This is a genomic window from Bacillus sp. ISL-34, assembly GCF_018613325.1.
In the GTDB taxonomy this organism is placed as follows: Bacteria; Bacillota; Bacilli; order Bacillales; family DSM-1321; genus Peribacillus.
In genome coordinates, this window is record NZ_JAGGQJ010000004.1 from 1 (window position 1) to 57,671 (window position 57,671).

The following is a 57,671-nucleotide window of genomic DNA, read 5'->3' on the forward strand; positions in this document are numbered from 1 at the left end:
AAATTGTAAAAGCCATAAAAGACTGTAGACGCTTGGGGTTCCCAAGCGTCTTTTCTTTGCTAAAATTGCTGTAATGTTTTCAATAGTTGGATCAGCGAAGCTTTTAAATCCTCAACCACCTTCTTATCATCACCCGACATTGCCGAAATGCGATCGGGAATGAAACAGGCCTCTTCCTGTAAACCAAGTCCCTTTTCCGTCAACTTAATCATGACAGACCGTTCATCTTCAGTCGAACGTTCACGGACAATCAAGCCATTCTGCTCCATTCGTTTCAACATGGGGGTAAGCGTTCCTGAGTCGAGGGCAAGAAGCTCCCCTAGTTTTTTCACTGTAAGTGTATCCTGCTCCCATAATAGAAGAAGAACGAGATATTGAGGATATGTCACTTCGAGTTTATCCAGCAGTGGTTTATATTTCTTCGTCATTTCCCTTGAACTTGCATAAAGCAGGAAACATAATTGGTCTTCCAGTACTTTTTCTATTTTTCTTTGCATCATATCACCAGCTAATAGTAGTCCATCCGATATGAAAGCATACCGAACTTATCTTTAATATAATCGTTATACTTTATAAAATAAAGGAATATCAGTGAAGGAATGGTCTTCCTGAACAGAAAAAGGGAGCCAGCCCTCTTAAAACTTAAACTGCTCCCTGTTCTTCATTTATAGTTCTTCCAGTTCAGATTGCTTTCACCCAATAGTTCCTCGAATGATTTATTCTTCTCCCGACGCTTTCTTTCTTCGCGTTTCTTTTCTTCTTCCGCTGCCTTTTTTTCTTTTTCAGCCTCATTAAGTTCCTTTTGCTTTTGACGAAGCTGGGACATGATATCTTGATTGATCATATCACCGAGTTTCAATGAAGATGAATCTTTATCTTGGTTTTTGCTTTGATTTTGATTTCGGGGCTGTTTCTTTTTCATCCTTAAAACCTCCTGGCCATTTATGAAATCATTATATCACGACTGCCGTTTTCCTCGTCATGGTTTTCAAACAGTGTTTTCCCATTTCCCTCATGGTAAAATAAAGAAAATCAACCTAGGAGGACCTTTCATGAAGAAATGGTGGTTTACACTGGCCGGAATCCTATCGTATATCATCGGCGTCGGCATTTATTTTTCCAATCGGATCATGTACATGAAAAAGAAGGAAGATGATTTTATCCAGAATCGTGAAATCATGGCTAAACGCCTGATCCGGGAGGATTTTGATAGTCTTCCTAAAACGGAAATTTGGGTATCGTCACCATCCGGTTATTCCTTGAAATGCTTGTTTATCGAACCGCATGACACCAATAAGTGGGTGGTCATTTCTCATGGTGTGACGGAGAACAAAGTCAATTCTATTAAGTACATGAATATTTTTCTTAAGCGGGGCTTCAATGCCATCATTTATGACCACCGCCGGCATGGGGATTCCGGGGGCAAGACGAGCAGTTACGGACATTATGAAAAATTCGACCTGAAGGCCGTAATCGATGAATTGAAAAGACGTAAAGGTCCCGATCTTCATATTGGCATTCATGGAGAATCCATGGGGGCCGTAACCCTGCTTTTATATGCCGGAATGCTTGAAGATGGTGCTGATTTTTACATTGCCGACTGTCCATTTTCAAATTTCGAGGATCAAATCAAACACCAGCTCAAGCATGAAGTCCCATTTCCTTCCTGGACCGTGTTTCCGCTTGGGCGTACGTTCATCAAACTCCGTGACGGATATTGGACCAATGAAGTGTCCCCAATCGATTATATGAAAAATATCCGAAACCCGGTGCTCTTCATCCATAGTGAAAATGACAGTTTCATTCCCGCTTCCATGACAGCGGAATTATATGCAGCAAAAGAGGGCCCAAAGCAGCTTTACATCGCTAAAAAAGGGGCCCACGCTCAATCTTATAATGAAAATCCAAAAGAATATGAAGATCAAATCGATCAGTTTCTAAAACTTGTCTGAGAAGAAAAAAGAGGGTATCCAAGATCCCCTCTTTGCTTTTAGTCAGATTTTATTAAAATAGCTCATCCTCGGATTTAAGATTTGATTCGGACTTTTTAATTGAAAGCTGTTCGCTTCCGGAACAAAGTCTATTTTCATGACTTCATCAAGAAAAATCATTTTTGATTTCTCCACATAGAGAGGAATCCCGTTTGTTTCCACTTTTTCGGTACCTTCTTCAGGTTCGTTGACCCACCATAGCGCGGTCACACCGCTTACCACGCAGCCACAGCCATCAGTATCATATTTCAACTGTAAATATCCTTCTTGTCCCTGTACCTTACCGGCCATTTTCTCGGCCGCTGTTTCCGTCCATTCAATATACATGATTGCACGCCTCCCGATGTCTTTCCTTTCCCCATTATAAACGATAAAAACGCTTCTGTTAAAGAAACTGCTTCCTTTTGCAAGATCAGCCCACATGAAAATCACTTCTTCATTGACCCTAACAAATGCCGATTCTCTTACGCCCCGCCCTTTCATCACGATGCCGTTTTTTAAAATGAAAGGCTGTCCCTTGGGAACAGCCCTTCCGCCCATCATTCCATTATCCTTACATCCGCTATATCGGAAAGCCTGATATAGTGAGCCTGCTGAAACCGATCGACGATATGAAGCTTTTGGGTGAGCTCATTATAATAATGGATCCTGCCGATTAACAGCTGATACCGGTTTCCTTCATAATGAGCAATCGTGACATCCTTACTTTCCTCCATCGCTTCCCCCATTACCGCATTCATTTCTTCCAGTTGCTGCTCATCCAGGATACGCTTCGTTTCATAGCCATCCTCCACCACCCAATCCCGAAGCATCTTCACATGCTCCGGCAACATCATCGATGTCCATTTGATGCGGCCGCGATCACGAATCATTCCTTTCCCTCCCTTCAAAGTCAACCTTACGCCTTATGCCCGCCAAGCAGCTTGCTTCGGTAAACGGCTGTACCTGCTTCTGTATACGAAACGGCACGCAATAACGATTTGGCTCCATATTTATGGCGGATTCGATCAACCGTGTAACTCAATTCCCGCTTCTTCCAGCGCGAAGCATCGAATAAAGTCAACTGCATTTCGTTATCATCCACAATATTCGAGAGCCTGACCTCTATGCTCCGAACCGTTTTTTGCTTATAGTTCTCATGAAAAAGCTCCAGGCAAACTTTATATAACTCCATGGTAATGTTGGTCGGTTCACTAATCGAACGCGAACGATGGAAACCTCCGCCAAACTCATCCTTGCTGTAACCAATGCTTAGGCTCACCGTCCTTCCTGCCTTGCGATGGGTGCGTGCCCTTCTTCCAACTTCTTCGCAAATTTCCAGCATGACCTGCTTTACCTCATGCTCCTCCTTATAATCCCGCAGCAGGATTTGACTTTTGCCGAAGCTCACCTGTCCTTCGATGATCGCTGCCCCCATGTCGGATAAATCTATTCCCCACGCATGGTGGTAAAGCTGATTACCCATAATTCCAAACTTCGCTTCAAGTAATTCAAGGTCATAATTGGCAAGCTGTCCAACCGTAAATATTCCCATTCCATGAAGGGTTTTTTCTACGCGCCTGCCGATCCCCCACATTTCACGAAGCGGGGAAATCGGCCAAAGTTTGCTTGGCACATCCTCATACTTCCATTCTGCAATCCCTTTATGTTTGGCTTCCAAATCAAGGCAAAGTTTTGCCATAAGCATGTTCGGTCCAATTCCAATGGCACAGGGGAGCTGTAATTCCCGTTCGATTTCATCCTTTATCTTTTCAGCTATCATCCGGGCATCTCCCCATAAAGAAGCGGCACCATCGACTTTCACAAAACTTTCGTCCACACTATATACGTGAATCGCTTCTTTGGGTACATAACGGTTGAACAAGCGGGTGATTTCCGTCGAAACCCTTAAATAGGTCGCCATTTTAGGTTCAACGACGACAATCCTCGGATCATTCGGGATCTCAAACATCCGCGAACCTGTCTTGATGCCAAATTCCTTCTTCATCTTTGGAGAAGCAGCAAGCACAATGCTCCCTGTCCTCTTCAAATCACCAACCACCGCCAGATAACAATCAAGCGGATCCAGACCAAGCATCACCGCTGAACAGCTTGCATAAAAACTTTTCATATCGATACACATAATCGATTGTTTCGGCATCGTCCCATAATCCATCATTTCTTCACCCTAACAAGAATATACGTTCGCTTTTATTATATTCATAACTTTAACCGAATATACGTTCTTATTCAATGGAAGTTTTCATACAAATTTCTACTTTTTATTGTAATTTCCTCGAAAAATATAATGGATACTAAAAATGGTTAAAATACCAATTTTAAACTGCATATCCAAATAGTTTTTTTAAAAAGAATCAATTGGTAGCTTGAATATTTTTTAATAGTTCCTTATGCTTAGTTTTTTTATATTTTTTCACCCTTTTCAACAGGCTTTCGTCTATTTTAAATTCAGTCTTACTGCTCATTTTTTGTAATAAAACTGTAACCAAAATTATGTCTAATTGTCATAATGGTATTGTAGGATAATATTGTTAACAATACTAGAGAGATAGATAGAGAGGAAATGAAAATTATGAAGAAATGGATCGCTTCAGCTGCTGTTGCTTCTGCCATGATGCTAACCCCACTGCAAGCCTTTGCAAATATTGGAGACCAAACCCTCAGACCCGGAATGACACATAGTGATGTCAAACAACTACAACAACTTTTAAAAACCAAAGGTTATTTCACATATTCAGGTTCACTGACAACATATTACGGCACCTATTCTGTATCTGCAGTAAAAAAATTCCAAAAATCCAAAGGGTTAACTGCTGACGGAATTGCCGGCCGGAACACATTTAATGCACTTGGTGTTTATAAGGTCAATAATACAAGCTTGATCAGCTATGCAAAAACCTTAATAGGCAAACCCTACAAATGGGGCGGGACAACACCGACTGGATTCGACTGCTCAGGTTTCGTCTATTACGTATTCCAGAAATCACAAGGAATCACCTTACCGCGTACAACATCATTGCTTTATTCCAATACAGGTTTAAAAGTTTCTTCACCAGCTAAGGGTGATCTTGTATTCTTTGATACTTCTTCTGGAAGAACAGGGGTATCCCATGTTGGGATTTATATCGGAAATGGTCAATTCATTAGTGCTACTTCTTCTAAAGGAATAACCATCACGGATATGGATAATTCTTATTGGAAACCAAAATATTTAGGTGCGAAAACTTTATAAAATCCCATAAAACAACCGGACAGAATTCAAGTGATTCAGTCCGGTTTTATTATTTTATATATAATATTTCATCCGTTAAATCCTCTACTGTCACCATGAATGAAGAGTCCAAGTTGGAACGGTTCATCATTTCGATATTATAAACATGCTCCGAGGGTAAATGGACGACTTCGAGAACCATGAATCGCTGACTTTCCGCTTTGCTGACATGATCAAGGGCAGCAGTGACCGCCCTTTGTTCGGCTAAGCTTTTTTCATCCGTCAGAACAAGAATCAGTTCCGCTTCCGCTTTCCCAGGAAATGATTCCTTCACCACGCCCCGGTACCATGGCTTCACTTTCATCCCGATTTCCAGGTCGGAATAATCGAGGTCATTACCATGCTGGTCTTGAATATATGTATCATTGGTCACCTTATAGTACGTCCCTTTTATCAAAATCCTTTTATCGTCAAGATCCGTAATGAAACCTTCTTCCCCCTTATCAACGGCTTCATCCATGCTCCAATCAGGGGATTGACAGCTACCCAGAATAAAGGCAACGAATATGGATATATAAAGGTTTACAATCCTCTTCATACAAATCCCTCCTACTAGAAATAGACGGATTCCCCTTGAAATAGTTACCAATTCATATGAAAACTTCGGTCATTTTAAAAAAGGGGAATGTCATCGACATTCCCCTTTGCTTATTATTAGACCATCTTTCGCCTTGTCTGGCATAGAAAGTCTAGCTTACTTTTTAAAAAATGCTTTTTTCCCTAATGTTTCGGTGATCTTTGGAAACATGTTATACCATTTCCCAGCAAAATTCATCCAGCCAGGGAGATTGATTTCCCTCTTATTGGTCAGCATCGCCGCTACGATTTTAGCAGCGACATCTCCAGGCTTAAGCATGAATTTTTCAACATTCTTTAAATATGTACCTGATTCATCCGCAATGTTAAAGAAATTCGTTTCTATGGGGCCAGGATTGACGGTGGTCACAAAAACATGATCTTCCATCAGCTCGAGCCGAAGTGCGTTTGAATAGCCAAGAACTGCGAACTTGGTCGAAGAGTACAATGTTGATTTAGGAGTGGCGATTTTACCGGCCTGTGAAGCGATATTGATGATATGCCCAGATTTCCTCTGCTTCATATACGGAAGAACCAGCTTTGTGCAGGCCATTAATCCAATGACGTTGACAGCAAACATTGCTTTCGTTTCATTTAATTCCGTATCCTGCGCTTCTTTAAACGTACCGAAACCAGCATTGTTGACCAACACATCCACTTCACCTATTTGCGCATGGATGTCATTAAATACATTTGTCACCTGATCAGTGTCTGCCACGTCAAGCTTATAGGCATATGCATCAATCCCATATTGGGTGATCAGTTCATTCCTTAGCTGTAGTAATTTATCCATGCTTCTGGCCAAGAGGACGAGACGGCCTCCCTGCTTTGCACTTTGAATGGCAACTTCCTTGCCAATTCCTCCGGAAGCACCGGTAATAACAATGACTTTGCCTTGCAACTTATTCAAAAAAGTGAGCCTCCTTGCGAACATTAAGCGATTGAATATAGAATGACCCCTGATTGGATTTCCGTTTCGACTTCACCCAAGTCTTCTAAATAGTCCAGCTGACCGACCGTTTCCGAAAGTGTCAGGCCCACTTCCTGAAGGTATACTTTCGGAAACAGCTGCTGACACACTTCAAAGGCCGATAAAGGCTTATCTTGAAGCATGCTTTTCACCTGCATGGCACGGTTATGCTGCCGCTCGAATCTATATTGAATCAAGTCGGCAACTGCATCTCCTTCCACCTCAGATCCATGTCCGGAGTAAACGGTGGATATGGAAAAATCCAATAATTTCTGAAGTGATGCATTATATTGCAGTAACGGACGAGGCCTCATGCCTCCGGGAAGTATAGGTGGTTCCATTAATGGATTAGGTGAAATCTTGGCAAGCAAATGATCGCCAGCGATCATGACCCCGTCACTTTCCCGATAAAAGGATAGATGGCTTTGCGCATGCCCTGGAGTCTCAATCACTTTCCAGCCTGGAAGACCAGGGAGTTCATCTCCCTCAGCCAAATATCCATGCAGCTTCCGTTCACTAAGGAAACTGATTTCGTCGCGGTTATGGATCAGTTTATTTTTCAGCTCTTCTGCCACTCCGAACTTTGTGGCATAATCAAGGAAAAAACGATTATGGGTTTCAAGGAATTCATCACTGATAGTCAGCCAGCGCTGATTGTTTTGGTGTCCATAAACCGGGATCTCTTTTTCAAAGAAATCGAGTCCACCAGCATGATCAGGATGATGATGGGTTAAAATGATTTGTTCTATATCAGTCAATTTCAGACCCAAATCCCCAAGCGCATTAGTCAAGGCTTCCTTTGATCGTTTTGTTTTCACTCCAGTATCGATTAGCGTTAAAGCATCCCCTTTAACTACATAAACATTCACATCACCCACTGCAAACGGCGTGGGCAAAGCAATTTTTGCAATATCTCCATTCCAATTCGCCATAATCTTTTCCACCTTAGAAAATTATATTTATATAAATCTTTTTATACGCTAAACAGGATTCTAAGTATACTTATCATGTATAATTACCATTTTACATGTATTTTTAATTACTGTCATTATTTTCACATAATTCATGTCTATTTTTTATCGTCCATGCATATATTATCATTGACAGAGTGCTGATATATCCTTCATAATCACAAGTAATTAAAGACGGCATGGCTTTGATTAAGGCCAAGTAAATTATTGATGGCGTAAAGAGAGTGAAGCTCGGAATGTGCTGAAAGGCTTCATCGCCCCCTCATTATTGAACCTACCTTATGAGCCTTCAGGAAAACCTGACGTAATTCCCGCGTTAGAGGATTCAAGTGCAGCTTTTCTGTTTATTTATTATGGAAAAGTTGAACAAAGGTGGTACCACGGAAGCTAGACCTTTCGTCCTTTATTGGATGAGGGGTCTTTTTGTTTTTCAAAAAAAGGCCGAAAACTTTAAAAGAAAAAGGAGCGGGAAATATGAAAAAAATCGCGTTTATCGGAGCTGGATCGATGGCAGAAGCAATCATTTCGGGGCTGGTGACCCAACAGGTAATTGAACCAGCAAATATTTTTGTAACAAATAAATCAAATGATGATCGGTTCGATTATTTAAAGAACCAATATGGTGTAACTGCCACAAGATCGCTGCAGCTATTAGTACAGGATGCAAACCTTGTCGTACTGGCGGTGAAACCGAAAGATATTTTAGAAACGATGCAATCAATAAAAGAATATATTCGTGAAGAAATGCTGTTCATTTCCGTTGTTGCCGGGGTTCATACAACAAGCTTGGAAGGTATCGCCAACAAGCGGTTCTCAATCGTCCGTGCCATGCCTAATACATCGGCTGCCGTAGGAAAATCAGCAACGGCCCTTGCGGCTAACTGTCATACGAAAGAATCGCAATTACAAACGGCGATTACCCTTTTTGAAACGGTAGGTACGGTGGCAGTTGTCGAAGAAAACCAGCTAGATGCGGTAACAGGCTTATCAGGCAGCGGTCCGGCTTATATTTATTACTTGGTCGAGGCATTGGAAAAATCGGCAGAAAAAATAGGTCTCGATTCCGAAACCGCTAAGCAATTGATTCTCCAGACACTGATGGGTGCGGCCGATATGTTACAGAAATCACCTAAAACGCCTGCCGTACTAAGAAAGGAAGTAACTTCACCAGGCGGAACGACTGAAGCAGGTCTGAAAGCACTTCAAGCACATCAAGTGGAAGAAGCATTCATTGCCTGTGTACAAGAAGCAACTGAGCAATCGAAGCGAATGGGCAATCAAATAAGTAAAGAACTAGCCAAATATGTAGTTTCGCAGTAAGGCGCATGATGATGATCGGCTGTTGCCAGGCAACAGCCCTTTTTTTCTATAGGGTAATCCTTCCGGAGTGTGCGTTACTTTATAATCAGCATCTCATATTCATCAAAACTCCAATCCTTCGAATATGCAACCTCCCAATAGTAACCATCGGGGTCAGAAAAATATCCGCTGTATCCTCCCCAAAAAACATCCTGAGGTGATTTCTCGATTGTTCCCCCGGCCTTTTCAGCCCTGATGATCACATCATCCACTTCTTCAATTGATTTAGCATTATAAGCAAGCGTAAGACCCGGGAAACCATTTTTCTTAGGCGGTTCTTCCTCATTGATGTCTTTTGTTAGCTCCTCTAAAGGATACAAAGCAAGTTTCGTTCCTGCATTATTAAAAAAAACGATTGCGGGTTCGTCCTCTTTAATCGTTGTATGGAATCCCAACCCGTCCCGGTAAAACCTTAATGATTCAGCAATATCCCTGACACCTAAAGTTATAATGTTGATCCTGTTCATACTAGTCCTCCTTTTTCCATGTTTTAAGGGTAAATTCGACATCTGGATCACTTTTTCCTTTATAGCTTGATTCATCAGCCACGCCATCACAAATGCTTCTAAAAGTTCCTTAACAACGCTTACCATTTGCAAAAGCGGCTCCAAGGGAAATTCCATGGATTGCTCCTCATGCAAATTACGTAGGAATTCCACTTTCTTTGCCGAAAGAATACTTGTTTTGTCAACTGTAAAGGAAATTCCTCATATTTATCGAATTCAACAACCAAAAGGGGGAATCTCGATGAATACAAGTGCAGTTGCCCGGTTACTGAATGTTTCCCATAGTACGATTCAACGCTGGGTCACCCAATTGAACATGGACGTAGAACGGAATCAGCTTGGCCACTACCAGTTTTCGGATGAAGATATTGCATTATTGAGAAAAATCCAAGATCAGCTGAACGAGGGCATCATTCTTCAAAAGGTCAGCATCTCAGAGAAAAAGATTAGAAAAGCAACCATCCAGAAACACTCCGAATCGAATAAAGAACATGATCAACTGCTAGAACGGGTCATCCGGCTTGAAAATGGACTGAAAACAAAAGCGGACGATGTTGTATCCTATCAGCTTTTACAGCACAGAAGTGAAATGGAAGAAATGCACAAACTCGTTAAGAAACTCGAAGCCCGTATCGAAGCGTTAGAAAAACCAACGGGTCAGCACTTTGATTATTTCCTCGCGGCTGAAGAAGCTGCTGCCACTAAAAAGACGAAGAAAAGGCCATTCATAAAAATGATTTTTGGAAACAGAAAGAACGATAGTTCATCATGGAGCACAGCCGACAGCGATTAACATCGATTATCATTCAAGATCGATCATGAGCACCCCAATAGCCATTTATGCCAAGCATTTCTTCAGTAATAGGACCTGATCTATTTAATTACCCCAAAATAAAAAAGGCCCTGACCCAAGATTAATCTCACCTGGGTCGGGCCTTTTCATCATCTTAAATCAACACTGCACGGTCATTGAGCATTTTTTCGCCTTTGATGCGCTGGAATTCGTTAAGCAGTTTTTCGACGGTTAGCTTCTGCTTTTCAGCGCCTCTAGCTTCAAAAATGATCTGTCCCTTATCCATCATGATCAAGGAATTTCCAAGATCGATTGCCTGCTGCATATTATGAGTCACCATCAACGTCGTTAACTGGTTCTTTTCGACGATTTCCTTCGTCAGGTTTGTAACAAGCTCTGCCCGTGAAGGATCAAGCGCTGCAGTATGTTCATCAAGAAGCAGGATTTTAGGGTCGATGAAGGTCGCCATCAGCAATGATAGTGCCTGGCGCTCCCCTCCTGACAATAATCCCACTTTTGCAGTCATCCGGTTTTCCAAGCCTAAATGAAGGGTGCCCAAACATTCTTTAAAAAGTTCTTTTCGTTTTTTTGTAACCCCAAAGCCTAAACCTCTTCTATTGGTTCTGCCATAGGCAATCGCCATATTTTCTTCAATCGTCATATGTGGTGCCGTACCCAGCATGGGATCCTGAAAAACGCGTCCAATCATTTTTGCACGGGCATGTTCTTCAATGGCCGATACGTTTTCACCATCGATGATGACTTCACCGGCATCAGGGAGAATCTTACCGGAAATCATATTCATCAAAGTCGATTTACCTGCTCCATTACTTCCGATGACTGTTACAAATTCTCCTTTTGTCATCTGCAGTTCCAGATTTCCAAGGGCTAGCTTTTCATCTGGTGTCCCCTCATTGAACACTTTATAAATCTGATTTAACCGAAGCATATTCTTCCCTCCCTTTCGGTGAAGTCCCATCATGACGCATCTGTATTTCTTTAAGCCGCCTTTTCTTCCGGTTTTTTTCCTTTTGTTTATCGGAAATTTTTGGAATGACAAGTGCCCCGACCACAATAAGTGCCGTAATTAATTTAACATCTCCTGTTTCTAGGAATTCAACGCGAAGTGCCAAGGTTACGACGATTCTGTAAATGATTGCCCCTCCAATGACCGCCAGCGTCGCACGTGCAATCGTTTTTGCTCCAAATAAAGCCTCACCGATTATGACGGATGCCAATCCGATGACAATGATTCCAATCCCCATGCCTATATCGCTAAAACCGTTATATTGGGCAACCAAGGATCCCGAAAAAGCCACAAGTGCATTTCCGATTGCAAGTCCCAGAATCTTCATGTTGCCGGTATGAGCGGAAAAACTCTTGACCATTGCTTCATTATCACCAGTCGCCCGTAAGGCAAGACCAATTTCCGTTTTAAAAAAAGCCGACATTCCAGCTTGGATGACTACAGCCACAATCAGCATAACGATTAATATGGCCCATGTCTTTGGCAGGCTATCACCTAGACCCACGAAGGATAAAAGACCATTCAACAAATTGTCCAGCCCGGTGCCAGCCCAGGCATCCTGTATATTCGTGATAATGGTTGTTTGAGAAAGCAACGGAATGTTGGATGCACCCATGATCCTCAAATTAATGGAGTAGAGCGCAATCATCATTAAGATACCTGCCAAGAGAGGATTGATTTTCCCTTTCGTATGCAGGAACCCTGTTATCGTCCCAGCGATGAACCCTGCCAACATTGCACTCAACGTGGCGACGATCGGCGAGAAACCGTTAACGATCATAATGGCGGCAACAGAGGCCCCTGTCACAAAACTGCCTTCCACTGTCATATCCGGGAAGTCGAGAATCCTGAATGTTAAATAGACACCGAGTGCCATGATCGCATAAATCATTCCCGACTCAAAAGAGTTGAATAAGGCTGAGAACATTTTTTTCTTCCTTCCCCGAACAAAAGCAGAGTTTATTTTACAAACTCAGCATCTGCTTTCCATTCTTCTTTTATTTCAACACCCATATCTTTTGCTGCCTTTTCATTGATGACCAATTTCAGTTTTTGTGGATATTGAACCGGGATATCTCCAGGCTTTTTGCCATCCTTCAGGATTTCAACCGCTTTCTGCCCCGCTTCATAACCAATATCATAGTAACTGAAGCCATATGCTGCAAAACCGCCGGCATTCACGGAATCAAGCTCACCGACAAACAATGGGATATCTTTATCATTTGCCACCGAAATGACCGATTCCAGTGCCGAGACAACGGTATTATCAGTAATGATATAGAAAGCATCCGCTTTTCCGATTAATGATTCCGTTGCCTGTTTAACCTCGGCTGAAGTGGAGACGGATGCTTCCACGACTTTCAATCCCGCTTTTTTTGCTTCCGCTTTCACATTTTTTATTTGGACGACTGAATTTTGCTCCCCTGTGTTATAAACCGTTCCAATTGTCTTGGCGCCAAGCTCTTCCGATAGGAATTTCATTGACTTTGCAATGGCTTCAGGATGGGAATCCGTCGTACCCGTCACATTTCCGCCTGGCTTATCCAAAGAAATGACAAGCTCCGCCGCTACAGGATCTGTAACCGATGTAAAAACGATTGGAATATCCTTGGTCGCATTTAAAGCACTTAGAGCACTAGGAGTCGAATTGGCAAATATCAGGTCCACTTTATCCCCAACGAAGTTATTGGCGATCGTTTGACTGTTATTTTGATCACCCTGTGCAACTTGAAGATCATACTTGGCATTGATGTCACTATCCTTCAATGCCGCCTGGAAGCCTTCATATGCCTGATCCAGCGAATCATGCTGAACGATTTGTGTTACCCCAATGTTGAAGGTATCCTTTTTGCTTTCATCCTTTGCCGTATCTTTTTCCTTGTCATTTCCACAGCCAGCCAGTAGTAGCCCTGCAACCAATGTCATGGCTGCAGTCGAATATAATTTCTTTTTCATATTTTCCCCCCGCTTTTTTCTTATTTTTGATAGGTCTTTTTAACGACACCAACTTTTTGGTTTTATGTCCTAAATTATAATCGTTTAGTCCCAATTATTCCAATATATTTTTTCACTTTTTAGAATTTTTCGAGTTCTTTTATGAAAAACATCAAAAAAGCTGCTGTGAAAGGCATGTTTACTTTTCACAGCAGCTTAATGGAATATTAGTGTTCGACTACTTGGGTAACAATTTCGGTAACCGTCGCGCGATCGATTTTTTCTTTGCCTTCTTTTAAGGCCTTCAAAGTGGCTTTTGCCAATTCCAAGGGTATTTTACAGAAGTGGATGATCTCTTTCGTTTCAATCTCCCCAATGTACGCATCGGCTAATGCAAGATTACGTTCCGTATGGGCAAGCATCTCGTCGAAACCCCAGCCATCCGGATAAAAGTTCACACCGCGTTCTGCATCCTCCTCACGGTTACGCAGGATATTGACCGTTTGGAGTCCACGGCCAAATGCGATGGCAAGTTCACGGTCCGTTTCGGTTCCATCGTACCATTTCCACATATCTGACAGCATGACCCCCACTAAACCTGCAACATAATATGTGTAATCATCGAGTTCCTCTTCATTATGGATTTGCCAGTCCTTAGTAACCCATTTTGCCATGCCTTCGGCCATTTCCTTTGTCGACTCCAAGACTTTGGCTTTTGCACCGGGAGGACAAAATTCAATCCAGTCCGAAAGAAGCAGGGTCACTTCGGGCAGATCTTCCTTATATGGTTCAAATAACGATTGAAGATCTTCTTCCCTGTAATCCGCATCAAGCAGCTCACTAAGAGCCTGTAACAGGGAAACCTTGATATCTGCAGATAGACCGGGGTGATCCTCGATCTCATCGATGGCGCGCATGCAAAGGTATGCAGCTCCAATGGCCTCCTGTAATCCCTTTGGAAGATAGCTGATTGGAATGAAAAAAGTCCGGCTTGTTTTTAAGAGAAAATCCATTGCTTTAGTATGTAGGTCACTTTTGTCAGTCATATTTACACTCCTTTAAATATCCAATGAACAATTGATTCATTATATCAAACATAGGCTTTGATTTCAGCTATCATATTCCTCTGAATATAAAGGAACTTTAATTGCCATTAGATCTTCACCCATGATCGTGTTTGCAAAGATCGCTTTGCTCTCCTCTTTTAACCTATCAGCATCCTCCGGAGTATACCGTGAGCTGATATGGGTAAGGATTAGATGCTTAGCTCCCGCTTTCAATGCCGTTTCTGCCGCCTGAACGGTGGTCGAATGATAATACGCTGATGCCATTTCAGCTTCTTCCGCTGAAAAAGTAGCTTCATGAACAAGGTAATCCGCCGATTCAGCAAGAATGACAGCATTGCTGCACACTCTTGTATCACCAAGAATCGTGATGATTCGCCCTTTTTGCGGAGCACTGAGATAATCCTTCCCATTTAAGACACGGCCATCATCGAGACAGACCGTTTCACCATTTTTCAATGCTTTAAAAAGCGGACCTGGCTTCACACCTTCAGAACGCAGCCGGTCGGTCAGTAAGCTTCCCGGACGATCCTTTTCCACAATCCGGTAACCGATGCTGTAAATGCCATGATCAAGAGTCATGGCCGTAACTGTGAATTGTTCGTCCTCAAACACTGCGCCTTCCTCTATTTCGATGATTTCCAAGGGATATTTTAAATGGGTTCCACTCACCTGTAAGCTCGTCTTAATAAATGCATCAATGCCTTGTGGACCATATACGGTCAATTTATCCACTCCGCCCTGAAAAGATCTGCTGCTTAAGAATCCAGGGAGTCCGAAGATGTGGTCACCATGTAAGTGGGTGATGAAAATTTTTTCAACCTTTCGCGGTTTGACCGCCGTTTTTAAAATTTGATGCTGTGTTGCCTCCCCGCAATCGAATAACCAAACCGTCCCTCGCTCTTCCAATAATTGAAGGGCGATTGATGTCACATTACGCGCTTTGGCTGGAACGCCAGCGCCTGTACCCAATAAAACGAAATCCACTCATACTACCTCCGTTGCAATTACTTTATGACTTAACTATAGCATAACCAAGGTGCTCTTTCATTTATGACCCATTAAAACGGAAACCAAATTAAACTTTTAATGAAATATGAGAAAAAATGCGCAAATTGATTGCTTTGAGGGAAAGCTAAACGTAAAATTAGAAATTGGTACACATACGGGAAGTCCAACTTTATAGACAGATTTAACGGAAAGTTGAGGTTTTAACATGACAGAAAACAATAAACCCACAGCATTGATCATGATTTTTGGTGCTACCGGAGATTTAGCGAAAAGGAAATTGTTTCCTTCCATATATCGACTATTTCAAAAAGAGAAAATTAATAAGTTCGCCGTCGTTGGAGTGGCAAGGAGGCCATTGACGAACGAGGAGTTCCAAACGAGTGTCAAGGACTCGATACTTACGTTCGGACATGCGGAAGAAAAGGTCGACGAATTCATTTCCCATTTCCATTATCACTCCCACGACGTTTCCAGCTCGGAATCATACCTGCAGTTAAAAGACATTGCCGAACAATTAGACGGACAATATCAATTGGAAGGAAACCGGATCTTCTATTTGGCGATGGCACCCGAGTTTTTCGGAACGATTGCCGAACAGATTAAAGCACAAGGCCTGAGTGACACGGATGGATATAAGCGCCTGGTCATAGAAAAGCCATTTGGACACAGTTTCGAAACAGCACAAAAATTGAATGAGCAAATCCGAACCGCATTCGCTGAAGATGAAATCTACCGTATCGATCATTATTTAGGTAAAGAAATGGTACAAAATATTGAGGTCATCCGTTTTTCCAATGCCCTATTCGAGCCGCTTTGGAATAACAGATATATATCCAACATCCAGGTTACTTCAAGCGAAACACTTGGCGTTGAAGAACGTGGGCGTTATTATGAAACCAGCGGTGCCCTAAGGGATATGGTCCAAAACCATCTGCTGCAAATGGTGGCCTTGCTTGCCATGGAACCCCCGATCGCTTTGACGACAGAAGAGATTCGAAGCGAGAAAGTGCGGGCATTGCGTTCACTTCGACCAATGAAAGTGGACGAAGTCAATCAATACTTCGTCCGTGGCCAGTATGGTGAAGGAACGATAGACGGTCAAACACTTCCGGCCTACCGCAATGAACATAACGTAAATCCGGAATCCAACACAGAGACCTATGTTGCGGGTAAATTGATGATTGATAACTTCCGTTGGGCCGGCGTTCCTTTTTATATCCGTACCGGTAAGAGAATGGATGTCAAATCAACGAATATCGTTGTTCAATTCAAAGATATCCCAATGAATCTGTATTATAAAACGGAAGAAACGCTGAACCCGAATCTTCTCGTTATCCATATCCAGCCTGACGAAGGTATCACACTGTACCTAAATGTTAAGAAATCCGGGACGACATCCAATACAAAGCCAGTGAAGCTGACCGTATCCAACAAAGGGATCGAACACATCAATTCTCCCGAAGCATATGAAAAGCTATTGTTTGACAGCATGCGCGGGGATGCTACAAACTTTACGCACTGGGACGAGGTTGCCCTCTCATGGAAGTTCGTCGATACCATTTCCAATGCATGGGAAAATAATAAAGACGAGTCTTTCCCTAACTATGAAGCGGGATCCACAGGTCCACTGGCATCCGATGAACTCCTGGAAGAAGATGGACATATTTGGTGGGAAATCAAGAAAAACGAAAATGATGTTGATTGAAATGAAGAAGGGATGCAGATTTGAATCTGCATCCCTTCATTCATTCATTCATTCATTCATTCATGAAAGACTCTTCCTGACCAATTTATCACGGATAATATGATACATTTCCTTAGGCTTAGACACTTCTTCCTCTATTTCCGAATTAAGCCAAAATGAAACACCAAATTCTAAGGAGATGAAAAATAAAAATATGGCTAAAGCCCACCAGATGATGAACATAAGTCACCCGCTCCTTCTCTCTTCTATCTGCCTGAATCCTATGGTCCGTCCATCTCTTTCAATTTTATATTCCTTTTTCCGCAGGTGTTTAAACCTAAAAAGCAAGGATGAATGACATACATCGTACTACGTTTTCCCTAAAAAAGGTAAATTAATTGGAACTATTTACAACTAGTTCATCTTTACCATTTTTACCCTTCCAACCTCGTTATAGAAATAGAATGGTGAGTCCTTGCAAAGGTTACACTAGAAAAGGTGCCAGTGACGGCACACCACTAACTTCGATGTGGAGGGATTAAACTTATGGACATTCGTGAAGGATTAATTCCAACAGCGTTGGGCACAGCCGTGACTGCTGCGGGTTATGCAATGAAGCAGACCCGGGGCTCAAACAAAATGGTAGCTAATACGGTTTTTGGTTTCGGTTTGGCACATGTTGTATTAGGGGTCATTGACCTTGTAGAGCATCGGAGATAGTAAATAAAGAGAGCGCATAGAAGCGCCCCTTTTTTTGTGCATTGAAGGTCCGGATATTACAATTGGATTCCGAAACAAAAAAGCCGGCTTAAAAGGGAATCCCCTTTTAAGCCGGCTTGAACTTTTTATTTTTCCATCCATTCGGTATGGAACGTTCCTTCTTTATCAATGCGTTGATACGTATGAGCTCCAAAATAGTCACGCTGAGCTTGAATCAGGTTAGCTGGCAGCGTTTCTGTACGATAGCTATCGAAATAGGCAAGTGCTGATGACAAGCATGGAACCGGGATTCCGTTCATCACAGCAGTTGATACTACCTCCCGCAAAGCTCCTTGATAGCTTTCGACGATTCCTTGGAAGTAAGGATCTAGAAGAAGGTTGTTCAAGTTCGCTTCACGATCGTACGCTTCTTTGATTTTTTGGAGGAATTGTGCACGAATGATACAGCCGCCACGGAAAATCATCGCGATTTCCCCATATTGCAAGTTCCAGTCATTTTCTTCTGATGCTGCTTTCATTTGTGCAAATCCTTGTGCATATGAACAGATTTTGCTCATATACAGTGCTTTACGGATACTTTCAATCAAAGCCTTTTTGTCGCCTGTAAATGATTCGGCTTTTGGCCCGCGAAGGATTTTACTCGCTTCAACACGCTCGTCCTTGATCGCTGAAATAAACCGGGCGAATACGGATTCCGTAATGATTGGAAGCGGAACACCAAGATCAAGCGCACTTTGACTTGTCCATTTCCCAGTACCTTTTTGGCCAGCCTTATCTAAAATGACATCGACCATCGGCTTGCCGGTTTCTTCATCATATTTTTTGAAAATATCAGCAGTAATTTCAATTAAATAGCTATCAAGCTCCCCTTCATTCCATTCAGAAAAGACTTCATGGAATTCTTCAGCAGATAATCCAAGGAGATTTTTCAGAAGGAAATAAGATTCGGAAATCAATTGCATGTCCCCGTACTCAATACCATTATGTACCATTTTCACATAATGACCTGCCCCATTCGGTCCGATATACGTGCAGCAAGCATCACCATCGACCTTAGCTGAAATGTCCTTCAAGATCGGTGCAACCAGTTCATATGCTTCTTTTTGACCTCCAGGCATGATGGATGGACCTGTTAGAGCTCCTTCTTCCCCTCCTGACACGCCTGTACCGATGAAATGGATGCCCAGCTTGCTTAATTCCTCATTGCGGCGCTGAGTGTCCTTAAAGAAGGTATTCCCTCCATCAATAACGATATCACCTTTTTCAAGCAATGGTTTTAATTGCTCGATTGTTGCATCCGTTGCCGCTCCGGCTTTAACCATCAATAAAATTTTGCGTGGTGTTTCCAAAGAATTGACGAATTCTTCAAGCGTATAAGCGGCTGTTACGTTTTTGCCTTCCGCTTCCTTCATCATTTCGTCCGTTTTTGATCCTGAGCGATTATATACGGAAATTGAATATCCCCTGCTTTCAATATTAAATGCAAGGTTCTTGCCCATTACGGCTAGTCCGATAACGCCAATCTGCTGTTTTGTCATGATTCATCTTCCCTTCTCTATATCTTTACACAGCTTGTAAGCTATTCTTTGTCAACAGAAGAATCATTCCTCCTGGATTGCTCAAAGAAATCTTTACTGAAGCTAGTGTCTGTTCCAATTGAACGGTTTTTCAAGGGTAATCCCTTTTTAATAATATTTTCTCCGTACTTATTTTGCAAGTGTTCCATCGCTTCATACAGAGGTTCTTTTTCTGCATCCTCTTGAAAGGAGAAAATATCCAGTTGCTTGAAGGCCGACTCTTTTTCGATGACATCATAGGCAGTGACACCAAGAAGCCTGATTCCTTCCCCATTCCAATTTTTCATGAAGAGATCGATAGCTCCATCCAAAATATCCTTTTTTTCAAAAACCGGATTAGGAACCGTTCTGCTTCTCGTTATAGTGCGGCGGTCTTTGTAACGGATCGTCACACCTATTTTTTGACCAAGCAGGCGTTTATTTCTCAAGCGGACGGCTACCTTCCCGGAAAGCTTTTCCAATACACCAATAAGTTCTTTTTGATTGGCGGAGTCATGCGGAAGAGTTGTCGAGTTCCCAATGCTCTTATGCTCAAAAATCGCTTCGGGATCCACTACCCTTGGGTCGATTCCATTAGCCCTATCTTTCAAACGGATGCCATTGATCCCAAGAAGCTGTTTAAGTTGACTATCATTGGCGTGTGCAAGGTCCCTGATCGTCATTATCCCGATCGTTTGAAGCTTTTCCGAGGTCTTATCCCCGATGCCGTGCATATCGCCCACTTGTAAAGGCCAGAGCTTTTCGGAAATGTCCCGTTTCCTTAACACGGTGATTCCCATTGGCTTCTTCATATCAGAAGCCGTTTTGGCCAAAAATTTATTAGGAGCGATCCCGATGCTGCAAGGGAGATCCATCGTATTAAAAATTCTTTCCTGAATGCTATTGGCTATATCTAAAGGCGAACCCAATTCGGCGCATTCACTAATATCCAGATACCCCTCATCTATCGAAACCGGTTCAACCATCTCTGTATATTGCCTCAAAACATCAAAAATAGCCAGTGATGCCTTTCGATAGCGCTCGAAATTCGGTTTCTGAATGACTAATTGAGGACATAGCTTTTTCGCCTGCCAAATCGGCATGGTCGTTTTAACCCCGAACTTCCTCGCCTCATAGCTGCAGGTGACGATAATGCCCCTTCTCTCTTCAACATTGCCTGCAATGGCAAGCGGTTTGCCTTTCAATGAAACATCATATGACATTTCCACTGAAGCATAGAAACTATTCATGTCTACATGGAGAATGACCCTGCCATTTTTGGGATACATGTCCTTCATGTTTGACCGTCACATCCTTGTAAAAATAAAAAACACCGGATAATAGGGACAATAAAAAACCACTTCTATTAAGGTACCCCTATTTATCTTTGGTAACCTAGGTGAAAGATGCTCCACTCCAAGAAAAACAGCCATCATGTCATTGATGACTGTATTCCTTCAATACTTTGACTTTCCAAATATATACGAATTTTTGCTGATCAATGTCGTAATCAAACGGCAACACCGATTGCTTAATAAGACACCATTCAAGGGTATATTGGTAAAAATCAAGAATTTCATGGGTTTCAATCGGCAAGGCATATTCCTCATCCCTCGCAAGAAACGCGACCACCTTTTTCGATTTACTCAGAAAACTCTCCTACATCTCCCTATCATATTACGGGTGATTTATTCCCCTGATACCTCTTTGATGATAGTGATGACCATTTCAGCCAGCTTCGTTAATTCCTCAACTGGAATTCTTTCATTCGTAGTATGGATATCTTCGTAGCCCACTGCGAGATTGACAGTAGGGATGCCAAAGCCTGCAATGACATTCGCATCGCTTCCTCCGCCGCTTTTAACCAGCTCGCATGGACGGCCGATTTTCTCTGCTGCCTTTCTTGCGATTTCGACTACATGATCACCAGCACCATATTTAAAACCAGGATACATGACGTTGACTTCAACTTCAGCACGTCCGCCCATTTCAATGGCTGCAGTCTCGAATGCCTCTTTCATTTTCGCTACCTGTATTTCCATTTTTTCTGGAATCAAGGATCTTGCTTCTGCAAGGATTTCCACATGGTCACAAACAATATTGGTTTGCTGTCCACCCTGGAAACGTCCGATATTGGCTGTCGTTTCCTCGTCGATTCTGCCTAATGGCATTCTAGAGATTGCTTTGGCAGCGATCGTAATGGCGGAAACACCTTTCTCAGGAGCGACACCAGCATGAGCAGTCTTGCCTAAAATGGTTGCAGACACTTTCGCCTGAGTAGGTGCAGCAACAACCACATTGCCCACTTTTCCATCACTATCAAGTGCAAAACCGAATTTAGCCGTTACAAGGGAGCGATCCAATGCCTTTGCACCAACCAAGCCAGATTCTTCACCGACTGTTATGATGAATTCGATTGTTCCATGTTCGATATTCTGTTCTTTCAACACTTTAAGCGTTTCTAACATGACCGCTAATCCAGCTTTGTCATCCGCCCCTAAAATGGTCGTTCCGTCTGACACTATGTATCCATCTTTGATGGAAGGCTTGATTCCGTTCCCAGGAACAACTGTATCCATATGGGAGGTGAAATAAATGGTATCTACGCCTTCTTTCATTCCTTTTAAAGTACATACTAAATTCCCTGCACCATGACCGGTAACTGCTGTTGTATCATCTTCAAAAACTTCTACACCCAGTGCCCCGAATTTTTCTTTCAGCACTTTGGCGATGGCTGCTTCATTTTTCGTTTCGGAATCAATCTGCACCAATTCCATAAATTCATTAACTAAACGTTCTTCATTAATCATAAAATAAAACCTCCAAAAAAGTTTTCCTCTTTAATTATACTTCTAAAAGCCGCGCCCCGGCAAATAATGTGAAAGGAAGACCCCAGCCTGAAAAAGCGTGCTGGTCATTTCCCTGCCAAAAGGTCGTGTTGAAAAGGTGAATGATGACTTATAAATGGTTTTCTTTAAAATGATATCTTCCCAGTATGGAAAAGAGCCCAAAACAGATAGTTTGGGCTCCTTGCAATGTTGATCACAACGGGATATTTCCGTGTTTTTTCCATGGTCGAGTTTCTTTTTTGTTACGTAGCATTTCAAGAGACTGAATGATCTTAATCCTGGTTTCACGGGGATCAATAACATCATCCACCATTCCAAGACTTGCGGCAACATATGGATTGGCGAACTTCTCACGGTATTCTTCAATTTTAGCTGCACGTGTCGCTTCCGGATCTTCGCTATTTTGAATTTCACGGGCAAAAATGATATTTGCCGCCCCGGCAGAACCCATTACCGCGATTTCAGCATTCGGCCATGCAAACGTAAGATCCGCACCGATGGATTTACTATTAAGAGCCACGTAAGCTCCTCCGTATGCTTTACGCAGGATGATCGTCAATTTTGGTACTGTCGCTTCCGAGTAAGCATATAGCAGCTTTGCACCGTGGCGAATGATCCCGCCATGTTCTTGTTTAACGCCTGGGAAAAACCCTGAAACGTCTTCAAACGTAATGAGCGGAATGTTAAACGAGTCACAGAAACGAATAAAACGGGCAGCCTTATCTGATGAATCAATATCAAGTCCCCCTGCCAACACCTTTGGCTGGTTACAGACAAGCCCTACTGATTTCCCTTTGATTCGCGCCAAGCCGACCACTATGTTTTTCGCAAACCCCTCTTGAACTTCCATAAAGGAATCCTCATCGACAACCTGCTCCAATACCTTCCGGACATCATATGGACGGATGCCTTCATAAGGGACTACATCCGTTAAGTCCGGACGGTAGTCATCTCCATCGTCCGCTTCCATAACCGGCGGCTTCTCTTCATTATTTTGCGGAAGATAGCTCAGGAGACGTCTAACGTCCGCCAATACTTGCTCCTCGGATGCTCCCTTGAAATGGGCATTACCGCTTATTGTATTATGTACAGCCGCTCCGCCCAATCCTTCGGATGAAATCTTTTCACCTGTAACCGTTTCAATGACTTTAGGACCCGTTATGAACATTTGGCTCGTTTTTTCAACCATGAAGACAAAGTCGGTTATGGCCGGGGAATATACGGCTCCGCCTGCACAAGGTCCCATAATAACCGAAATCTGAGGAATGACCCCTGAATAAATCGAATTCCGGTAAAATATTTGGCCATATCCGTCAAGCGAAACCACGCCTTCTTGAATACGCGCCCCACCAGAATCGTTCAAACCAATGAAAGGGGCTCCATTTTCCGCAGCCAAATCCATAACATTGGCAATTTTCAGAGCATGCATTTCACCAAGTGCTCCGCCAAAAACAGTAAAATCCTGTGAAAACAGATAAATGTCACGGCCGTTGACCTTTCCGTAACCGGTGACAACCCCTTCTCCCGGCCCTTCTTCCTTTTCCATGCCAAAATTGGTATTACGGTGTTTGATAAAAGGATTAAGCTCTATGAAAGTACCCGGATCAACTAAAAGTTCAATTCTTTCCCTTGCAGTAAGTTTGCCCTTTTCATGCTGCTTATCGATTCTTTCTTCACCGCCGCCCATTTCCACTTTGCGGCGTCTGTCATATAGGTCATTGATCGTATCATATATGTCTGTCATTCCTGCTCCTCCTTTGATAATGCTTGTTCACATAGCTCATATAATACACCCGCGGTTGACTTGGGATGAACGAAAGCAACATCCGCATTGTGCGCTCCCTTTCTTGATGAATCATCGATCATGCGCAATCCAGATTCTTTGATTTCTTTTATTCTATCTTCGATGTCATCGACGCCAAGTGCCACATGATGAATCCCTTCACCGCGTTTTCCGATGAACTTGGCGATTGGGCTTGAAGGTGACAACGCTTCCAACAACTCCAAACGGGTATTGCCTGCCAGGATGAAGGCCACTCTTACTCCTTGGCTCTCCACTGTCTCGATTCCTTCAAGCTTCAATTTCAATGTTTCCGTGTAAAGCGGCAAGGCATCATCCAGTGACTTGACGGCAATACCGATATGATCGATATTTTTAATCATCATAAAAACCTCCATGCTATGTATTATGGATGACTCCATTAAAATACTACTAATCTTGCATTAAAGCCTTTTAAGATTCGGAATAATATGAACATTATACTTTTACTTGTTTCTACTAAATGTTCAAGTTAAAATAAAATCAATTATACTGTTTTAAGGGAGAGGGCATATGGGAAACAAGAAAATCAGAAAGATCGTCGTGTATTTAATGCTTATCTCAATGTTATTAACAAGCTTATTATCAGGTATCGCATTTCTTTTGTAATAGACACTGTAATGGGGAGGGAAGCCAAGCTTCCCTCTCTTTATTTTATCGCTCCATTTTTCTTTGCCAACGTTCTGAAATCCTCGTTCGATATGGTGATCAACACCTTAGTGCCGATGGGGGCTTTTTCGTACAAACGCTCTACATCGGATTTATGCATCCGTACACAGCCATTTGATATGTATTTACCCATTGATGATGGCTGATTCGTACCATGAATGCCATAAATCCTCCCATCGGTATTTCGTGCATCGAATCCAATCCACCGCGACCCCAGAGGATTCCTGGGATCGCCTCCAGGAATATTCTTTTTCCGGTAATATGGATTGACCGCTTTTACTTTGACCGTGAAAATCCCTTCAGGTGTCAGTTCCTGACTCTTTCCCGTACCGACCGGCAGAATCTCCTTGACCTCGTTATCATCAACGAAAGCCAATTTATTGTTGGCTTTATTGATGATGATAAACGGATCGCCAGGCTTAACCGATTGAGGTTGGGCTTGTACCTGCAGCGGCGACAAAGATAGCATAAGCAACAAAGAAAGGATCCATTTCATCTGTATCAATTCCTTTACTTTTTGCTTAGTTTAAGCCAAGTGCCTCTTTTTCATTCGGTTGCTGGTCAGCTTGGGCAATCCCTTGAAAGAATGCTTCAACAATAAATAGCGCTCCATTTCCTTCATGAGCTGCAGTAATGCGGCCCTGGATTCGAACTCTTCCCGTGTCTGCGGCAGTGCCATTCCCCTAAAATGAATCTCCATTTCTTCAAGCTTTTTCAGATAAAGAATGGCCGTATTTTGTGGGTGGACGTTTTCTGCCAAATCTTCTATAAAATCAGCCACTATCCCGCTTTGCTTGACGACCAACGGAATATTCGTGACTAGGGGAAGAATTCGTTCAATTATTTCAAACTGCTTCTCACGCATTTTGAAATAGTGGTAATACAGGTCTTCTTCCCTTAAAAAATGATTTTCCACGTCCCTGAACGCAAGGCTTTTGGCCTGATTAAGAAGATTGGCTGTTTCGGTGATTTCCTTACCATCCCATGTGTGATCATTATCCCTTAAGTAGCGGACAATCCCCATCAAGATCGCACTAAAGTTCGTTTCGATACTTTCCTGATAGGCCAGCAGTTTGTCATCGACACTGGGCATGTACAGATTCATGACAAGCGCCACTCCAACACCAACTGCAATTAATATCGTTTCATTGATCAGCAGGGAAAAAGTGATGTCACCCGCCCCATATAGGTGCATGATGATGACGCTGCTCGTCACGATCCCATCATTAATCTTCAAGGCAACTGTCGTTGGAATGAAAATCAAGAGGATCAAACCTATTACCAGCGGGTGGAATGCGATGAACTGAAACAATAGGGATGCATAGGCCATTGCGATCAAACAAGCTAAAAACCGGTGCCAGGAGGCATACACCGACTTCTTTTTCGTAACTTGAATGCATAAGATCGCAATGATTCCCGCAGCTGAGAAATATTCGAGATTAAGCATTTGTGCAATAATAATTGCCAGGGTGGCCCCCAAAGCAGTTTTAATCGTCCTGTATCCGATTTTAAACATTGTTATGTATCACCTGGCTCTTTCTCCATCTATTATAATACTATCAGGAAATCAGATATTTTCACAGTCCTTTGCGAGTTAAATTTCCAATTTTTCTAAATACATACACGCAAATATACATTATAGGAAAAAAATAAAAAAGGTAACCTAAACGTTACCTTTTTTCACAATTATATACTATTTGCTTTAGCTTATAAAACTTTTTCCAAGAAGTCTTTTGCACGCTGGCTTTTCGGATTGGAAAAGAATTGTTCCGGAGCACTTTCCTCAACGAGCAGACCCCCGTCCAGGAATAGTACTCGATCGGCCACTTCTTTGGCAAATCCCATTTCATGCGTTACGATCAGCATGGTCATCCCCGTATGTGCCAGTGACTTCATAACCTCGAGCACCTCTTTTACCATCTCAGGATCAAGCGCTGAAGTCGGCTCATCGAAAAGCATTACTTCCGGGTTCATTGCCAATGCCCGTGCAATAGCGACCCTTTGTTTTTGCCCGCCTGACAGACGATTCGGAAAAGTTGATTCTTTATCGGCCAAACCGACTTTAGTCAAGAGCTCACGAGCTTGTTTTACAGCCTCGGCCTTTGATAACTTTTTCACCTTCATAGGTGCATATATCAGATTCTCCAATACGGTTTTATGTGGAAATAAATGAAAATGCTGAAATACCATTCCGACATTTTCACGCACTTTCATGATATTGGTCTTTTTTTCAGTGATGATTTGATCTTTAAACCTGATTTGACCATCAGTTGGAGTTTCAAGCATATTGATGCAGCGCAAGAAAGTTGATTTTCCCGACCCGGATGGACCGATGATCGCCAATACTTCACCTTGCCCTATCTCGGTGCTTATTCCTTTTAATACCTCGAGCTTACCATAATTTTTTTTGAGTCCATCAATTTTAATCACTGCGTCTCATTCTCCTTTCAATCACTTTGCCTAAGATGGTGAGAACCATGACCATTACATAATAAATGAGACCGGCAAATAATATCGGCTCGAAGAATTTATATGTCTCACCGCCGACAATATAAGAACGGCGCATGATATCCCCTAATCCAATAATCGTGACGACGGCTGATTCCTTCGTTAAGGAAATCAATTCGTTCACAAGGGATGGCAGGATATTCTTGATGGCCTGCGGAAGGATAATATTAAGCATCATTCCTGAATAAGGAACCCCAAGTGCAAGTGCAGCCTCTCGTTGGCCTTTATCGACCGCTAAAATGCCTCCCCTGATAATTTCAGAGATGTATGCCGCTGAATTTAGCCCGAATGCTAAAAATGCTGCTTGGAACGCTTCGATTTGAATCCCTAATATTTGTGGTGAACCAAAATAAATCAGCATTAATTGCAGCACTAAAGGGGTACCGCGAAAAATGGATGTATAAAAGTCAGCAATCCAATTTAAGGGCTTGATTCTGCTGATTTTAAGTATAGATAATAATATTCCCAAAACAAATCCGATTACTGCCGCTACCGCTACAACCTTTAATGTAGTCGGTATCCCCTCCAGGATATATGGAAGGGAAGGCATAATCCTTTCAAATTCCAGATTCACTCCATTCATCCTCTCTTATGAAGGCCGTTATCGGGCCTTTCTCCTGCTTCATTTTATTAACAATAAAGCGCGGAAAAACGTTCAGAAGGCATTCTGAACGCTTTTCATCTCTCTGTTTTATTCAGTTTCACTGCCACCGAACCATTTTAATATTAATTTTTCCATTTCACCATTTTCCATCATTTTTTTCAACTCGGCATTGAATTCTTCAGTTAACTTGCTTCCTTTTTGGAAAGCGATTGCCGAACCGGCATCTTGATCACCGGATTCGATCAAATGGCCCACCAATTCTTTATTATCTTTCAAGTAGCCTTTTGCCACAGTATCTTCCATGATCACGGCGTCAAATCGTCCTGTTGACATTTCTTGAACAACCTCAGGAATACGATTCCGTTTTTCAACTTTCATCCCGATATCTTGGGATTTATTCAAGTCATTTGCCAAAGTCTCCTGAATGGATGCAAGCTGTACGCCTACCGTTTTCCCTTTTAAATCTTCAACAGTTTTGATTTTACTGTCCTTTGTCGTGATGATCATGTTTTTAGCTGTATAGTAAATATCACTGAAATCGACTGATTGCTCACGTTTTTCTGTTGGAGTCATTCCAGAGATAACGAAATCGACCGATTTATTTTCCAGAGCAGGCACAAGACTATTAAAGTCAATGTCCTTCACTTGAACCTCATAACCTAATTTTTTTCCGATTGCTTTAGCGATATCGATGTCAAATCCCTTGATTTCATCACTTTTAGATGTTTCAACAAATTCAAATGGCGGATAATCCGCAGATGTTCCCATTACCAGGACCTTTTTGTCTTCTGTACCAGCTGTGTCCTTATCTTCTTTCCCGGATGTACCGCATGCTGCTAAAATACCTACTAATAAAACAGAAGTAAGCAACAATGCTAACTGCTTTTTCAACTTCATTATTATTCCTCCAAAATGATATTTTCAATTCTCTTGTTATTAAATTTGGTTTGGTTTAGGTAAAATTTGAATAACTAATATTCATACACTAATGTGTATTTTAACACACTCTAATAATTATTCAATAACGTAAATAATAGATTCATTTTTCAGAATATTGATATAATTTTTTTCTTGATTCGCGCTTTTTCATCAAAGGGAAAATATCGGCTTCCTTATCTATCTTCTTTCCTAAATGCCCCTGACTTATGCAAAATCATGAATAAAAAAAACCCGACGAATGGGCGGGTTTCAGACTGTAGACAAACTCGAAGAAAAGCGAGTATGCATACGGTTTTTTCTAAAAAAATATTCCTGTTGATTTCAGAAATCCGCTCCCTTTCCGCCGACTGTCTGCCAAGCCTCATCAAAGCAAGCGTCTGTGAGGTCTTGGCTAGCCAGTTATTCGGCAGGAGTGTTGCAAATTTCTTCAATCCAATGAGAATTTCATTCCCTATAAAAAAGTAAACATTCATGAAGGATAACCCAGTCTTCTTTTTATAATCATGGTTCGGGATGAGAACATTCCGAACCTCCTTTGTCGTCAAACTAAAACCCGCCAATTGGGCGGGTTTTTTAGGTTATCGCTAAGGCTTACACTTCTTCGCAATATTGATCGAAGTAGTTCTGTAATTTTTCTACTACAGACATCGGGTGGTGCCCTTCAATTTCATGGCGCTCTATCATCGTGATGATTTTTCCATCCTTCAGCAATGCAAATGATGGAGATGACGGCGGATATCCTTCGAAATAATCACGGGCTTTCTCCGTCGCCTCTTTATCTTGTCCAGCAAAAACGGTTACTAGCTGATCTGGGCGTTTGTCATTATGGATTGCATGTGCCGCTGCAGGTCTAGCTATTCCACCGGCGCAGCCACAAACGGAGTTGACCATAACAAGTGTCGTTCCTTTTTGTGCAAATACTTCCTCTACTTCCTCGGGAGTAGTCAATTCTGTATATCCAGCAGTCTTTATCTCATCGCGAGCCTGTTTGACTACGTCGTTCATTAAAAAATTAAAATCCATATTCATGGCATGTGCTCCTTCCAAGTTTTCTCTTCCATCCTATCATAACAATTGCCACTTCTTGATTCAATAAATTTACCTGTTAAAACTGCATAAACCATTTCCGAACATGTTTAAAACGAAAGGTAAGCGGGAATCATGTGTGTAACAACAAGACTTTCAAAAGGATGGGGCATGCGCAGGAGACAATCCACGCATGCCCCATCCCATTTCTTTTTAATTTGACTTAAATGTATCGGTAAAAGATTGAAAGGCCTGCTTAACAGCAGCAGTGACCGTTTTATTTCCTGACATCACTTGATTCTCCAGTATCGGGAGAAGACTCTTGACCGCTTCATTTTTATAAAACATCGTTTTAAGCTGGTGATCCATCAATGAATAAAGCCATTCCTTAGATTGCATTCTTCTCCGTTCTTGAAAAACACCCGATTCCTTGGTCATATCGGAAAATTCATTCAAAACATCCCAAAGCTCAGGAATTCCTTTACCGGTTATCGCGGAACAAGTATATGCCTTTCCTGCCCATCCCTTTGTTGCTGGTTGAAGGAAGTGCAAGATTCTGCTATATTCGGACTTCGTCCTAATCGCCAGCGGAATGTTCTCTCCGTCGGCTTTATTGACCACAATCCCATCCACAAGTTCCAGAATCCCTTTTTTCATCCCCTGTAATTCATCTCCGGCACCTGTAAGGACAAGGAGCATGAAGAAGTCGACCATGCTTCGAACTATAGCTTCACTCTGCCCGACACCGACAGTTTCAATCAGTATCACATCAAATCCTGCCGCTTCACAAAGCAACATCGTTTCCCTTGTTTTGCGGTGAACTCCTCCTAGAGTGCCTTCAGATGGTGAGGGTCTTATGAAGGCATGCGGGTTTCTTGCGAGCTCCTCCATCCTTGTCTTATCGCCTAGTATACTTCCGCCATTGATCGAAGAGCTTGGATCGACGGCTAGAACGGCAACCTTATGGCCCCTGTCACACAAGTAGGTTCCGAACGTCTCGATGAAGGTACTTTTTCCGGCACCGGGCACCCCGGAAATCCCGATGCGAATCGAGTTTCCTGTATGAGGAAGAATGGCATGCAATAATTCCTGTGCATGATCCAAGTGGTGGGATGCATTGCTTTCAACCAATGTAATCCCTTTAGCTAACTTGGCCCTGTCCCCTTTTATGATCCCCTCCTTAAGTTCATGAACCGGTATGTTTACATTATGTTTTTTGACGAATTTGCTTTTTGAAGGTTTGTTTTGGCTGGCTTCTAATTCTACACCTGGCTTTAATGAAGAAGCAAAACCTTCCTGATTGTTATGATCGACCCATTCGGGCTTCTTGTCTTCACTCATTATTGAGCCACTTCCTCATATCCGAGGCGATTGTATATTTCCTGAAGCACTTTCTTTGCTGCCTGTGGTATGACCGTACCAGGTCCAAAAATGGCTGTAGCGCCATTTTCCATTAGGTAACCATAGTCCTGTGCAGGGATGACGCCGCCTACGATCACTATAATGTCCTCACGTCCCAAGTTCTTCAGTTCTGTCATAAGCTGCGGCAACAATGTTTTATGGCCGGCAGCAAGCGAACTCATCCCGACTACATGCACATCATTTTCCACGGCCTGGATGGCGGTTTCTTTCGGTGTTTGGAATAATGGACCGATATCGACATCATAGCCTAAATCCGCAAATCCCGTTCCTACTACTTTAGCTCCGCGGTCATGACCGTCCTGACCCATTTTTGCCATTAACAAACGCGGTCTTCTTCCTTCATTTTCGAGGAACTCCTCCGTCATGCGGACGACTTCCTCAATCTCCGCTTCTTTTGAGTATGCCGAGCTGTATACGCCGCTGATAGAACGGATCGTTGCTTTGTGACGTCCAGCCACCTCTTCGATCGCATCGGAAATTTCACCTAATGAAGCCCGTACTCTTGCAGCTTGCACAGCCAGTTCAAGAAGGTTACCTTCGCCAGTTTTGGCAGCCATGGATAGCGCTTGAAGAGCTTCATCCACCTTTGCCTGATCACGTTTCGTTTTTAATTCGCTCAAACGCTTAAGCTGACTTTCGCGAACTGCTGTATTATCAATCTCCAGTATTTCAATCGGATCTTCTTTTTTCAAACGATATTTATTGACGCCCACGATCGTTTCATCTTGAGAATCGATTTTTGCCTGACGCTTTGCAGCCGCTTCCTCGATCCTCATTTTTGGAAGTCCGGTTTCTATTGCCTTCGCCATTCCGCCAAGACCTTCGATTTCTTCTATGTGAGCCCAAGCCCGTTCGATCAATTCATTTGTGAGTGATTCTACATAGTATGAACCCGCCCAAGGATCGATTACTTTTGTGATCCCCGTTTCCTCCTGCAGATATAGCTGTGTGTTACGTGCGATGCGTGCCGAGAAATCCGTCGGCAGGGCAATGGCCTCATCCAATGCGTTCGTATGCAGGGACTGTGTATGCCCAAGTGCAGCTGCATGCGCTTCAATAAGGGTCCTTGCGACATTGTTAAACGGATCCTGCTCGGAGAGGCTCCATCCGGAGGTTTGGGAATGAGTTCTCAATGCCATCGCTTTATTATTTTTCGGTTCGAATTGTTTCATCAGTTTTGACCAAATGAAACGAGCCGCCCTCATTTTCGCCACTTCCATGAAATAGTTCATTCCTACAGCCCAGAAGAATGACAGGCGCGGTGCGAATTTATCGATATCAATACCTGCTTTCATTCCGGTACGTGCATACTCAAGCCCATCCGCCAACGTATAGGCAAGTTCGATATCAGCCGGCGCCCCCGCTTCTTGCAGATGATAACCGGAAATGGAAATGGAATTGAATTTGGGCATATATTTGGATGTATACTCGAATATATCAGCTATGATTTTCATGGACATTTCAGGTGGGTAGATATACGTATTCCGAACCATGTATTCCTTTAAGATGTCATTTTGAATCGTGCCTGAAAGCTTATCCTGTGTTACCCCTTGTTCTTCAGCTGTCACGATATAAAATGCAAGAATGGGTAATACAGCACCGTTCATCGTCATGGACACGGACATCTGATCAAGCGGAATACCGTCGAAGAGGATTTTCATGTCAAGAATGGAATCAATGGCAACTCCCGCCTTCCCCACATCACCGACAACACGTGGATGATCGGAGTCATAACCGCGGTGTGTAGCTAAATCAAAGGCAACTGAGAGCCCTTTTTGCCCCATTGCCAGGTTACGTCTGTAAAATGCATTGGATTCCTCAGCAGTCGAAAAACCTGCATACTGACGAACCGTCCAAGGACGATTGACATACATCGAAGGATAAGGCCCTCTTGTAAAAGGAGCGATGCCTGGCACACTTTCCATATGCTCCAAGTCACGATTGTCTTCCTCAACATAAAGCGGTTTGATTTTTATTTGTTCATTGGTTTCAAACAAAAGATCCTCAATGTTTTTCCCAACGGCTTTTTCGGCGTCCTTTTTCCATGCTTCCACCGTGCCTTTAATCTCAGACTTAGCAGGATTTATAGCAGAAAAATTCGGTTTTTTCATTTCAGTTCACCCCCAGCTTCTGCAATAATTCCGATAAAATGGCTATTGCATTCGTTTTGACATGGATAAAATCTTTGACTCCGGCTTCACTTAGTGTAATCTCCAATTCTTCTTGCTGCTTGCCGGCACTATAAATAATGATTTCAGGGAACTGCTTTTTAATTTCTTTAATGGTGATCGGCGCTAATTCCGAATAGTCACCATCACTACCGCAGACACAATAGATCGGAAGCTTGGTCGCAGCTACATAATCGACTGCTTCCTCAACGGTTTGACACCCCTTACTGCCGATTGTTTCAATACCACCTGCTGCAGCAAGACTTGTAACGAAATCTGCACGAGGTTTATAGGATTTAAGATTTTTCAAATTAATCAAACCAATAGTTGGGGCCGTTCCACTTATTTCTTTATACTTTTCACTGCGTAGTCTTATTTGTTCGAACTGAATGGATACCCGATCCCTGGCAAGCGGGGTAATGCCAACCGGCTTTTCGACTTTCATATATGACACATGGTTATCCTGTGCCGGGGTTTTAATCTTATCAGCTGGATTCGGATAAACATTCGTTCCGATGATACTTTCTTTTCTGAAAGCCGCATTTTGAACTCTTCCTTGGTAAACTTCAGCTATTTCTTTCTGTAGGGTGCCTTGTTTAATTATCTCTAAAATCCCTCCGGCTGCATCGATTTCAAGGAATTTCGCCCAAGCCTTTTCAGCCAATTCATCCGTTAATTGCTCAACATACCATGAACCGCCAGCAGGATCGACCACTGTTGTGATATTTGTTTCTTCTTTTAAAATCAAGTGAATGTTACGGGCAATTCTTTCTGAAAAATCATCGGTTTCACCAGTTGCATGTGTAAATGGATGAATTTGAAGATATTGAATGCCTCCAATAGCTGCAGCGAAAGCTTGGTTTGTGGTCCGAAGAATATTGACGTGCTGATCATATAGCGTTTCTGTCAACTCGGAAGTAACGGCATGTATCGCCATTTTAAAATGGTCCGATGCTGTATCGAAAGCTTCTGCAAGTCCAGCCCAAAGCCTCCTGGCAGCCCTAAGTTTAGCGATGGACATGAAGTAATTGGAATCCACAGCAAAAGAGAATACTATTTTTTCGGAAACCGAAGCAATAGAAAGCCCTTGTTTTTTCCCTTCCAATAGATATTGGACGGCTGCCGATAATCCGTACGCGATTTCTTGTACGGCATTAGCTCCTCCATTATGATAGACTGCCGTATTAATCAAAACTGTCTTTAAATCCCTGCCCACCTTCTGATAATCTTGGATTGTCTTCAGCCAGTCAGCAAAATAGCCATCCGTATCTTCTGGCAGCTGACCGCAAATGAGCCATTCTGCAATGGGATCTTCAGCAATAACGCCTGTCAATTGGGTATTTTGCGCTTCGGCAACAGCTTTGAATTGCGGGAGCAATCCTTTTTGTTTCCCCTTAAGGTCAATGAAAACCGGGATTTCTTTTAATGGGAGATCCTTAAACAGTTTTTCAGCCCTTGCTCCCTCGGCAAGCAATGGTGCAGGGTATGCCACGACATTTTGACCGCGCTTGAATGAAGCCTTCATCTTTTCATTTGCTTCTTCAGCCGTGATACCGCTTACAGGTTGAACGACAAGCCAAGGTTTTTCATGATAACCCGTTGGTGACGTTCCTCGGGTGAATGGGAAGAACCCTGGCAATTCAGCTACTTTTTCAGTTGAATCCGCCTTTTCTGTATAGAGAGGATACAAAGTGATGCCCTCATATGTATTCGTTTTTAATTTTTCTACACTTTTCCCTTTTAAACTTGCTTCCGCAGCCTCTTTCCACTCTTCAAAAGAAGGCTTAGGAAAGGTTATGTTTTTTACATCTTTCAGTTCCATCTGTAATCGCTTTCTTATCGTCTGCCGCCCTATACGCTCTGTCCTTTCATTGGGAGAACGAACGCTCAGTCAGTTTTGGATAAGAAAACCACCCTCCCGTCAATTTGATCTGGATTATACTAACATTCTACCATATTTTTCTTAAAATTTAAGACAATAGAAATTAGTAAATCTTTTATGAGGGAAACACTAGCCTATTTCCCCTCTTCAAGTACAGCCCCTGATCTGTATTAGAACAGCTCTTAATAAAATAATAGCAAAAATAAAATTTTTGTCGATGTTTTTCTACGGAAAGGAGGAATGACAGGGTTAAACGACTTCGGCATACTTCATCTTTGACTAAATCAAAAATGAAAGGGAAATCGATAGCTGCTAGACTAAATGATGTTCAGGAACCACCTTCATCACCTTAGATATGGTTTCTATCAAAATTTTTAAAACAAAGGTGATTGGAACTAGGTGTGCAAGACTCCTGCTTCGAATAGCGCGTCCAAGGGGAGACACCACAGGTGCAAAGAGAGCCGCGGGCGGACCGCCCGCGGAAATCGAGTGCCTGGAGTTCCAAATAACGTTCAAATTGTAACAATCCTAAAAAAAAACTGTAGGCAGACTCGATATTCATCGATTTTGCCTACAGTCTGAAGGATTAAGCTTCAGGCCTTCCTTTTCATCATTTTAGTATATGGAAGTGTTATCTTTGGAAATCTTTTCGATGATTTCTTTAACCCTCGCGAGGAATCGTCCGCATACCAGTCCGTCCAAAACACGATGATCAAGTGATAAACAGAGATTCACCATATCTCGTACTGCAATCATGTCATTTATGACCACTGGGCGTTTTACAATCGTTTCAACTTGTAAAATGGCCGCCTGTGGATGATTGATGATTCCCATGGACTGGACAGATCCGAATGAGCCAGTGTTATTAACAGTGAACGTACCACCTTGCATATCTTCTGCTCTTAACTTACCAGCCTTCACTTTGGATGCGAGTTCCTGTATCTCCCTCGCTATACCTTTGATTGATTTTTCATCTGCATTTTTAATGACCGGTACAAATAAGGCATCTTCAGTTGCAACGGCTATTGATATATTGATTTCTTTCTTTTGAATGATTTTTTCGCCTGCCCACATCGAATTGAGCTCTGGAAATTCCGTAAGGGCTTGAGCAACCGCTTTTACGAAAAAGGCAAAGTACGTTAAATTATAGCCTTCTTTTTGTTTAAAGTCGGATTTTAGATTATCACGCAACTTCACCATATTGCTTGCGTCAACTTCCACCATCGTCCAAGCATGCGGAATTTCGTGCTTACTTTTCAACATATTGGACGCAATTGCCTTACGGATTCCGGTAACAGGTAGTTCTTTGTCACCAGCAGCAGTCGGCACGTTTGTTACTGGACTCGTTTGACGACTAACTTGAGGGGCGATCTCTTCAGGAGCCGAATCGGATATCACGGAAGGCTCATCCGCCTTAGGAAGATCACCTGATTCAACAAGTTTGAGTAAATCTTTACGGGTGATCCGTCCCTCATTCCCCGTTCCCTTAACTTTTGAAAGATCGATTCCATGCTCCTGGGAAAGTTTTAACACGGCTGGTGAATAGCGAGCTTTCCTAGATGGTTCGGCCGCTTGCTGCACATCTCTAGTAACAGGTGCATCAACATTTTCCTCACTATGAGAAACAGCATGTCCAGCATTATCGTTATCCGTCTTTGCCGCTTCAACTTCAATCGAGCAAATGACTTCCCCGACTGCCAATGTTTGATTCTCATCCGCTTTCAATTCCTTGATGATGCCGGTAAAGGAAGAAGGAACCTCAGCATTTACTTTATCCGTCATCACTTCAGCTAGCGGGTCGTATTTCGTGACATGATCCCCAGGCTTCACTAGCCATTTACTGATGGTTCCCTCTGTGACACTTTCGCCTAGTTGAGGCATCTTCATTAATTCCATAGCCATAATTCGTTCCTCCTTCTTAACAGTCATTAATACTCGGCCAATTCCCTCATTACTTTTTCCACTTTATCAGGATTCACCATAAATTGTTTTTCCATCGTAGGCGCATATGGCATGGCTGGTACATCAGGTCCTGCCAATCGTTTTACAGGGGCATCCAAGTCAAAAAGGCAATGCTCGGCAATGATGGCTGCGACCTCACTCATGATGCTTCCTTCTTTATTATCTTCCGTAACCAGTAATACTTTCCCCGTTTTAGAAGCTGCTTCTATGATAGCATCTTTATCCAAAGGGTAGACGGTACGCAAGTCCAGAACATGTGTAGAAATTCCATCTGCAGCTAATTTTTCCGCTGCCTGAAGGGCAAAATGCACACAAAGGCCATAGGAGATGACAGTGATGTCTTCCCCTTCCCTTTTCACATCTGCCTTACCGATGGGAAGTACATAATCTTCAGTAGGTACCTCACCCTTGATCAAACGGTACGCGCGTTTATGTTCAAAGAAAAGCACTGGGTCTTCGTCGCGAATGGCAGCTTTAAGCAAACCCTTTACATCATAAGGAGTGGAAGGCATCACTATTTTCAAGCCCGGTTGATTGGCAAAGATTGCTTCAACCGATTGTGAATGATAAAGAGCTCCATGAATCCCTCCTCCATATGGAGCACGGATTACCATAGGACAGCTCCAGTCATTATTAGAACGATATCTAATTTTGGCTGCCTCTGAAACGATTTGGTTAATGGCAGGCATGATGAAATCAGCGAATTGCATCTCAGCTATCGGCCGAAGCCCATACATGGCGGCTCCAATTCCCACTCCTGCAATTGCAGATTCAGCGAGCGGGGTATCGATGACCCTGGCTTCACCGAATTGGTCGTATAAACCATTAGTGGCTTTAAAGACCCCACCTTTTTTTCCTACATCCTCACCCAATACGAATACACGGGAATCACGTTCCATCTCTTCCCTCATTGCCATTGTCACGGCATCTATATAAGAAATCACTGGCATTCTATTACCCCCTTACTTTTGTGCATACACATGATTCATAGCACTTTCAGCCTTCGGATATGGAGCATTTTCAGCATAATCGGTTGCTTCGTTGACTATCTTCATGACTTCATCATTCATTTGTTTCTCAAGGTCATCATCCATGATTCCCACTTCTTTTAAATACGCTCCAAATGTCATTATGGAATCCTTCGTTTTGGCTTCAGCCACTTCATCCGCCGTCCGATAGCTTCGGTCATCATCATCACTTGAATGAGGTGTGAGCCTGTATGAAACGGTTTCTACCAGTGTAGGGCCTTCTCCCCTTCGTGCACGGTCAGCCGCTTCTTTCACCGCTGCATACACCTCCAATGGATCATTGCCATCCACCGTTATTCCAGGCATCCCATAGCCAATCGCCCTGTCGGAAACATTTTCACACGATAGCTGTTTCTCAATAGGAACGGAAATCGCATATTTATTATTTTCACACATGAAAATGACCGGTAGCTTATGTACACCTGCAAAGTTAGCACCTTCATGAAAATCGCCCTGATTTGATGAACCTTCCCCAAACGTTACGAATGTAACCAAATCCTTACCTTCCATCTTCCCTGCAAGGGCAATTCCAACAGCATGCGGGACCTGTGTCGTAACAGGTGATGAACCAGTGACGATCCTATTTTTCTTTTGACCGAAATGACCAGGCATTTGGCGTCCGCCGGAATTGGGATCTTCCTCTTTGGCGAAACCGGAAAGCATCAAGTCTTTTGCGGTCATTCCGAAGGTAAGTACCACACCTACATCCCGATAATAAGGCAGTACATAATCCTTTTCCCGATCAAGCGCAAACGCTGCCCCAACCTGTGCAGCTTCTTGCCCCTGGCATGAAATCACGAAGGGAATTTTCCCGGATCGGTTTAAAAGCCACATGCGCTCATCAATTCTGCGGGACAAAAGCATTGTCCGGTACATATCTAAAACCGTTTCCTCATTTAAGCCTAATTGTTCATGACGTTTTTCTACCATCATAAAACCTCCTGACCTTATTCTTTTATGAATGAATGGCACGTCCATCGACAGCAAGGGCCGCCTCTCCGATTGCTTCAGAAAGACTTGGGTGCGGATGAATTGTCTTGCCTATCTCCCAAGGTGTCGCATCAAGCACTTTTGCAAGTCCCGCTTCCGAAATCATATCCGTAACATGTGGTCCGATCATATGAACGCCCAGTATATCATCCGATTTCTTATCGGCGATGATTTTGACAAAGCCATCCGCTTCCCCGAAAACAAGGGCCTTACCAACTGCACGGAATGGGAATTTCCCAATTTTAAGGTCATAGCCTTCCTTGTTTGCCTGTTCTTCCGTCAAACCGACACTTGCAGCTTCAGGGCTTGAATACACACATTTTGAAATGAGCGAATAATCCAGCCGTTCCGGTTTTTGGCCTGCGATATGTTCAACGGCCGTAATACCTTCATGGGAGGCAACATGAGCCAATTGCAGACCGCCGATACAATCACCGATCGCATAGATATGTGATTCCTTCGTTTGGAAGAAATCATTGGTTTCAATAAAACCTTTTTCTTTCACAATTTCCGTATTTTCAAGGCCGATCCCTTCAACATTTGCTGATCTGCCTACGGAAACCAGCATTTTTTCAGCTGTGAATTCCTCTACCGAACCTTTTACTTCTGCAGAAATGGATACTGAAACATCCGTTTTCATGGTTTCAGGCAATACCTTGGCACCTGTAACGATTTTGACGCCTTTCTTCGTTAAAAGACGAAGCATTTCACTGGAAATATCATGGTCCTCAGTCGGGATGATTCTATCTGCATATTCGAGTACAGTCACTTCCACGCCAAAATCATTCAGCATCGAAGCCCATTCAATTCCTATAACTCCACCGCCTACAATAATCATTGATTTTGGCAGGCTCTCAAGCATTAGAGCTTCATCCGATGTAAGCACCAATTCCCCATCAATCGCTAAACCCGGCAGTGTCTTCGGACGCGAACCGGTTGCAATGATGACATTCTGAGGAATTAGCATTTCATTTTCACTGCCATTATTCATTTCCACGGAAATTGTCCCAGGCATCGGTGAAAATATAGAAGGACCCAGTATACGCCCTAACCCTTCATAAACCGTTATCTTTCCTTGTTTCATCAAGTGCTGAACACCTTTATAGAGTTGATCGACCACTTTATTCTTTCTTTCCTGCACCTTAAGGAAATCCACCTTTACATCTCCGGTAACAATACCGAATTCCTCACTTTTCACCGCAGTCTGATAAACTTCCGCACTCCTTAAAAGTGCTTTCGAAGGGATACAGCCTTTATGTAGACACGTTCCGCCGAGTTTGCCTTTCTCCACGACAGCCGTTTTCAATCCTAATTGAGCAGCCCTTATTGCCGCCACATACCCGCCTGTTCCTCCTCCGAGGATAACGAGGTCAAATTCTTCAGCCAAAACCACTCCTCCTCACAAATACATACTATTGTCACCATTTTTACTTGCCCTATGTTTATTACGTTATCCATGTTGAAAATTCCTGTGTTTAATTAAAAAAACACAGGAATCTATATCTTGTACAACAACATTCATTTTCTTCCATTCAAGATATGCTTTTCATTTTGCAGGAATTGGCTCCTTGAATTCCTCATGCGAGCAATTCGTTCCTCTGCCATCCTATCCGCCGCTTTATAAGTAGGAATTTGATCACGTTTTGCAATCTCGATGACTCTTTCAATTGTATCATAAACCGTTTCCACTTTCTTAAGGGCTCTTTCCCGATTATACCCTAAAAGCTCATCGGCCACGTTTATCACTCCACCTGCATTAATTACATAATCAGGAGCATATATAATACCTTTTTCATGAATTTGATCGCCATGAACAGGTTCCTTTAATTGATTATTGGCCGCACCTGCAATGACCTTCGCCTTGATTTGGTTGATTGTATGATCATTTATGACAGCCCCTAAAGCACAAGGTGCATAAATATCACAGTCGACTCCATAAATTTCATCAGGATCGACAGCAGTCGCCCCAAAGGATTCAACCGCACGGGCCACGCTTTCTTTATTGATATCCGTAACGATCAGCTTGGCGCCCTCCTCATGAAGGTGACGGCATAAGTTATAAGAAACATTCCCGACGCCTTGGACTGCAACTACCTTGCCTTCTAAAGAATCAGTTCCGAATGCTTCTTTTGCAGCAGCTTTCATACCGCGATATACTCCATAAGCAGTTACAGGGGAAGGGTTACCCGAAGAACCGAATGCAGGAGAAATCCCAGTGACAAAATCCGTCTCCTCATGAATGAGATCCATATCCTCAACCGTTGTACCTACGTCTTCAGCTGTAATATAACGCCCATTCAGCCCTTGGATATACCTTCCGAATGCACGGAACATTTCTTCATTTTTATCCTTACGCGGATCGCCGATGATGACGGTTTTTCCCCCTCCTAAATTCAAGCCGGCAGCTGCGTTCTTATATGTCATTCCTCTTGAAAGCCTTAAGGCATCTTCAATGGCTTCTTCTTCGGATGCATACGTCCACATCCTTGTGCCTCCAAGCGCAGGTCCTAATGTCGTATCATGAATGGCAATAATCGCTTTCAAACCCGATTGTTTATCCTGACAGAATAACAGTTGCTCGTAATCATATTTCTCAAGATATTTAAAAATTTCCATAAAGGAATCCTCCCTAGATGTTTTAATACATGTCAGATATGAGGAGACTAAATTACTCCTCATTCTTACTTGTTCCTACGTTCATTTTAAATAAAATCCGCTACTCACATGATATTTTCCCTATGGGGAATGGTTCCCTTGAAAAATCCATGCACCTTTAAATATGCAAATAACATGCCAATTAAATACATAATGAGAGCCTTTTTATCCAAAAAAAGGAGATGCTGGTTAATATGTTGGGCAACTATAGCCTATAACAAATTCAAAAAAATTTCATGTTGGAAGTGGAGTCTTGCTTAAATTAAAATAAATCAGAAAATTCTGCGCAGTTTTTTTCATACTGCGCAGTTGTTTGCATGCAAAATTTTTCACAGTTTTAGTTTTTCCATTTTATAATATAGATTTCTAACTGAAATTCCCAGCGCTTTTGCCGTAAGTGTTTTATTTCCCTTGTGGGTATGGAAGGCTTGCTTAATGATTTCGGCTTCATACTGGTCTATTATCTCCGATAGCGGTTTCCCCGATACGTAGCCAGAAGGCTTCATCAATAATTTCTCCTGTTTTAATGGAATCTCTTCGATAAAATCCGGAATATGATGTATATCAATGATCGTCTCGTTCAATTTCATGAAAATGATGGCCCGTCCTAAGATATTTTCTAGTTCCCTCACATTACCTGGCCAGTTGTAGATTTGCATCTTATGTATAGCTGCTGCTGTAATCCCCTCTATGCTCCGTCCATACTCCTGATTGATTTTATTTATCAAATGCTCCGCCAATTCTCTCAAATCTTCTTTTCGCTTTCTTAATGGGGCAATGAAAATAGGCATGCGGTTCAGCCTGAAATATAAATCTTCCCTGAATGTTCCTCTTGCGATTGCCTGTTCAAGATTTATATTCGTAGCGGCTATGACCCGGACATTGATGGGAATCGGCTTCGTCCCCCCCACTCTGATTATTTCCTTTTCTTGTAAAACCCGAAGTAATTTAGCTTGGATGTTGGCTGGTAATTCACCGATTTCGTCCAAAAAGATACTCCCTTGATTTGCCTCTTCAAAAAAACCGACCTTTCCGCCCCTGCTTGCCCCTGTAAAGGCTCCTTCATCATAACCGAACAATTCACTTTCAAGTAATGATTCCGAGATGGCCGCACAATTTACACGTACGAATTTATTGAATTTGCGATCGCTTGCATTATGAATGGCGTGTGCAAATAACTCTTTTCCAGTACCTGATTCCCCTCTTAATAAGACAGTGGCAGGTGTTCTTGCCGATAATTTCGCTTGTTCAATGGGAAGCTTCATCTCTTCGGAAGCCCCAATTATATCATCAAAGGAATATTTAGCCTGTAATGTCCGGATAATCTGTCTTGCCCGATTCAGTTCGTGGGTCAGGGCCTGAATTTCCGATACATCATGAATGACGCCAACGCTCCCTTTCAGGCACCCATCCACGATGATTGGAGCAACATTCACGATTACCTCCTTATGCTTTGGGCCGACACGCATATTGACGCCCCGAACAGGCTTTTTTGTCTGAAGCACTTTCATATGCATGCTTTCACCTTCGTAAATATCGATGGAAGCCGGCTTACCGATCACTTGGGTCTTTGTTAAGCCAGTGATTCTTGTATATGCCGGGTTGATCAAAAGCCCCCTGCCTTGATCATCCACAACAGATATGGCTTCATCACTGGATTGAATGATCGCCTGGAGCATCGTCTGTATCTCTTTTAAATCAGTGATCTGCTCCGCCAATTGTACAGCTTCCGTTTTATTCCTAAACACGGAAAAAGCCCCTATGATTTCCTTATCGGCATTCACCAGAGGTATCCTTGTCGTTATGAGTTCCATCCCATTACTAAGGGTGATTTCCTGATTTACTTCTTTTTGGTTCGTTTGCATCACTCGCAGCAATCCGGTTGATGGGATGAAATCTTTGATATGTATGCCAATTACATCCTCGCGCATTGTGTCAAATGCACGTTCGGCACTATCATTGAACATGATGATGAACCCTTCATGATCAATCACCACCATCCCTTCACTGGTCGTATTAAGGATCAAGTCCATTTTTGCCGAGGTATTCTCCAATTTACTTATTAAACGATTTTTCTCTTCAAACAACTTAGTCATAATGAGGGCGACACTTCCAGGAATGAGAATCGTTTGTTCGCCCATGTCCCTTTTTATCTTTTTATAGACAGACGGGTCCCCGGTCGTATCAAAAATGATGTCCAAATCCCGCTCCAATCCCATGCTCCAATTAGTCACTGTGGGAATCCTTCGTTCCTTTGCAGCAAGCATCCCTTCAGCGGATTCATTTGTATCAGCCATACAAACAATGGAGAATTCTTCACTTTCCGAAAGGAGTTTCAACACGGTTGTCCCTCCCACTCCTCCCCCTACTATCATGACCTTTTGCATGAGCCATCCCCCTTAAGATATATAAATTACCCCTTTTATTAGATCAATCTCTGCAATTTTTTTCATACTCCCCACCATTTTACCATATCGGCACCCTTAAAAAACAGCCGCCAACTCCCAGTCATTATCGGGATTCCCGAAACTTGACAAATAATTTATATCCTTTATCATTTTTTAAAGACGGAATTTTCGGAAGGGATTTGACCGCATGAAACGTTTAATCGCTTTTTTGATTCTTTTTATACCCGGCGCCTTTGCTGCCTATGGCATAAAAATAATGAGGGACATGGTGTTCGGTATTTTACAGCCCCCCTATCCAGTCCTTTGGCTGCAATTTTTAATAGGGCTGCTCATTACGATTGGCGGAATAGCCTTTATCGCGGGCTTCGTCCTTCATCGAGATCGAAAACAAAATAAGGTCCAAAGCAGGTTCAATAAATTTTAAACAAAAAGAAGGTGCCATGTAACATATGGCACCTTCTTTCTTTATCTTGATTTCAATCCTTCTCTGATACGTACGGCTGCCTCGGGATAATCGGTTATGATGCCGCTGCATCCCAATTTGAATAACCGCTTCATCTCGGCTTCTTTATTAATGGTATATGGCCGTACAGGAACACCCATACTTACCGATGCTTGAATGAGTGCATCAGGGACAGCCCGGATATTTGGATGGATTGCACTTCCGCCTATTGCCTTGGCATATATCCACGGCATGTATAGACCATCCCTATAAAGCGGTGCCGTTTCCAATTCAGGTGCCAATTGATGGCAATTGACCAAGCTGTAATGATTGAAAGAAGAAAGGATTATCCTTTCCTCCATTTCGTAAGTACGGATGAGCCGGATGACTTTCTCTTCTAAGCCTGGATACAGAAAAAGCGTATTTTTCAATTCAATGTTGCAAAAAAGCTGATTTTCGTCAAGCCATATAAATAGTTCTTCAAGCGTCGGAATCTTTTCTTTACCCAATTTACCCTTATGGCTTGAGGACGCATTAAGGGCTTTCAACTCCATCAAGGTCCTGTCTTTTACAAACCCCGAGGCATTTGTGGTCCGATCGAGCTTTTCATCGTGAATGATGACCACTTCTCCATCTTTCGAGAGCTGGACATCGGTTTCAATTCCGTCCGCCCCGACACGGGCAGCTTCTTTGAACGCCGACATCGTATTTTCCGGATGTGTTCCTGCTGAGCCCCGATGTGCAAAGATTAAGGTCATGATGAAACGCCGCCTCTCTCAATAATGGTTATATCCCAATGTTATGAACAGAAACAGAAAATTATTTTCATCCAGCTCAATACTTTAATCAAAATGATACTTTAATCAAAATGCAGCTGATTATTTGTTGCATAGAAGGTTCCTTTCGTCAAATCACTCAATTTCTTTTCCAAGCTTTTGATTTGCATTGATCGGTTTCTTATCCTTTCCTTCCTAGGCAAGGCTATTTCCCCTATAATTCGCCTCCCCATCTCACCAGATGAAGCCGGTATTTTTTCCCCCAGCCAATCTCCCCTTTTCACTTCTTCAAGAAAACTCATATCATAATAATCAGCTTTCCCGTCTTCACGGACCGCTGGTTTTCTGGCCGATCTTTTGAAATAGGTGACCACTGCATCTTTGGCATGTACTGGTTCTATTCCTTTAGCAATGATTGTTTGATTTTTGACTCAGCTCATTTTGCAATACATGCATTAAGATCCCTTCGCAAATACCTTCACTTTGTAGACTCTCTAAAAATATTCCCCATAATTACTGAATAGTTCTCATTCAGGTAGTTTTCTGAACAATTGAGCTTTACACTTGCGGACATTTTATCGGCCGCTATGTCCAATTCCGCGATTTGGTTTCTGTCTTCCCACTTGAATTCTTTCCCCGCTTGCCTCTGTCAGTGCATCCTTCAAGTCTTTGACGTTCTCCAGCATGATTTGCGGAAAATCCAATAGGATAGGATTCAATTGAAGAATGGAAAAGCCCTTATGAAAAACGGTGATAAAAACCATATCCCTACTCGCCTCCAATACAAAATGCTCATTTTTTTCATAAATCATTTACTCCCCTCCTTTTCGCATGATCATATATACCTATAATTATGATCTAGAAAAGGAGCTATTTAGCCGAACTTCATCTAAAATAATTCGTGCCTCATTTCAACCAAACAAAAACGCCTTTTATTTATGGGATTTCCTGCAAAATCCAATAAATAAAAGGCGTTTAATTTTTTTAACCGGCAGCGTAAAAAATTTGAAGTTGCCGATTAGAAAAAATCACGAAGCAACTTCTTCCTGTCCCTTACAGCCAGACGGAGAGTTCCTATTTATATTTAGCGGCTCTAGCCTTTATATGGTCAATTGTTACCCTGGCTCTTGACAACGGTGTTCCCCCTACCCTTATCATGAAGCTTTATGTTCGAGGCGCAGCTTATCGGCAACCATGGCAATGAATTCGGAATTTGTAGGTTTTGCCTTAGTCATGCTTACGGTATATCCGAAAAGAGATGAAATGGATTCTATATTGCCACGGCTCCAGGCCACTTCAATCGCATGCCTGATAGCACGTTCAACACGGCTGGCCGTAGTATTGTATTTTTTTGCGATATCCGGATATAAAACTTTGGTGATGGAACCCAATAGTTCAATGTCGTTATATACCATGGATATGGCTTCCCTTAAATACAAATAGCCCTTTATATGTGCAGGGACCCCAATCTCGTGAATGATGCTTGTGATGCTGGCATCGAGGTTCTTCGGCTTGGATTCATTTTGGGGACGATAGCTAAACTGGCTATGATTTTTTAAAACTGCCTGCCCTTTACTGCTTACCTGACGTATGTGATTGGCCAGATTTTCCATGTCAAATGGTTTCAGGATAAAGTAAGACGCACCCAAATCAACAGCTTTTTTCGTTACATCTTCTTGACCAAAGGCAGTAAGCATAATCACATTAGGCATGGCACCACGTTTTACTTCACGAAGTTTTTCAAGCACACCTAACCCATCTAAATGAGGCATGATAATATCGAGGATCAATATATCCGGATCAACGCTTTCAAGCATACCCAGGCAATCTTGACCGTTATGTGCCACCCCAATTACTTCCATGTCTTCCTGTGCAGAAATGTATTCTTCCAGAAGGCCAACAAGTTCTCTATTATCATCTACAACGCACACCTTAATTTTTTTCACGCTTGATTTCCTCCTCAACTACAATTGGTCTTTTTTTCTATATGACTAAATTCTATTGTAATTGAACTTTTCGACAATGGAAACTAAATTCCTTTTATTTTTGAAAAAATATAAGGAATTCAATATTATTCTCCGGATATCTCTTGTTTTCGACTTCGTTTGCTATTCGAATAAAGCGATTGTCGAAAAATCTTCATATCGTTATCATTTTATCACATCGTTTCAAAAAAACCTCTATTTTTTGAAGAAATCAAATTTAATTCCTACCCAAAACATATGCTAATCATAACTTTCCATTAAAAAGGGGCATCCAAAAGGATACCCGGATTCTTAGCTTGCCTTTTCATAATTATCTTTGTCGTATATATTTATACCGGCTTCGTTTAACATCCATTCGATATGAACTCCATACCCACTTGTAGGATCATTAACGAATACATGGGTGACTGCACCGATTAATTTCCCATTTTGTATGATAGGACTGCCGCTCATACCTTGAACGATCCCACCCGTTTTTTGAAGCAATTCCTTATCTGTCACTTTTAAGACCATTCCCTTAATTGCAGGGAACTTCTGTGGTATGGAACTGACGATTTCGACATCGAATTCCTCCACTTCAGAACCATCCACCACTGTAAGGATTTTTGCTGGCCCTTCCTTTACCTCATGGGAAAGGGTGATGGGGAGTGGCTTATCGTTAATTCCATTTTTAAAATCTTGATTTAATTTCCCAAAAATTCCAAAGGGACTATTGCGATTGATATTTCCTATTTTTTCTTTATTGGCAGAAAAGCGTGCCAATTTTTCTCCCGGATCACCATTGCTTCCCTTTTCGATGGATGTGACCGTCGATTGAACAATCTGTCCGTCCTTGACAACAATCGGCTTTTTTGTATCCATATCGGATATGACATGTCCCAACGCCCCATATTTTTTCGAATCCGGGTGATAAAACGTCATCGTTCCGATGCCAGCTGCCGAATCACGGATATACAAACCCAATTTGTAAGTTCCTTCATTCTTATCTTTTAGAGGTAATAGGGTACTATGAAGCACTTCATTATCACGGTTAATGACAAGATTCAACGCCTCACCCTTTTCGCCTGCCTGTTGAACAAAAGGGGTTACATCCCCCATCTTCTTTATCGTCTGACCATTGATTTCTGTAATAATATCACCGATTTCAATTTTTGCTTTTTCTCCCGGTGATTTTTTCCCCTGCGCAGTATCAATAAGATGATGACCTACTACGAGAACCCCAAGAGTATTAAGCTTAACTCCAATGGATTGGCCTCCAGGCATGACTTTAAAGTCTTTTAACACCCTGATGTCGACCTTTTTGGCAGGTAAGCCTGCTACATCGAGTAACACTTCATTCGTACCTGGTTTCTCAGCACCAAGCGTAATCGAAGCTTGTTCATCATGAAGCGAAATTCCATCACTGGATCCCGAAGTTTTTGCAGAAACAGGCAATGATTTGGAAATACTATATTGACTTCCTTCAAATAGTACAAGATGATTTGGAATTAAAAAATATTCACGAGATGGCTGGTATAACCCTAATGTTAATAGCGAAACAAGGAGAATTCCACCGATGATCCTGTTTATCCATATAAATTTCAATCCATTCACTCTCCTCGCTCTCTGAAACTTTATGGCTACACCTTTAATTTAGCCCTCATGACAGTCATTTATAACAGGTGCAAAAAATAAAAGCTATCCGTTTTTGGATAGCTTTACAATGAATGCTTATGATACTTTTAATAATCTTCTTTCCGGCCCTTCAAGATGTAATCTTCATCCTTTTGGCCAGCTGGATTAATTCATTGGCATGCTGCTTCGTCAAATCCGTTATCTCGACTCCTGAAATCATCCTGCCAATTTCTTTTACTTTTTCAGTTTCAATTAGCGGCTTGACCGAGGTATTCGTCCGTCCTGCCCTTACATTTTTCGCTATGAAAAGGTGAGTATCCGCCATAGCTGCCACTTGTGGCAAGTGGGATATGCACAGTACTTGTGATCCAGTTGCCACTTTATAGATCTTTTCGGCAATGGATTGTGCAACCCGTCCGCTCACACCTGTGTCCACTTCATCAAATATAATGGACGTTATGCCTTGGTGTTTGGAGAAAATGCTTTTCAGAGCCAGCATGATCCTCGACAGTTCTCCACCAGATGCGATTTTAGAAAGAGGTTTTAACGGTTCACCTGGATTGGTGGAAATATAAAATTCCATTGAATCCAGTCCTGACTGATTAATTCCCCTATCTGACAATTCATCGAAAGTAAAGGCCGTTTGAAGGAAATGTGGTTCGAAAATTGTCTTTTCCATGTATAAATCTTTTAATTCCTGATGGATTTTTTTGGTTAACTGCTGAGCGAATTTCTGGCGAAGTTCAGAAAGATTCTTTGCTTCGACAATTAAATCTGCTTTGATGGATTTCATTTCCTTTTCAAGCTTCGCTATATGGGTTTCCCTATTTTGCAGTTTTTCGACTTCTTCTTCTATAGCGGCTCCATATTCCAGGATTTCCTCGATGGTCCGCCCGTATTTACGCTTTAATTGATTTATTTCATTAAGGCGGCTTTCAATGAATTCCACACGTTCTGTATCATAATCCAAAGAATCTAATTGGTCTCGGATGTTTGACACGGCCTCTTCAAGCAGGAAGTAGCTATTTGAAACGGTTTCAGCGCTATTCTTTAAACCCTCATCAAGCCCTGCAGCTTCCTCCAAATTATTCATGGCTACGGAAAGCCAATCAATTGCATGCTGCTCACCATTTAAAGCATTATAACTGGTTTGAAGCGCTTCATGGATTTTTTCGAAATTATTAATTTTCTTTCGCTCTTCCATCAATTCTTCATCTTCGCGTAACTTCAAATCAGCTTTTTGGATTTCATCGAATTGAAATTGGATCAAATCAAGGCGGTGGACCATTTGCTGTTCATTTTGGCTCAAGCCATTCAATTGTTTAGAAGCGGTTTCATAACGTTTATATAGATTTTGGTATTCAGTGAGTGCAGATGCGATTTTTTCACCGCCGAATTGATCGAGCAGCGGAAGATGGAGTCGTTCATCCATTAATTCCTGATGTTCATGCTGACCATGAATATCAATCAATGTCCGTCCTATCTCACGTAAAGTGGAAATCGTTACAAGCTTTCCATTTACTCTGCAAACGCTTTTGCCGCTTTGTGAGATGTCCCTTCGAAGTATCGCCATCCCATCATTCATATCCAGGCCAAACTCTTCCGCTTTGGCAAAGACCGGGTGTTTTTCATCTTCAATCTGGAATAATCCTTCTATTTCGGCCTTAGACTCACCATGCCGAATGAACTCTGCAGAACCACGTCCCCCAACCAAAAGATGAACGGCATCTATTATGATTGACTTCCCTGCCCCTGTTTCTCCTGTCAAGACCGTCAAGCCTTTCTCAAATGAAACGGACAGGCTGTCTATGATCGCAAAATTCCTAATCGATAGTTCTGTTAACAAACTAGGTCACCTCACAACATTATTAGAGCATGTCCAAGAATTTGCCGGAAATGATCTTTGCATCTTCCTCAGAACGGCAGATAATCAAACAAGTATCGTCGCCGCCGATCGTCCCGAGTATTTCTTGCCAATTTAAATTATCGATCAATGCACAGATTGCCTGGGCATTACCCGGGAGCATCTTCATAACCAGTAAATTGTTGGCGGAGTCAATGCGTACAAATGCATCGACAAGGATTCTCTTTAATTTTTGAAGTGGATTGAAGCGTTGGTCGGCCGGCAGACTGTATTTATACCTTCCATCCGTTAAAGGAACCTTTACAAGGTGAAGCTCTTTAATATCCCTTGAAACAGTGGCTTGGGTTACATTGTATCCAGCTAATTTCAATTCTTCAACTAACTCATCCTGGGTTTCGATATCATTATTCGTTATAATGTCCCTTATTTTTATATGTCGTTGTCCTTTATTCATAAGTAGAAGCACCTCTTCTCAACTGTTGCTCATTTAATTGTATCACTTTCATTTTCTTACTTAAGCAAGCTGCCCCAATATGGGATTGCTTCGTTATCATCAGTACGTGCAAATAGGCCGCTTTGGAAAGTGGCTAATATTAATGTTATCGGATTTTTATGCAATTGTACAACTTTTTCTCTAAAAATGAATACAAGTCCATTTTTTGCACGTACCCATTTTTTGTATCCACCCATAAATGATTCAGTGCATGACGCACAATGTATAGTTAAAAAGCTCCTTTAGCCAACCATTCAGCCAAAGGAGCCCATACAAAGTTTTAACTATTCTTTTTTAAATTGGGCATGGGCCTCTCCAACGATGTCATCGACCGTTTTCGAAAGCAATAGCGCTCCATCTTCCTTCGTCCCTTGCCAGTGTAAATGAAGTAAGAATTCAATATTTCCATCTCCGCCGGTAATCGGTGAGAAGGAGGCATCCTTAATATCGTAGCCTTCCTTTATGGAAAAAGAAATGATCTTATCCAACACTTGTTTATGGATTTTGGGATCACGAACAATCCCCTTTTTACCCACTTGATCCTTCCCAGCTTCGAATTGCGGTTTAACCAAGGCAACGACATCACTATTCGGGACGAGCAAGGTCTTTAGCACCGGTAAAATTAATGTAAGCGAGATGAAAGAAACATCAATGCTTGCAAAGTTTGGCATCTCTCCATCGAGATCGGCGGGTGTAACATAACGGAAATTGGTCCGTTCCATTACTTTAACCCGCTCATCCTGCCTAAGCTTCCAGGCAAGTTGATTATAGCCCACATCAAGCGCATAAGACATTATGGCGCCATTTTGCAATGCACAATCCGTGAACCCACCAGTTGATGAACCGATATCAAGCAGTATTTTTCCATTCACTTGTAAATCGAATTCCCTTAATGCCTTCTCAAGTTTAAGACCGCCTCTTGAAACGTAAGGCATGACTTTTCCTTTGATCGTAAATTCGAGATCGACCGGCACTTTTTCCCCCGGTTTTTCGTACCTCTCTTCATTCGCGTAGACAAGTCCTGCCATAACCATACGCTTCGCTTTTTCACGTGTATCGGCCAAGCCTTGTTCTACAAGTAATACATCTACTCTTTCTTTCATCACTTTCATATTGTCAGGCCCTTTTTTCTTTTTTGGGTGTTATCATTTTAATCTTTTTGATGGCTGTCTCAGTCGTTAAACCGATTTCTTCAAGAAGTTCATCGACACTGCCATGTTCAATGAAATAATCAGGTATTCCCATTCGATCTATAATTGCCCCATAAAACCCTTGATCATGGGCATATTCAAGAACAGAACTACCAAAACCACCTTGAAGAACCGCTTCTTCTATTGTCAAGATAGGCATTTTTTCACCAAGGAGACTGCTTAGCATATTCTCATCCAAAGGCTTAATGAACCGGGCATTGATCACCTTGACTGAATAATCCTCTTTCTCCAGCCGTTCTGCCGCTTCGAGAGCCATGGGAATCGTTGTACCGAACGTTAAGATGGCAGCATCCGTTCCTTCTTTAAGAACTTCCCACGAACCGATTGGAATTTGCTGTAATTCGGTATCCATCGCAACTCCCCAACCGTTCCCACGAGGGAAACGCATAGCAATCGGACCATCATTATAGTTTAAGGCCGTATTGACCATATGCTGACCTTCGTTTTCATCTTTCGGCATCATCAACACCATATTTGGAACGTGGCGTAAGAAAGCAATATCGAAAACGCCTTGATGCGTTTCACCATCGGAACCAACCAATCCGGCACGATCGATCCCTATGAATACGTTCAAATTCTGACGGCAGATATCATGCACAACCTGGTCATAAGCCCTTTGCAGGAAGGTTGAATATATAGCCAGGAAAGGTTTCATTTTTTGCGTTGCCAATCCGGCTGCAAAAGTTGCAGCATGCTGCTCGGCAATCCCTACATCATAGAAACGCTCTGGGAACTCTTGAGAAAAGCCCACCAATTTCGAACCTACGGGCATTGCAGGTGTAATTGCGACAATCCGCTCATCGTCACGGGCTAGCCTGCTGACAGTATCGCTTACAAGAGCGCTCCAAGCAGGACCTTTACTAGGGGATTTCACAAAATCGCCTGTCTCGATTTTGTATGGGCCTGTCCCATGCCAGTTTCCTGTTGTATCCAACTCGGCAGGTGAATAGCCCTTGCCTTTTTTCGTGATGACATGCAGCAGTACAGGTCCCTTCGTTTTCTTGGCATATCTTAAATTCTCCAGCAATTCTTCATAATTATGACCATCCACTGGTCCAAGGTATGTGAAACCGAGCTCCTCGAAAAAGATTCCTGAGACCAATAAGTACTTCATGCTATCCTTCAGGCGTTCAGCTGTAGCTGCAAGTTTACCACCGACTGCAGGGATTTTTTTCAAAAGCAGCTCCAATTCATCTTTTGCCCAGTTATATTTACCCGCTGTACGCAATCTTCCCAATATCGTGTGTAAAGCACCTACGTTAGGGGCTATGGACATTTCATTATCATTCAGGATAACGATCATGTCCTTTTTTTCATCACCGATATGATTCAACGCTTCAAGCGCCATTCCGCCCGTTAGGGCACCGTCACCGATTACAGGCAAAATAAAACTGTTTTCACCTTTGATATCACGGGCAGCAGCCATTCCCATGGCAGCTGAGAGGGAAGTCGAACTGTGACCGGTTTCCCAAACATCATGGGGACTTTCAATCATTTTAGGAAATCCGCAAAGACCTTTGTATTTCTTTAAGGTGTCGAACTCCCCTGCTCTGCCAGTCAGGATCTTATGGACATAGGATTGATGTCCGACATCCCATAAAATTTTATCATTCGGACTGTCGAATTCCTTATGCAAGGCTATAGTCAACTCGACGACACCTAAATTGGGACCAATATGCCCACCGGTCACCGATAATTTTTCCACAAGGAATTTACGTACTTCCACACTTAGCTCGACAAGTTCTTCATTATTCATCTTCTTCAAAAAAGAAGGGTCTTTTATAGATAGAAGATCCAAACAGGACCACTCACTTTCTGTCATTTTCGGTTGTAAGTATAAACAAAGCCTCATGAAAGAGGACTATGGGGGACTTGACCGAAAAATTGGTTTTAAGTTAAAAAATAGCCGCCAACACCCAGGTGATTTCGGCGGCTTAATATACCTATTTTATCACGTATCTCAATTAAAAAATTCATTTTGATTTTCACATATTTTTGCACAATGAGTATACCATAAAACCTCAATTGATAACAAATTTAGCTCAATCAATGGTTACGGTTCGCTATTAAATCGGTTAGTTCATTCAACAAACCCGTTTGTAAGGTTGTTTTTCCTAAAGCGGCATGGGCAAGTTCTATATGATGTTCCAGCTTTTCCTTTGCCCCTTGAAGAGTAAGTAATGATGGATATGTGCTTTTATGATTCCCTACATCACTGCCAACCGGCTTGCCGATCAACTCGACTGACCCTTCAATATCCAGAATATCATCCCGAATTTGAAAAGCAAGCCCCAGGTGGTATGCAAAGTCACGTAAATGCAGTTGCTGTTCTTCATTCGCTCCGGCTAATATAGCACCGGAAAGGATGCTTGCAGTCAATAACTTCCCTGTTTTATGTTCATGGATATACTCCAATTCCTGAAGGGTCAGCTGTTTATTTTCACCTTCCATATCGGCAACTTGACCTCCAACCATTCCTTCAGCTCCGGCAGACTTCGCAATTTCACTTACAAGGTTCAGCTTCATTTCAGCCGTCACCTCGGAATCGGTCATATCCGTCACCAATTGAAAGCTATATGTAAGAAGCGCATCACCTGCCAGTATTGCTACAGCTTCACCGAACACTTTATGGTTCGTCGGTTTTCCGCGGCGGAGATCATCATCATCCATCGCCGGAAGATCATCATGAATCAGAGAATATGTATGTATCATTTCAATGGCAGCCGCTGCAGGAATACCGATCCTCAAGCTTTTTCCAAATGCCTCCAGAACCGCAAAGACCAATAACGGGCGAATCCGTTTACCCCCTGCCTCCAGTGAATAGATCATGGCTTCTTTGACCACTGCCGGGGCTTTAAGTTTATTGACATATTCCACGATTTCCCGTTCTATAACCGCTTTATATTCTTTAGAAAACATTTCAAAGGATGCCGTACCCATGTCATTCTTCCTCCTGTACAGCGAAGTTTTCAAGTTCCCCATCTTCGCGTAAAATTTGAGTTAACTGATCTTCGACAGCCTTAAGCTTTGAATGGCAAAGCCTTGATAAATCCATTCCTTGTTTATATATGGAGATGGCTTCTTCCAAGGGCACATCGCCTTCTTCCAACTGTTCTACAATTTTTTCGAGATTCTCCATCGCTTCTTCAAATGTAGCTTCCTGTTTTTTTGTCATGGTTCGATCCGCTCCTTTATTTCTTTAATTTCACATTCAAGGGTTCCATCTTTTATCGAAACCGCTATCTTATCCCCTTTGGATACTTGCTGTGTACTTTTCACTAATGTCTCATCCTCAGCAAAAACCAATCCATAGCCCCGTTCCATGATTTTTAGTGGACTGAGGGCAGATAAGGTGGCTGTAATATGGACGAATTGCTGTGATTTTTGCCGATAGATGGCTTCCATGGCCCGCCGTAAAACCTTTGCATGCTGCTGCAATTCATCTTTCGCATTTTTCACCGCTTGTTCAGGATGCTGCTTTTTCAGAATATCGTTGAGCTGATTCAGCTCATCTCTCTTTTTCATGAAATATCGCGTGCCGGTCCTCCCTAGCCTGTCCATCGCCTTGTCCAGCTGTTCCAGCTTCTGTTCATACATTTTATGCGGATAACGGAAAGCATAGGACCTCTCCATCCTCGTCAAACGGGTTCGTTCAAAATTCACCGTTTCTTGAATGGAGCGGGTCAATCGATTCTTGCGGTTCATCAGGCGTTCGAGTATTTCATTCAAGTGAGGAACCGCTAACTCCGCTGCACCAGTAGGTGTAGGAGCACGCATATCGGCGACAAAATCAGCAATTGTAAAATCGGTTTCGTGACCGACAGCAGAAATTACCGGTATATCGGAATCATAAATCGATTCAGCCACTATCTCCTCATTAAAGGCCCATAGCTCCTCGATCGACCCGCCGCCCCTTCCAACAATGAGAACATCGCTTTCCGCCCTTGCGTTAGCCATTGAAATTGCCTTGGCAATCGATTTAGCGGCATTATTCCCTTGTACAAGTGCTGGATAAACAATGATCCTGGCGATTGGATATCTCCGCTTGATGGTTGTCAGGATATCTCTTAATGCAGCTCCGGTCGGGGATGTTATGACTCCTACAGACTTAGGGTACTGCGGGATCGGCTTCTTATGTTCGGCCAAAAACAAACCTGCCGCCTCCAGCTTTTTCTTCAGCTGTTCATAAGCAAGATACAAATCCCCCACACCATCAGGGGCCATGCTTTTCACATAAAGCTGATACTGTCCCCCCGCTTCATATAATGATATATCGCCCTTAACAAGTACCTTCATACCATTTTCCGGCAGGAATTTCATCCCTTTATTATTGGCGGCAAACATAACCGAGAGGAGTCGGGCCTTCTCATCCTTTAAAGTAAAATACATATGCCCGCTTGTATGTTGTTTAAAATTCGAAATTTCACCTTTTATGTATGCATTTTGCAAATGAGGGTCGGCATCGAACTTCCTTTTGATGTACTTCGTTAAAGCCGACACACTCAAATATTGTTGGTTGCTCATATAATGTCTCCTTCCGATGGAAATCGGATATAAAGAAAACTCACCTATAGATCCATGAATGGAAAAAAAGCGGTCTCCCGTTATTATAAAACAAGAGGTCCGCTTCTTTAAAATAATTTAACGTTTTTTTCAGCTTTTTAATGCTTGCTTGTCCCGTTCAAGTGCTTTTTGAGCAGATTTGACCGTATTCTTCATAAGCATCGTAATCGTCATGGGACCAACGCCTTTAGGAACAGGTGTAATGTATGAAGCCTTATTTTTCACTTCATCAAACGCCACATCACCGCAAAGCTTCCCTTCATCATTCCTGTTCATTCCGACGTCAATGACGACTGCGCCTTCTTTAATATGGTCACTCGTGATCGTGTCCCTCTTTCCGACAGCTGCCACAACGACATC

Annotated in this window: 58 protein-coding genes (1 of these 58 running past the window's edge); 8 read left to right on the plus strand and 50 right to left on the minus strand. The window is 42.4% G+C overall.

Annotation, left to right across the window (positions count from 1 at the left end):
• Positions 1-59: 59 nt before the first annotated feature.
• Both J7E52_RS03705 and J7E52_RS03710 read right to left on the minus strand, forming a co-directional pair.
• Positions 60-497 carry a MarR family winged helix-turn-helix transcriptional regulator gene (locus J7E52_RS03705; protein WP_214744105.1) on the minus strand — a complete coding sequence of 146 codons (438 nt, stop codon included), beginning with the start codon at positions 495-497 and terminating at the stop codon, positions 60-62.
• A gap of 164 nt (positions 498-661) precedes the next feature.
• Entirely contained in the window at positions 662-922 is a 261-nt protein-coding gene (locus J7E52_RS03710) for a YqkE family protein (protein ID WP_214743762.1), read from the minus strand.
• Between the two features lie 130 nt (positions 923-1,052).
• Between J7E52_RS03710 and J7E52_RS03715 the strand changes: the two genes are divergently transcribed.
• On the plus strand, positions 1,053-1,952 hold the full coding sequence (locus J7E52_RS03715) for an alpha/beta hydrolase (RefSeq protein WP_214743763.1): 900 nt from the start codon (positions 1,053-1,055) through the stop codon (positions 1,950-1,952).
• A gap of 42 nt (positions 1,953-1,994) precedes the next feature.
• On the opposite strand, the gene J7E52_RS27270 is transcribed toward J7E52_RS03715, so the two are convergent.
• The 3 genes from J7E52_RS27270 to J7E52_RS03730 are packed head-to-tail and all read right to left on the minus strand — an operon-like array spanning position 1,995 to position 4,149.
• Positions 1,995-2,534, minus strand: a complete 540-nt coding sequence (locus J7E52_RS27270) for an iron-sulfur cluster biosynthesis family protein (RefSeq protein WP_309476849.1) — start codon at positions 2,532-2,534, stop codon at positions 1,995-1,997.
• Positions 2,531-2,863 (minus strand): YolD-like family protein, encoded by a 333-nt coding sequence (locus J7E52_RS03725; protein WP_214743764.1) that lies wholly within the window; start codon positions 2,861-2,863, stop codon positions 2,531-2,533. The genes J7E52_RS27270 and J7E52_RS03725 overlap by 4 nt, the downstream gene beginning before the upstream one ends.
• Before the next feature lie 26 nt (positions 2,864-2,889).
• The gene (locus J7E52_RS03730; RefSeq protein WP_214743765.1) at positions 2,890-4,149 is read right to left on the minus strand and encodes a Y-family DNA polymerase; all 1,260 of its coding nucleotides are present in this window, start codon (positions 4,147-4,149) and stop codon (positions 2,890-2,892) included.
• A 414-nt stretch (positions 4,150-4,563) separates the two neighbouring features.
• Between J7E52_RS03730 and J7E52_RS03735 the strand changes: the two genes are divergently transcribed.
• Positions 4,564-5,223, plus strand: coding sequence for a C40 family peptidase (locus J7E52_RS03735; protein ID WP_214743766.1), 660 nt, complete (start codon positions 4,564-4,566; stop codon positions 5,221-5,223).
• 49 nt (positions 5,224-5,272) lie between these two features.
• Here the strand turns inward: J7E52_RS03735 and J7E52_RS03740 are convergent, their stop codons facing one another.
• From J7E52_RS03740 to J7E52_RS03750, 3 genes are all read right to left on the minus strand, one after another.
• Complete coding sequence (locus tag J7E52_RS03740; protein ID WP_214743767.1) at positions 5,273-5,800, minus strand: DUF3221 domain-containing protein; 528 nt, start codon at positions 5,798-5,800, stop codon at positions 5,273-5,275.
• A 156-nt stretch (positions 5,801-5,956) separates the two neighbouring features.
• Positions 5,957-6,748, minus strand: coding sequence for an SDR family NAD(P)-dependent oxidoreductase (locus J7E52_RS03745; protein WP_286197425.1), 792 nt, complete (start codon positions 6,746-6,748; stop codon positions 5,957-5,959).
• Between the two features lie 23 nt (positions 6,749-6,771).
• On the minus strand, positions 6,772-7,740 hold the full coding sequence (locus tag J7E52_RS03750) for an MBL fold metallo-hydrolase (RefSeq protein ID WP_214743769.1): 969 nt from the start codon (positions 7,738-7,740) through the stop codon (positions 6,772-6,774).
• Positions 7,741-8,253: 513 nt separating this feature from the next.
• On the opposite strand from J7E52_RS03750, the gene proC reads away from it, so the two are divergent.
• Complete coding sequence (gene proC / locus J7E52_RS03755) at positions 8,254-9,099, plus strand: pyrroline-5-carboxylate reductase (protein WP_214743770.1); 846 nt, start codon at positions 8,254-8,256, stop codon at positions 9,097-9,099.
• A 74-nt stretch (positions 9,100-9,173) separates the two neighbouring features.
• Here the strand turns inward: proC and J7E52_RS03760 are convergent, their stop codons facing one another.
• Complete coding sequence (locus J7E52_RS03760) at positions 9,174-9,605, minus strand: VOC family protein (protein ID WP_214744107.1); 432 nt, start codon at positions 9,603-9,605, stop codon at positions 9,174-9,176.
• 280 nt (positions 9,606-9,885) lie between these two features.
• Between J7E52_RS03760 and J7E52_RS03765 the strand changes: the two genes are divergently transcribed.
• Positions 9,886-10,437, plus strand: a complete 552-nt coding sequence (locus J7E52_RS03765) for a MerR family transcriptional regulator (RefSeq protein WP_214743771.1) — start codon at positions 9,886-9,888, stop codon at positions 10,435-10,437.
• Between the two features lie 154 nt (positions 10,438-10,591).
• On the opposite strand, the gene J7E52_RS03770 is transcribed toward J7E52_RS03765, so the two are convergent.
• The 5 genes from J7E52_RS03770 to rnz form a co-directional block, all read right to left on the minus strand.
• Positions 10,592-11,386, minus strand: a complete 795-nt coding sequence (locus tag J7E52_RS03770) for an ABC transporter ATP-binding protein (protein WP_214743772.1) — start codon at positions 11,384-11,386, stop codon at positions 10,592-10,594.
• Positions 11,361-12,392: an ABC transporter permease gene (locus J7E52_RS03775; protein WP_214743773.1), complete on the minus strand. Its 1,032-nt coding sequence runs from the start codon at positions 12,390-12,392 to the stop codon at positions 11,361-11,363. Before J7E52_RS03775 ends, J7E52_RS03770 begins: the two co-directional genes overlap by 26 nt.
• Before the next feature lie 32 nt (positions 12,393-12,424).
• Positions 12,425-13,420: an ABC transporter substrate-binding protein gene (locus tag J7E52_RS03780; RefSeq protein WP_214743774.1), complete on the minus strand. Its 996-nt coding sequence runs from the start codon at positions 13,418-13,420 to the stop codon at positions 12,425-12,427.
• Positions 13,421-13,626: 206 nt separating this feature from the next.
• Entirely contained in the window at positions 13,627-14,445 is an 819-nt protein-coding gene (locus J7E52_RS03785) for a squalene/phytoene synthase family protein (RefSeq protein WP_214743775.1), read from the minus strand.
• 63 nt (positions 14,446-14,508) lie between these two features.
• Entirely contained in the window at positions 14,509-15,450 is a 942-nt protein-coding gene (rnz, locus tag J7E52_RS03790) for a ribonuclease Z (protein ID WP_214743776.1), read from the minus strand.
• A 229-nt stretch (positions 15,451-15,679) separates the two neighbouring features.
• Here rnz and zwf point away from each other — a divergent pair, with 229 nt between their 5' ends.
• Positions 15,680-17,179 carry a glucose-6-phosphate dehydrogenase gene (gene zwf, locus J7E52_RS03795; RefSeq protein ID WP_214743777.1) on the plus strand — a complete coding sequence of 500 codons (1,500 nt, stop codon included), beginning with the start codon at positions 15,680-15,682 and terminating at the stop codon, positions 17,177-17,179.
• A gap of 60 nt (positions 17,180-17,239) precedes the next feature.
• Here zwf and J7E52_RS03800 read toward each other — a convergent pair whose 3' ends face one another.
• Complete coding sequence (locus J7E52_RS03800; protein WP_214743778.1) at positions 17,240-17,401, minus strand: hypothetical protein; 162 nt, start codon at positions 17,399-17,401, stop codon at positions 17,240-17,242.
• A gap of 303 nt (positions 17,402-17,704) precedes the next feature.
• Between J7E52_RS03800 and J7E52_RS03805 the strand changes: the two genes are divergently transcribed.
• Positions 17,705-17,878, plus strand: a complete 174-nt coding sequence (locus tag J7E52_RS03805) for a hypothetical protein (RefSeq protein ID WP_034308217.1) — start codon at positions 17,705-17,707, stop codon at positions 17,876-17,878.
• Positions 17,879-18,003: 125 nt separating this feature from the next.
• Here the strand turns inward: J7E52_RS03805 and gndA are convergent, their stop codons facing one another.
• The 6 genes from gndA to mce all read right to left on the minus strand — a co-directional run bounded on the left by gndA (position 18,004) and on the right by mce (position 24,449).
• The gene (gene gndA / locus J7E52_RS03810) at positions 18,004-19,416 is read right to left on the minus strand and encodes an NADP-dependent phosphogluconate dehydrogenase (protein ID WP_214743779.1); all 1,413 of its coding nucleotides are present in this window, start codon (positions 19,414-19,416) and stop codon (positions 18,004-18,006) included.
• A 41-nt stretch (positions 19,417-19,457) separates the two neighbouring features.
• Positions 19,458-20,732 carry a DNA polymerase IV gene (locus J7E52_RS03815; protein ID WP_214743780.1) on the minus strand — a complete coding sequence of 425 codons (1,275 nt, stop codon included), beginning with the start codon at positions 20,730-20,732 and terminating at the stop codon, positions 19,458-19,460.
• 139 nt (positions 20,733-20,871) lie between these two features.
• Positions 20,872-21,030: a hypothetical protein gene (locus J7E52_RS03820; protein WP_214743781.1), complete on the minus strand. Its 159-nt coding sequence runs from the start codon at positions 21,028-21,030 to the stop codon at positions 20,872-20,874.
• Positions 21,031-21,122: 92 nt separating this feature from the next.
• Positions 21,123-22,244, minus strand: coding sequence for a tripeptidase T (locus tag J7E52_RS03825; protein ID WP_137016155.1), 1,122 nt, complete (start codon positions 22,242-22,244; stop codon positions 21,123-21,125).
• A gap of 232 nt (positions 22,245-22,476) precedes the next feature.
• A complete protein-coding gene (locus J7E52_RS03830) occupies positions 22,477-24,027 on the minus strand; it encodes an acyl-CoA carboxylase subunit beta (RefSeq protein WP_214743782.1) in 1,551 nt (516 codons plus the stop codon).
• Positions 24,024-24,449 (minus strand): methylmalonyl-CoA epimerase, encoded by a 426-nt coding sequence (gene mce / locus J7E52_RS03835; protein ID WP_214743783.1) that lies wholly within the window; start codon positions 24,447-24,449, stop codon positions 24,024-24,026. The genes J7E52_RS03830 and mce overlap by 4 nt, the downstream gene beginning before the upstream one ends.
• Positions 24,450-24,615: 166 nt before the next feature.
• Here mce and prli42 point away from each other — a divergent pair, with 166 nt between their 5' ends.
• The gene (gene prli42 / locus J7E52_RS03840) at positions 24,616-24,711 is read left to right on the plus strand and encodes a stressosome-associated protein Prli42 (RefSeq protein WP_155726463.1); all 96 of its coding nucleotides are present in this window, start codon (positions 24,616-24,618) and stop codon (positions 24,709-24,711) included.
• 40 nt (positions 24,712-24,751) lie between these two features.
• On the opposite strand, the gene J7E52_RS03845 is transcribed toward prli42, so the two are convergent.
• From J7E52_RS03845 to J7E52_RS03920, 16 genes are all read right to left on the minus strand, one after another.
• Complete coding sequence (locus tag J7E52_RS03845) at positions 24,752-25,267, minus strand: L,D-transpeptidase (RefSeq protein ID WP_214743784.1); 516 nt, start codon at positions 25,265-25,267, stop codon at positions 24,752-24,754.
• 30 nt (positions 25,268-25,297) lie between these two features.
• The gene (locus J7E52_RS03850) at positions 25,298-26,287 is read right to left on the minus strand and encodes an aromatic acid exporter family protein (protein WP_214743785.1); all 990 of its coding nucleotides are present in this window, start codon (positions 26,285-26,287) and stop codon (positions 25,298-25,300) included.
• Between the two features lie 191 nt (positions 26,288-26,478).
• A complete protein-coding gene (locus J7E52_RS03855) occupies positions 26,479-27,201 on the minus strand; it encodes an amino acid ABC transporter ATP-binding protein (protein ID WP_214743786.1) in 723 nt (240 codons plus the stop codon).
• Positions 27,194-27,853 carry an amino acid ABC transporter permease gene (locus J7E52_RS03860; protein WP_214743787.1) on the minus strand — a complete coding sequence of 220 codons (660 nt, stop codon included), beginning with the start codon at positions 27,851-27,853 and terminating at the stop codon, positions 27,194-27,196. The genes J7E52_RS03855 and J7E52_RS03860 overlap by 8 nt, the downstream gene beginning before the upstream one ends.
• Before the next feature lie 117 nt (positions 27,854-27,970).
• Positions 27,971-28,774, minus strand: coding sequence for a transporter substrate-binding domain-containing protein (locus J7E52_RS03865; protein WP_214744108.1), 804 nt, complete (start codon positions 28,772-28,774; stop codon positions 27,971-27,973).
• Positions 28,775-28,995: 221 nt separating this feature from the next.
• Positions 28,996-29,367 carry a hypothetical protein gene (locus tag J7E52_RS03870; protein WP_214743788.1) on the minus strand — a complete coding sequence of 124 codons (372 nt, stop codon included), beginning with the start codon at positions 29,365-29,367 and terminating at the stop codon, positions 28,996-28,998.
• 46 nt (positions 29,368-29,413) lie between these two features.
• Positions 29,414-29,851, minus strand: a complete 438-nt coding sequence (locus J7E52_RS03875; protein WP_214743789.1) for a BrxA/BrxB family bacilliredoxin — start codon at positions 29,849-29,851, stop codon at positions 29,414-29,416.
• Positions 29,852-30,061: 210 nt separating this feature from the next.
• Positions 30,062-31,189 carry a methylmalonyl Co-A mutase-associated GTPase MeaB gene (gene meaB / locus J7E52_RS03880; RefSeq protein WP_214743790.1) on the minus strand — a complete coding sequence of 376 codons (1,128 nt, stop codon included), beginning with the start codon at positions 31,187-31,189 and terminating at the stop codon, positions 30,062-30,064.
• Positions 31,189-33,381 carry a methylmalonyl-CoA mutase gene (gene scpA / locus J7E52_RS03885; protein ID WP_214743791.1) on the minus strand — a complete coding sequence of 731 codons (2,193 nt, stop codon included), beginning with the start codon at positions 33,379-33,381 and terminating at the stop codon, positions 31,189-31,191. Before scpA ends, meaB begins: the two co-directional genes overlap by 1 nt.
• 1 nt (position 33,382) lies before the next feature.
• Positions 33,383-35,260 (minus strand): methylmalonyl-CoA mutase family protein, encoded by a 1,878-nt coding sequence (locus tag J7E52_RS03890; RefSeq protein ID WP_214743792.1) that lies wholly within the window; start codon positions 35,258-35,260, stop codon positions 33,383-33,385.
• A 675-nt stretch (positions 35,261-35,935) separates the two neighbouring features.
• The gene (locus J7E52_RS03895) at positions 35,936-37,222 is read right to left on the minus strand and encodes a dihydrolipoamide acetyltransferase family protein (RefSeq protein ID WP_214743793.1); all 1,287 of its coding nucleotides are present in this window, start codon (positions 37,220-37,222) and stop codon (positions 35,936-35,938) included.
• A 26-nt stretch (positions 37,223-37,248) separates the two neighbouring features.
• Positions 37,249-38,232 (minus strand): alpha-ketoacid dehydrogenase subunit beta, encoded by a 984-nt coding sequence (locus tag J7E52_RS03900; RefSeq protein ID WP_214743794.1) that lies wholly within the window; start codon positions 38,230-38,232, stop codon positions 37,249-37,251.
• A 12-nt stretch (positions 38,233-38,244) separates the two neighbouring features.
• Complete coding sequence (locus tag J7E52_RS03905) at positions 38,245-39,240, minus strand: thiamine pyrophosphate-dependent dehydrogenase E1 component subunit alpha (protein WP_214744109.1); 996 nt, start codon at positions 39,238-39,240, stop codon at positions 38,245-38,247.
• A gap of 25 nt (positions 39,241-39,265) precedes the next feature.
• Positions 39,266-40,687, minus strand: coding sequence for a dihydrolipoyl dehydrogenase (lpdA, locus tag J7E52_RS03910; RefSeq protein WP_214743795.1), 1,422 nt, complete (start codon positions 40,685-40,687; stop codon positions 39,266-39,268).
• A gap of 131 nt (positions 40,688-40,818) precedes the next feature.
• Entirely contained in the window at positions 40,819-41,916 is a 1,098-nt protein-coding gene (bcd, locus tag J7E52_RS03915) for a branched-chain amino acid dehydrogenase (RefSeq protein ID WP_214743796.1), read from the minus strand.
• A 368-nt stretch (positions 41,917-42,284) separates the two neighbouring features.
• Entirely contained in the window at positions 42,285-44,342 is a 2,058-nt protein-coding gene (locus tag J7E52_RS03920) for a sigma-54 interaction domain-containing protein (RefSeq protein WP_214743797.1), read from the minus strand.
• Positions 44,343-44,550: 208 nt separating this feature from the next.
• Here J7E52_RS03920 and J7E52_RS03925 point away from each other — a divergent pair, with 208 nt between their 5' ends.
• The gene (locus J7E52_RS03925; RefSeq protein ID WP_101222519.1) at positions 44,551-44,787 is read left to right on the plus strand and encodes a DUF2627 domain-containing protein; all 237 of its coding nucleotides are present in this window, start codon (positions 44,551-44,553) and stop codon (positions 44,785-44,787) included.
• A 41-nt stretch (positions 44,788-44,828) separates the two neighbouring features.
• On the opposite strand, the gene J7E52_RS03930 is transcribed toward J7E52_RS03925, so the two are convergent.
• The 13 genes from J7E52_RS03930 to folD form a co-directional block, all read right to left on the minus strand.
• The gene (locus tag J7E52_RS03930) at positions 44,829-45,563 is read right to left on the minus strand and encodes a glycerophosphodiester phosphodiesterase (RefSeq protein WP_214743798.1); all 735 of its coding nucleotides are present in this window, start codon (positions 45,561-45,563) and stop codon (positions 44,829-44,831) included.
• Between the two features lie 101 nt (positions 45,564-45,664).
• Complete coding sequence (locus J7E52_RS03935) at positions 45,665-45,997, minus strand: flagellar assembly protein A (protein WP_214744110.1); 333 nt, start codon at positions 45,995-45,997, stop codon at positions 45,665-45,667.
• Positions 45,998-46,156: 159 nt separating this feature from the next.
• Positions 46,157-46,393: a hypothetical protein gene (locus J7E52_RS03940; protein ID WP_214743799.1), complete on the minus strand. Its 237-nt coding sequence runs from the start codon at positions 46,391-46,393 to the stop codon at positions 46,157-46,159.
• Between the two features lie 342 nt (positions 46,394-46,735).
• Positions 46,736-47,527 (minus strand): sporulation transcription factor Spo0A, encoded by a 792-nt coding sequence (gene spo0A / locus J7E52_RS03945; RefSeq protein WP_063233099.1) that lies wholly within the window; start codon positions 47,525-47,527, stop codon positions 46,736-46,738.
• Positions 47,528-47,857: 330 nt separating this feature from the next.
• Positions 47,858-49,150, minus strand: a complete 1,293-nt coding sequence (gene spoIVB / locus J7E52_RS03950) for a SpoIVB peptidase (RefSeq protein ID WP_214743800.1) — start codon at positions 49,148-49,150, stop codon at positions 47,858-47,860.
• Between the two features lie 160 nt (positions 49,151-49,310).
• Positions 49,311-51,026, minus strand: coding sequence for a DNA repair protein RecN (gene recN, locus J7E52_RS03955; protein ID WP_214743801.1), 1,716 nt, complete (start codon positions 51,024-51,026; stop codon positions 49,311-49,313).
• 22 nt (positions 51,027-51,048) lie between these two features.
• Complete coding sequence (gene ahrC / locus J7E52_RS03960) at positions 51,049-51,498, minus strand: transcriptional regulator AhrC/ArgR (protein ID WP_034308279.1); 450 nt, start codon at positions 51,496-51,498, stop codon at positions 51,049-51,051.
• A 323-nt stretch (positions 51,499-51,821) separates the two neighbouring features.
• Positions 51,822-52,649, minus strand: a complete 828-nt coding sequence (locus J7E52_RS03965; protein WP_214743802.1) for a TlyA family RNA methyltransferase — start codon at positions 52,647-52,649, stop codon at positions 51,822-51,824.
• A gap of 4 nt (positions 52,650-52,653) precedes the next feature.
• A complete protein-coding gene (dxs, locus tag J7E52_RS03970) occupies positions 52,654-54,546 on the minus strand; it encodes a 1-deoxy-D-xylulose-5-phosphate synthase (RefSeq protein ID WP_214743803.1) in 1,893 nt (630 codons plus the stop codon).
• A gap of 248 nt (positions 54,547-54,794) precedes the next feature.
• Positions 54,795-55,688, minus strand: a complete 894-nt coding sequence (locus J7E52_RS03975; RefSeq protein ID WP_214743804.1) for a polyprenyl synthetase family protein — start codon at positions 55,686-55,688, stop codon at positions 54,795-54,797.
• A gap of 1 nt (position 55,689) precedes the next feature.
• Positions 55,690-55,923 (minus strand): exodeoxyribonuclease VII small subunit, encoded by a 234-nt coding sequence (locus J7E52_RS03980; RefSeq protein WP_034308286.1) that lies wholly within the window; start codon positions 55,921-55,923, stop codon positions 55,690-55,692.
• Positions 55,920-57,272 (minus strand): exodeoxyribonuclease VII large subunit, encoded by a 1,353-nt coding sequence (gene xseA, locus J7E52_RS03985; RefSeq protein WP_214743805.1) that lies wholly within the window; start codon positions 57,270-57,272, stop codon positions 55,920-55,922. Before xseA ends, J7E52_RS03980 begins: the two co-directional genes overlap by 4 nt.
• A 129-nt stretch (positions 57,273-57,401) precedes the next feature.
• Positions 57,402-57,671: the 3' end of a bifunctional methylenetetrahydrofolate dehydrogenase/methenyltetrahydrofolate cyclohydrolase FolD gene (gene folD / locus J7E52_RS03990; RefSeq protein ID WP_214743806.1), read on the minus strand. The gene runs 606 nt beyond the window's last position; the window shows 270 of its 876 coding nt (coding positions 607-876); its start codon lies beyond the right edge, outside the window; the stop codon is at positions 57,402-57,404.

What these genes read in the sequence shown, in the direction of transcription:
- J7E52_RS03775 (WP_214743773.1), bottom strand. Translation starts at nt 12,392, where the DNA reads ATGTTCTCAGCCTTATTCAACTCTTTTGAGTCGGGAATGATTTATGCG.
- J7E52_RS03815 (WP_214743780.1), bottom strand. Translation starts at nt 20,732, where the DNA reads ATGAAGGACATGTATCCCAAAAATGGCAGGGTCATTCTCCATGTAGAC.
- J7E52_RS03750 (WP_214743769.1), bottom strand. Translation starts at nt 7,740, where the DNA reads ATGGCGAATTGGAATGGAGATATTGCAAAAATTGCTTTGCCCACGCCG.
- J7E52_RS03715 (WP_214743763.1), top strand. Translation starts at nt 1,053, where the DNA reads ATGAAGAAATGGTGGTTTACACTGGCCGGAATCCTATCGTATATCATC.
- J7E52_RS03930 (WP_214743798.1), bottom strand. Translation starts at nt 45,563, where the DNA reads ATGACCTTAATCTTTGCACATCGGGGCTCAGCAGGAACACATCCGGAA.
- scpA (WP_214743791.1), bottom strand. Translation starts at nt 33,381, where the DNA reads ATGAAAAAACCGAATTTTTCTGCTATAAATCCTGCTAAGTCTGAGATT.
- J7E52_RS03900 (WP_214743794.1), bottom strand. Translation starts at nt 38,232, where the DNA reads ATGCCAGTGATTTCTTATATAGATGCCGTGACAATGGCAATGAGGGAA.
- J7E52_RS03735 (WP_214743766.1), top strand. Translation starts at nt 4,564, where the DNA reads ATGAAGAAATGGATCGCTTCAGCTGCTGTTGCTTCTGCCATGATGCTA.
- J7E52_RS03920 (WP_214743797.1), bottom strand. Translation starts at nt 44,342, where the DNA reads ATGCAAAAGGTCATGATAGTAGGGGGAGGAGTGGGAGGGACAACCGTG.
- J7E52_RS03825 (WP_137016155.1), bottom strand. Translation starts at nt 22,244, where the DNA reads ATGATTAATGAAGAACGTTTAGTTAATGAATTTATGGAATTGGTGCAG.
- prli42 (WP_155726463.1), top strand. Translation starts at nt 24,616, where the DNA reads ATGGGAAACAAGAAAATCAGAAAGATCGTCGTGTATTTAATGCTTATC.
- meaB (WP_214743790.1), bottom strand. Translation starts at nt 31,189, where the DNA reads ATGAGTGAAGACAAGAAGCCCGAATGGGTCGATCATAACAATCAGGAA.
- J7E52_RS03845 (WP_214743784.1), bottom strand. Translation starts at nt 25,267, where the DNA reads ATGAAATGGATCCTTTCTTTGTTGCTTATGCTATCTTTGTCGCCGCTG.
- J7E52_RS03780 (WP_214743774.1), bottom strand. Translation starts at nt 13,420, where the DNA reads ATGAAAAAGAAATTATATTCGACTGCAGCCATGACATTGGTTGCAGGG.
- J7E52_RS03725 (WP_214743764.1), bottom strand. Translation starts at nt 2,863, where the DNA reads ATGATTCGTGATCGCGGCCGCATCAAATGGACATCGATGATGTTGCCG.
- xseA (WP_214743805.1), bottom strand. Translation starts at nt 57,272, where the DNA reads ATGAGCAACCAACAATATTTGAGTGTGTCGGCTTTAACGAAGTACATC.
- J7E52_RS03875 (WP_214743789.1), bottom strand. Translation starts at nt 29,851, where the DNA reads ATGAATATGGATTTTAATTTTTTAATGAACGACGTAGTCAAACAGGCT.
- gndA (WP_214743779.1), bottom strand. Translation starts at nt 19,416, where the DNA reads ATGACAAAACAGCAGATTGGCGTTATCGGACTAGCCGTAATGGGCAAG.
- J7E52_RS03760 (WP_214744107.1), bottom strand. Translation starts at nt 9,605, where the DNA reads ATGAACAGGATCAACATTATAACTTTAGGTGTCAGGGATATTGCTGAA.
- J7E52_RS03890 (WP_214743792.1), bottom strand. Translation starts at nt 35,260, where the DNA reads ATGGAACTGAAAGATGTAAAAAACATAACCTTTCCTAAGCCTTCTTTT.
- J7E52_RS03830 (WP_214743782.1), bottom strand. Translation starts at nt 24,027, where the DNA reads ATGACAGACATATATGATACGATCAATGACCTATATGACAGACGCCGC.
- J7E52_RS27270 (WP_309476849.1), bottom strand. Translation starts at nt 2,534, where the DNA reads ATGATGGGCGGAAGGGCTGTTCCCAAGGGACAGCCTTTCATTTTAAAA.
- J7E52_RS03805 (WP_034308217.1), top strand. Translation starts at nt 17,705, where the DNA reads ATGGACATTCGTGAAGGATTAATTCCAACAGCGTTGGGCACAGCCGTG.
- J7E52_RS03965 (WP_214743802.1), bottom strand. Translation starts at nt 52,649, where the DNA reads ATGAAAGTGATGAAAGAAAGAGTAGATGTATTACTTGTAGAACAAGGC.
- bcd (WP_214743796.1), bottom strand. Translation starts at nt 41,916, where the DNA reads ATGGAAATTTTTAAATATCTTGAGAAATATGATTACGAGCAACTGTTA.
- J7E52_RS03940 (WP_214743799.1), bottom strand. Translation starts at nt 46,393, where the DNA reads ATGATTTATGAAAAAAATGAGCATTTTGTATTGGAGGCGAGTAGGGAT.
- J7E52_RS03800 (WP_214743778.1), bottom strand. Translation starts at nt 17,401, where the DNA reads ATGTTCATCATCTGGTGGGCTTTAGCCATATTTTTATTTTTCATCTCC.
- J7E52_RS03980 (WP_034308286.1), bottom strand. Translation starts at nt 55,923, where the DNA reads ATGACAAAAAAACAGGAAGCTACATTTGAAGAAGCGATGGAGAATCTC.
- J7E52_RS03785 (WP_214743775.1), bottom strand. Translation starts at nt 14,445, where the DNA reads ATGACTGACAAAAGTGACCTACATACTAAAGCAATGGATTTTCTCTTA.
- ahrC (WP_034308279.1), bottom strand. Translation starts at nt 51,498, where the DNA reads ATGAATAAAGGACAACGACATATAAAAATAAGGGACATTATAACGAAT.
- J7E52_RS03975 (WP_214743804.1), bottom strand. Translation starts at nt 55,688, where the DNA reads ATGGGTACGGCATCCTTTGAAATGTTTTCTAAAGAATATAAAGCGGTT.
- proC (WP_214743770.1), top strand. Translation starts at nt 8,254, where the DNA reads ATGAAAAAAATCGCGTTTATCGGAGCTGGATCGATGGCAGAAGCAATC.
- J7E52_RS03770 (WP_214743772.1), bottom strand. Translation starts at nt 11,386, where the DNA reads ATGCTTCGGTTAAATCAGATTTATAAAGTGTTCAATGAGGGGACACCA.
- J7E52_RS03705 (WP_214744105.1), bottom strand. Translation starts at nt 497, where the DNA reads ATGCAAAGAAAAATAGAAAAAGTACTGGAAGACCAATTATGTTTCCTG.
- J7E52_RS03925 (WP_101222519.1), top strand. Translation starts at nt 44,551, where the DNA reads ATGAAACGTTTAATCGCTTTTTTGATTCTTTTTATACCCGGCGCCTTT.
- J7E52_RS03710 (WP_214743762.1), bottom strand. Translation starts at nt 922, where the DNA reads ATGAAAAAGAAACAGCCCCGAAATCAAAATCAAAGCAAAAACCAAGAT.
- J7E52_RS03730 (WP_214743765.1), bottom strand. Translation starts at nt 4,149, where the DNA reads ATGATGGATTATGGGACGATGCCGAAACAATCGATTATGTGTATCGAT.
- J7E52_RS03850 (WP_214743785.1), bottom strand. Translation starts at nt 26,287, where the DNA reads ATGTTTAAAATCGGATACAGGACGATTAAAACTGCTTTGGGGGCCACC.
- J7E52_RS03905 (WP_214744109.1), bottom strand. Translation starts at nt 39,240, where the DNA reads ATGGTAGAAAAACGTCATGAACAATTAGGCTTAAATGAGGAAACGGTT.
- J7E52_RS03895 (WP_214743793.1), bottom strand. Translation starts at nt 37,222, where the DNA reads ATGGCTATGGAATTAATGAAGATGCCTCAACTAGGCGAAAGTGTCACA.
- zwf (WP_214743777.1), top strand. Translation starts at nt 15,680, where the DNA reads ATGACAGAAAACAATAAACCCACAGCATTGATCATGATTTTTGGTGCT.
- J7E52_RS03765 (WP_214743771.1), top strand. Translation starts at nt 9,886, where the DNA reads ATGAATACAAGTGCAGTTGCCCGGTTACTGAATGTTTCCCATAGTACG.
- mce (WP_214743783.1), bottom strand. Translation starts at nt 24,449, where the DNA reads ATGATGATTAAAAATATCGATCATATCGGTATTGCCGTCAAGTCACTG.
- J7E52_RS03740 (WP_214743767.1), bottom strand. Translation starts at nt 5,800, where the DNA reads ATGAAGAGGATTGTAAACCTTTATATATCCATATTCGTTGCCTTTATT.